This window comes from Arthrobacter sp. 9MFCol3.1 (genome assembly GCF_000620385.1).
In the GTDB taxonomy this organism is placed as follows: Bacteria; Actinomycetota; Actinomycetes; order Actinomycetales; family Micrococcaceae; genus Arthrobacter.
This window is the reverse complement of sequence record NZ_JIBJ01000021.1, coordinates 1-54,763: the sequence shown is the minus strand read 5'-3', so window position 1 is coordinate 54,763 and position 54,763 is coordinate 1. Positions and strand designations below refer to the sequence as shown.

Genomic DNA, 54,763 nt, shown 5'->3' with positions numbered 1-54,763 from the left:
ACGGCGGCCGCCAGCTGGACCGCGCACCGATCCCCTTCCACCTGCTCCCCGAAGTCTCCGCCGCCCTCAAGGCCGACCACAGCGACGCCGCGATCCTCCTGGACACCGGCATCATGAGCGGCGCGGACATCATCGCCGCCCTCGCCCTCGGCGCCGACTTCACCCTGATCGGCCGCGCCTACCTCTACGGGCTCATGGCCGGCGGACGCGCCGGCGTGGACCGCGCCCTCCACATCCTGGAGAAGGACATGGAACGCACCATGGCCCTGCTCGGCGTCAGCCGGATCACGGACCTCACCCCCGAGCACGTAAGGATCCTCCGCCCCTAGGGTTCCGACGTCGCTGGCGCGCCGTGGCGGGCGAGGTGGCCGTCGTCCGCTTGCGCTCGGCGCCGCTCCCCTACAGTGCCGACCAGCCGCCGTCGGAGGCGAGGATGGCGCCGTTGATGTTGGTTCCGTCATTGCTGTGCAGCAACGTGATGGAGGAGGCGAGCTCCGCGGCCGTGGCGGGCGTCGGGACGGTGGGCTGCATCAGCGGGCCGAGGCGTTCGGCCGCGAGCTGGGAGCTGGGAGACCCAGTTGGCCATGATGTTGTCCCCGTACCTAGCGATTCAGGCAGCCTCATATGCCTGGTTCTTCTTCCTCTGCCAGTCTGATCATGCGGAGTTCGATCTCAACCGCGCGGGAAGGCCAATAGTCTTTCGCCCGCTCACTAGCCCGGATTTTGTCTGCTGCCGGTATGAGCTTGCCGAGCAGTCCGGCCGCCTGAAGCAGGGCGATCAGCGCTGTGGTTCGGGCATCGGGTGCCTTGGCATCAGCCTTCGCGGGTGCGGGCGTCCCGGCATCAGGTGCCGTGGCGTCAGGCGTCCCGGCATCAGGCGTCTCGGCATCAGCCTTCGCGGGATCGGTCGGCGCACCACCGAGTGCGGCCTGGATCTTTGTCAGGAGCGCCGCCTCCGGAGCGTGGTCCTTCTCCGGGTACCGCACGGTCCGGAACAGACCCAGGTGTTTTTCGCCGACATGTTCCACGATGCCCAATGCCGCCATCCCCTCGTAGACACGCTGCATTTCGGCGCGGCCCTCCAGCATGGAGACCCACCGTTTGGGAGTGTGGGGCCGAGATTTGCCGCGGATGAGCTCCAGCTCGCGCTGGAAGTCTGTTTCCGGGGCAGTGCCGGTAGCCCTGACGAGCTTCCCCTGCAACTCGATTGCACCGATCAGGTCCAGCTCGGCCAATATTGCCCCCGCCAACGTGGTCCTGAGCGCGTACATCGGCACAACAGGTTTGCCGTCTTTGTCGTTCGTTGCCAGAAGGAGGAAGGCCTGGGGAAGGTTCAGCTCCGCCGCCTTCGGTGTTTCAGCGTTCATACGGACATCGTGGCGCAGTCGGCCAGCCGCCACAATGAGGACTTACAAGCGTCGGCGCTTACATTGCCCTGCCGCTGGCCACCCGCTTCCACATGTTTGCGGCCACAGCAAGCGGACGACGGCGGGACTTCCCGCCGTCGTCCGCTTGCGGCTGCCGGGGGCCGCGGCGGCTACCGGCAGGATCGGGTTCGGCCGCTGCTACATTCCGGGACTCTGCTCGGCTTCGTGGACCTTGGACTTATGGCTGCTGGGCTTTGAGGAACGTTTCCAGTGCTGCGAGGTCGTCGGTGTTGATGTGGTCAACACCTGCCCGGTGAAGCTCGGTCCAAACGGCTTCGCGTGCCTCGCCCGGCTGGTCCGGAGTCGCCCAGAATCGGACCCGGTATCCCTTTGCGTGTGCGTCCGCGACGTACGCGACGAGTTTGGCGCGTTCCGCCTCGGGCATCGGGCCAACACCCTGCCACGTAAACAGCTTTGTCCAGTTATCACTGATCAGCGGCATGAGCGCCGAGGGCATCCCGGAGGCAAGGTCGGCTGAGCGCCCGTCGAAAAACCCGTAGCGTTTGTCTTCCGCCTGCATGATGGTCAGCGGCCTATTGCCGCTGATCACGGCGGTCACCGGGCCGGTGCTGACTTTACCCTTGCTGTAACGGGTCATGAGGGCCGGGTGCTTGCGCAGCTCCTGCTCAATGGCAGCGTAGGTGCTCTCGCCGTCGCTCTTGATGTCTATCAGCAACTGCAAGCTGCCGTCCCAGCCCGGATAAACGCTGTGACCTTCCTGCTGGACTAGTTTTTCCAACGGATCCAGGTACAGGCTCGCCAGGGTCTTTCCCGGCTGTGCGTTCTCCCGGTCGTGAGCGACCAATAGTTCGCCGTCAACCAGCCAAACGTCCGCCTCGACGCTGGTGAACCCATGCTCCAGGGCGTCAAAGAGCGGGCGGCCGTGCTCGTAGTCGTTGTGCGCATGGGCCTCCAACAGCGGCTGGCCCAGCACAACATCCCGGGATGAGGTGGCGGCAGAGGAGGGGACGGCGATTCCGGTCAGGGACGTGAGGGCCACCAGCGCGGCGACAGCACTTTTGATAAGCGCGGGTTTGATAAGCACGGGGTTCTCCTTGGTCCGGGTTCAGGGGCATAGTTCAGCTCGACCGATCTGGCGCGCCGATGCCTCAAACAGGCTCTCCGATCCGCGCTAACAGTGACGGGCCACGCGATGGAGGGCCGGTAAACAGCAGTGAACGGCCACGCTGAGCCGTGGACGCGTCAGGAGCAGATCCGTGGCGAACCAAAACTCGAACTGGCGGTCGCAGCCGTGCGTGACGAGGTCATCCAGACTTCTTGGGTGTGTCACATTTAGGGCCTCTGCGGTGTCCTATGTTCAAACGTTCGTTCAGCGATAGGAGTCACCGTGTCAATGCGTTGTCGTGTGGTTATTATCGGCGCCGGGTATGCCGGAGTCATGGCCGCGAACCGGCTCGCCGGAAGTCCGCGACTGTCTGACTCCATCAGCGTTACCGTCATCAACCCGATTTCCGATTTCGTGGAAAGGATTCGCCTTCACGAGGTCGCGGCAGGAAGCCGGGAATCTGCCCGGGTGCCGATGCGGTCGCTGCTGCATGAGCGTGCGGACCTGATCGAAGGCACAGCGTCCCGCATCGACCCTGAAAACCACCACGTGCACATATCAGACGGCCGCGAACCGCTCGACTACGATGTACTGCTGTACGCCGTGGGCAGCACCCAGGCGCCGGGCAAGATTCCGGCGGGCGCGTACGCTCTGAAAGATCCCGAGGACGCAAACCGCTTACGGGCCCGGCTTTCGCAACTGGATCCAGGCTCAACCGTCAGCATCATCGGGGCTGGCCTGACGGGCATCGAGGTTACTGCCGAAGTCGCGGAAAAGTATCCGCGGCTACAGGTACAGCTCATTTCCCGGGGAGCCATTGCCGGCAGCCTCTCCGGCTCCGGCCGACACGCGGTCATGAAGCGGCTTTCAGGGCTCGGCGTCGAAATGATAGAGAATACCGATGTGCAAGGGTGCGACGATTCCTCGGTCATAACGTCGGGTGGTGACACCCTGCGGTCTGACTGCACGATTTGGACCGGAGGATTCAGCGCACCGGACCTGGCACGTGACAGCGGACTGCCAACCGATGCCCTCGGACGGCTCATGGTCGACGAGTCACTCTCGTGCCCGCAGTTCCCCGACATCTTCGGTGCGGGCGATGCCATACAAGCCCCCCAAAGCGTCGCCGGCCACCTGCGCATGAGCTGCGCGACGGCCCTGCCGCTTGGTGCTCACGCGGCCGACAGCATCATGGCCCGCCTCGATAAACGAACTCCGGCCCCGCTTTCAGCGGGATACATGCTCAGGTGCATCAGCCTGGGACGCAAGTCCGGGCTCGTTCAGACCGTGCGTGCCGACGACCAGCCGCGCCGGTTCGTCCTTCGGGGTCGTCTCGCGGCAACGGTGAAAGCGCAGATGTGCCAAATGACGCTTTCCTGGATCAGAGGCGAGCTTCGTCGGAGCGGTTCGTTCAGCTGGCCCAAGGGGCCCCGGCCGGCAGAAGCCAGGTAAGGCTGTGGGAACAGCAGGAGTTTTCGAGGAACACCGTTCCCTGCTTTTCACCATTGCCTACGAAATCACGGGAACAGTTACGGATGCCGAGGACGTCGTTCAGGAGAGCTTTCTGAGATGGTCCGGTGTCGATGCAGAAGCTGTCCAAAATCCGCGAGCCTACCTGGCCAAAACCGTGACGCGTCAAGCGTTGAACTCCCTGAGGGCAGCTCAACGCCGCCGGGAAGACTACATTGGTCCGTGGCTCCCGGAGCCTGTGGTCACGGCCCCGGATGTCGCTGAGGATGCTGTCCTGAGTGAATCACTGTCATTTGCGATGCTCGTGGTGCTTGAGACCCTGTCCCCCGATGAGCGGGCAGTTTTCGTCCTCCGCGAGGTTTTCGATTTCCCATACGCGGAGATCGCCGAAGCCACCGACAAGTCGCCGGCGGCCGTCCGTCAAATAGCAAGCAGGGCAAAGGCGCACGTGCGCGCGCGTCAACCGCGCTTTGAGGTGGATGCACGACAGCAACGAGCAGTCGCCGACCGGTTCCTCACGGCTCTACTCGGGGGCGACATGCAGTCCCTCATGGACGTACTCGCGCCCGGAGCCGTCCTCCTCTCCGATGGAGGCGGAAGAGTCACAGCGGCCCGCAAACCCGTTATCGGCGCGGACAACATCGCGCGCTTCCTCACGGGCATCGCAAAAAACCCGCTCCCTGATCTGCGGGTTGAATCATCATCTTTGAACGGGATGCCGGCCCTCACCATCTACAGCGGAGACAGGGTTGACCTTGTGGCCCTCGTTGAATCAAACAACGAACAGGTTACGGGCATCTACCTCGTGCGAAATCCGGACAAACTCGGCGCGACTGCCAAAGCCCGAAGCTTCCGCACGCGTTTGCCTCATCGCGAACCCTTCATTGGCGGGAGGGGAGCATAAGGCGCCGACCCTACGCCGCGATGAACAGTGCCCAGTCAGGAAAGGGATCGACCGGTAATGGCGGCTCGGGCTCTCCGGGGCCGACGACACCGGCAAGTACGTCGGGCCAGTCGGGCGGTTCCAGCTCCTGCCCTTCACCCGCGTGGCCGAGGTGCTGCGGCCAGTGTGGTGGTTCCCAGTCTTGTTGTTCGCTGGGATAGGAGCGTCCCGCAGGTGAGATCCAGCCGGGTGGCTGGTCCCGGGTCGCGTCAACCGGCCTCCATGCTGTGGTGTGTCTAAGCCGGTGGTGCCGCCGGCATGGCTGGCCCAGGTTGGTGACGCCGGTGCCGCCACCCTCGGACCAAGCCAACACGTGGTCCGCTTCGTTATCCAGGGAATGGTTATTGCAGCCCGGAAAGGGGCACCGGCCGTCCCGAAGCCGCAACCACTGGCGCATCGCCTTCGGAACCCGGTAGCTGGTCCGCCCGATCTCCAGCGGCGCTCCACTGCGCGGATCGGTCAGCACACGCAGGAACGATCCGGCGCCATCCCCCACAAGCCGGCGGGCCATGGACGGCGGAATTGGACCATACCCGTCCAGCATTGCCGGTTCCGACTCGGCGCCCAACAGAGACAGCACCGGCACGGTCACCAAGACCTGCGCCTTGGGTGACGGAGATCCTTCCGCCACCCCCGCCAGCAGCCAGTCCGCGGCGACGTCCGCACGGAGCTGGGTCAGGGTCCGGGATTCACTCGGCCCCTGCAGGGCACGCGCCGATTCCGTGGCACGGGACCATACACCCGCCGCCACATCCGCAGTCAGATAGGCAGAGAGCCAGGCCATGCCGTCCCGGTCCGGCACATATTCCAGCCGACGGTCCTCCACACCCTTGCGGTGGCGCGTTTCGATGCTTAAGGGATGGTGCAGCTCACGCCATCTGCGCGCTTTGGCCCGGAACCTGCCCGGTACCAGCTCCCCCGCCGGGCAGCCACGCGCGGCAAAGGGAGCTTCGGGGTCCAGGAAATGAGCCTCCAAAGCAGCCGCCGCGGCGGGGTCCAGGCCGGACGTTTCATCACACATTACGCGTGCGTGTTGCCATGAAATGCTCCCGGCCTGCAGCGCAGACAGGGTCAGGGGCAACCCGGTGGTCAGGGTGGCTGATTCCGCCAGGAGCGCCGCCGCCGATCGTTCACTCACAGTCAGGACACAGGCCACTTCTGCTGTCGCCGCCATTTCCTGGGCGGTGCGCTCCTGCGGGGAAGCAGCCGGGGCCGCCATGGCCACAGTAGCGCGGGCATATCCGGCGGCGAAGTGCACTTTCAGCGCGGCCAGCCCGGCTTCCATGCGGCCCACCTCAGCCATGCCGTCCAGGCACGCGTCCGCATCGTCCCGGAGAAGGTCAGCACCAGTCGAGTCCACGTTCCCGGCTCCACGATCGGCACATGCAGCCATTGCAGCGAGGGAGGCCTCCATGGCCTCCAACGTCTCGGCAACTGCTCTGCCTTCCATACCAACACCATAGAAGGAGCCACTGACATTATCGCCGGCGTCAGAGTTGCAGGCGAAAACCGTCAGCCAGGATCTGCCTGATCCCGAACTTTCCTACGGCGAACATCCGCGGATTATCGTCGGAGTTGCTCAGCATGGCGGTGGACAGGATGAGGGCCCAACCGCGCGCCCTCATCCAGGCGTCCCCGTCCACTGCGGAGCCAAAGGCGCCCATGAAGCGGCGGCGAGTGCCGGCGTCGAACATCAGCCACCCCACCGCAAGATCGACAGCCGGGTCCCCTGCCCCGACGTCGCCGAAATCGATGACGCCGGCCAGGGAGCCGTCGCCCGCCAGCAGGATGTTGCCAGGGTGGAGGTCCCCGTGGAGCATCATTGCCGGACCATCCCAGGCTTTGGCGGCACAGGCCTGCGCCCACACTGCTCTCAGCGCTGCCGCCTGCGGGTAGCGTTCGTGGTCCCCGAGCCGTTCCACCAGCACAGCGTCACGGTCTGTCAGCGGCACGCCTCGGAAAGGATTCACCGGGACGTCAGTTTCGGCGGGCACGTGAAGGGACAGCAGGAAATCGGCCAGGCCTTCAGCCGCCGGTCCGCGGCTTGCCGGGCCGACGTCGGACGCAGCGGCTCCGGGGACCCACGGCACGATGCTCCACGGCCAGGGAAAGTCCGACGTCGGCCTGCCGGCATGGACGGGGACAGGAACCGCAACCGGGGAGCGGCGAGCTATGTCGGGAAGGTAGCGCTGCTCGTGAAGTATCAGCGGCACGGCCTCCGCCCTGCGCGGCAGCCGGACGGCCAAGCTGTCTCCTAGCCGGAAGGTCGCGTTGTCCCAGCCGTTCGCAACCCGCGCTATCGGACAATCGCCGAGGTCCGGCCGCTGGTCCCGGACGAGGCGCTGGACCAGGTCGTTAGTCACTTCCACCGTGGCTGGCGGCATTTCCGCCATTGAGAAATCCGCCTTCCTTGGTGCCTGCAATCCTTCGTTACTGCACTGCAGTCCGATCCTCCCCCTTGTCCGAATATAGTTCCACGACAGCGGACGCGGCGCGGAACGAGGTCAGCGTCGAAAGGCCCAAAGTAACCGGGCCACCGCCTCCACCCTCGGCCGTCCAGCGTCGTCCCGGTAGGGCAAACGAGCGGCCCAAACGGACGACGGCGGGACATCCCGCCGTCGTCCGCCTGTGCCGGTTGCCGCTCCCCTACAGCGCGGACCAGCCGCCGTCGGAGGCGAGGACGGCGCCGTTGATGTTGGTGCCGTCGTCGCTGAGCAGGAACGTGATGGACGCGGCGAGCTGCGCGGCCGTGGCGGGCGTCGGGACGGTGACCTGCATGAGGGGGCCGAGGCGTTCGGCCGCGAGCTGGGACCCCCAGTTGGCGACGATGTTGGTGATGGTGGGACCGGGGGCCACAGCGTTGAAGCGCAGGCCCTTCGGCCCGTACATCACGGCCGAGTTCTTGGTCAGGCCGACGACGGCGTGCTTGGACGCGGTGTAGGCGGCGCCGGCGGCGGACCCGCGCAGGCCCGCCTCGGAGGCGACGTTGACCACGGAGCCGATGCCGGCGTCCAGCATCAGCGGCACCACCGCGCGGGTAAGGCGCATCAGGGCGGTGACGTTGATCCGGAAGACGCGGTCCCAGGTGTCGTCGTCAACCTCGTGGATCGGGGCGAAGTTGTCCATGATGCCTGCGACGTTGGCCAGGGCGTCGACGCGTCCGCCGGCGGCAGCGACGACGGCGGCCACGGTCTCTTCGGTGGAGATGTCGCCGGCGACGGGGACCAGGTCCAGCCCGGCGTTCTCGGCCACCAGGTCATCCAGGCGTTCCTTGCTGATGTCGGCGGCGATGACGCGGCCGCCTTCCTTGGCGATCCGCAGCGCGGTGGCCTGGCCGATGCCGGAGGCCGCGCCGGTGACGATGACGGTCTTGCCTGCGAACCGGCCGGTGGTGGTGGCTTCCTGCCATGAAGCTTCGTTGCCCATGATGTCCTTCCAGACGTTGCTGACGGTGATGCGGTCCACGTTATGACACCCTGTGTCATTATGGAAGGGTGAATACTGGTGGGATGCCTTCGGATGCCGTGACCACCGCCGTTCCGCGCTCTACCGGGCGCCCGGTGACGATTGATCCCGACCCCGTGGCCGCGATCGCGCTGCGGCTGTTCGCCGAACGCGGCTACGAGCAGACCTCAATGGAAGACATCGCACGCGAGGCGGGGATCGGGCGCAAGAGCCTGTACCGCTACTTCTCCAGCAAAGCCGATCTCGTCTGGGGCGGCATGGAACCGGTGGTCGAAGCGTCGGGCCGGGTGCTGGAATACGCCAGCGCTGCCTGCGGGGCCGACGGCGGCGTCCTTGCCCGGCTGCGCGACGCGGCGGTCGCCGGGGTTGCCGTTCTGCCGGATCTCGCGGTCACGCGCGGCCGGCTGCGGCTGATCGCCGAACACCCCGAACTGGCCAGCCGCAGCTACGCTTCCCTGGCGCCCCAGCGCGAGCGGACCCGGGCCTACCTGATGTCCGCGGGCGTCCCCGAGGACGTGGCCGGGTACCTGTGTGCCGCGTTGATCGGCGCGACGTTCGAGGCCTGGATGCAGTGGGCAGCCGGGTCGGACCCCGATCCGGTGCCGTATTTGGTAGCGGCAGTGGGGGTATTGCGGGTGCCCGAGTCGATGCGGGCGGGGTAACAATGGGGAGATGAGCTCCGTGTTGAAACGTAGCCGGCCCCACGGCCGCCACCTGCCGGTCCAGAACCGGGGTCCCGCCGTCGGCGTTTGGCTGATGCTGCGGTGAGTAGATTCGTCCTGATCCCCGGAGCGGGCGGCGCGGCCTGGTACTGGAGCCGCGTCGTTCCGTTGCTGCAGGGGGCCGGCCACGAAGCCGTCGCTGTCGATCTGCCCGGCGACGATGAAAGCGCCGGGCTGCCCGAGTACGCGCGCCTGGTTCTTGAGGCCATCGGTGGGCGCCAGGACGTGGTGCTCGTTGCGCAGTCGCTGGGTGGCTTCACCGCACCGCTCGTGTGCGAAAAAGCCCCCGTCGCCGGGCTTGTCCTGGTGAATGCGATGATCCCCGTACCGGGCGAGACCGCCGGCGCATGGTGGGACAACACCGGCTGGGCTGCGGCGCAGCAAAGCGCGGCCCGGGCCCACGGGTACAGTGCCGAGTTCGCCACGGACACCTACTTCCTGCACGACGTTCCGCCGGAAGTCGCCGCGGAAGGCGAACCGCACCAACGCCCCGAAGCAGACGCGGTGTTCGAGTCGGTCTGCACCTTCACGGCTTGGCCCAGGATCCCAACCCGCGTCCTGGCCGGAAAGGGAGACCGCTTCTTTCCGCTGGACTTCCAACAACGGATCGCCCGCGAACGCCTCGGCATGGAGCCCGACGTCCTGCCCGGCGGCCATCTCCTCGCCCTGGCAAACCCGGACGGCGTGGCCGATTACCTGCTGCGCCGCTGAACGCGGGAAGTCCGGCCTAGCGGCTGCTCACCTGGCCGAACAGCTTCGCGATGGGCGCGAGCACGAGCGGGCGGGCGGCGTACCATCCGGCCGCCGTGATGGCGATTGCGGCCGCGAAGAGCCAGAACCCGACCCAGTTCACCACGTCGGTGCCGCCGAACATGTGGTTCAGGTTGCGCAGCGCACCGGTCGCGAACACGAGGAACACGTGGATGAGAATGAACAGCACGAAAAACAGCATGGTCGGGAAGTGCACCGCGCGCGCAACCTCCAAGGGGTAGACCTTGTTCAGCGTTTTCGCGTTCTTCGGCCAGAACTCGCTCATGCGCACACCCGTGATCGCCGCGACCGGGGCCGCGATGAACACCACCACGAAGTACATGATCTGCTGCAGGCTGTTGTAGTTCACCCAACCGGTCTCAACGGGCCAGTCGAGTGTCATGTACTGCAGGAGCGCGGAGAGCGCGTTGGGGAAAGCCTCCCAGCTGCTCGGCACGATCCGCATCCAGCGGCCCGAGGCAAACAGCAGCACCACAAAGATGAGGCCGTTGGCCAGCCACAAAATGTCCAGCGACTGGTGCAGCCACAGGTTGATGCTGATCTTCTTGCCACCGCGCTTCGGCGTCCAGAACGCCGGCGGCTTCTGCTGCGTGCGCACCTGATAGCCGGAGCGGATGATGAGCACCATCAGGAAGATGTTCAGGAAGTGCGCCCACTGCGCCCACCACGGGAAGCCGGGCTCCACCGTATCGGGCAGGTCATACGCGCCGGGGTATCTCTCGAGGAACTCGGGTACTCCCGGCAGCGTCGTTACACCGCGCGCGGCGAGCACAAGAATCGCTGCGGCGGCCACTCCGCCGACGGCGAAGAGCACAACGAGCTTGATCCACTGGCCCAGGGTACGTGAGCCGTAGAGCCTTGCCTCAGCCTTTGGCTTCACGGGCTTTTCGACGGCCGCGGGCTGTGCCGCGGGCGAAGGGGCCGCTGCGGCGGCGGGCTGCGCCACGGCAGCCGCGGGTACCGGCGCGGCGGGCTGTGCCACCGGCGCCGGGGCGGCGGGCCGTGCCACGGGTGCCGGGGCGGCGACGGCCGTGGGTGCACTCGACGCCGACGGAACCGCGCCGACGTCGGCCTTCACCACGCTGGGAGCCGGGGCAGGGGCGGCGTCGGCAATATGTTGGGTACCTGCCTGCACCGCGGGGGCGGCGGCCTCCGGAGCAAGCCCAGCCGGCGGCCAGGGTTCTCCGCCGGGGACACGGGGAAGCCCGCGACGAAGCGGGGTGGTTCCCGTCGTCCGTGTGGCGGTTGCGGTGGCCGGAGCAGCTGAAGTCACCGCCGCTGCCGGCACCGCTGCCTTCTCAGCAGCACCAGCTGCGGCAGCATCTGCGGCCGGTGCGGGGGTGGCGCCTACGGCAGATGCCGCCGTGGCGCCTGCGGCGGGAGCCCCGGACAGAGCCGCCGCTGATACCGGAGCCTCGCCTGCTGGCGGCCAAGGTTCGCCGCCCGGCACGCGCGGCAGGCCGCGGCGAAGCTGCCGCGCCTCCGCGGCGCCTGGGTTCACTGCAGGGACCGGCGCGGACACTGCAGCCGCCGGTACCGTTTCCTGGACAGCGGCGGCGGCGGACGGCGCGGCGGCCACTGGCCCGATGGCGGAGGGCACGGCGGCCGCTGGCTCGGCGGCGGCCGGCGCTCCCCCGGAATCAGACGCCGACAGATCGGCTGATTCCGCCGCTCCTGCCGCTTCTGCCGTGACTATGCGGGCGGGCGCCTGCCCTGCTGGAGGCCAGGGTTCACCACCTTCGACGCGCGGCAGGCCCCGCCGAATGGACCGAGACAGAGTTGCCATCGCTACTTCTTCCGGGCCTCAAGTGCGCTAATGAGCTGGGGAACAACCTTGAAGACGTCGCCGACCACACCATAGTCCGCGACCTCGAAGATCGGAGCGTCGCCGTCCTTGTTGATGGCGACGATCATCTTCGCGGTCTGCATGCCGGCCCGGTGCTGAATCGCGCCGGAAATGCCCAGCGCGACATACAGCTGCGGTGACACGGAAACCCCGGTCTGGCCGACCTGATGCGCTGTGGGGACGTAGCCTGCATCCACCGCGGCGCGCGACGCGCCAACGGCGGCACCGAGGGTATCGGCGAGCTGTCCAACGAGTGCGAACTGTTCTTCCGAGCCAAGGCCACGGCCACCGGCCACAACCTTCGCGGCACCACGCAGCTCCGGCCGCGAGGTGACGGCAGCTGACTCCTCGAAGGAGTCGATCCGCGCGGCCGGTTTCTCGGAGGGCGTCACGGCCAGGGTCTGCGACGCTTGCGGCTGAGCCTCGGCCCGCGCCTCGATGGAGCCCTGGCGGACCGTAATCACCGGCGCCCCAAACGTGGACGATGACGTCACGTTGTAGGCGCCGCCGTAGACGGAATGGTGTGCCACAACGCCCTCGTCATCACGGGAAACACCAACCGCATCGGCAGAAATCGCCGCACGCGAACGGGCAGCGTAACGGCCGGCGAGGTCGCGCCCGTTCAGGGAATGCGAAATCAGGATCGCGTCCGGCTGCACCTGCTCCACGGCGGCGGCAAGCGCGTCAACGCCCGGCACTCCGAGCGCGGAAGGATCCGGAGTCTCCGCGATGAGGGCGTGCGCGGCACCAAGGGCCGCGGCCTCCGCGGCGGCGGCGCTCCCGGCGCCGGGTGAGGCAAGTACCAAGGCAACCGGGGTGCCAACGGCAGCGGCGGCACCGAAGAGCCCGGCCGCGGCCTGCTCGAGTTCACCGGACGCCCGGGTTTCGACGACGACGAGGATTGCGTCACGAGGGAATTCAGTCATGTCGTTGATCCTTAGGCCAGTCGGTTTTCGATCAGGAACTCAGCAAGCTTTTCGCCGGCATCACCCTCGTCGACGATCTTCACGCCCGCCGCGCGCGGCGGCCTCTCCGCAACGGTCAGCATGATCGAACGCGCCGCCTCCGGGTTGTCGGCCGTGACCCCGAGGTCCGCGAGGGTCAGGACCTCAAGGGGCTTCTTCTTCGCGGCCATAATGCCCTTGAAGTTCGGGAAGCGCGCCTCCGGAAGCGCCTCGGTAATGGAAATCACCGCGGGCAGGTTCGCTGAGACCTTCTGCACGCCGGTGTCAACGGCCCTGGAACCCGACACCGCGCCGTCGCTGATCTCGACGGAGCTGAGGCCGGTGGCATGCGGCACGTCAAGCAATTCGGCGAGCATCGCGGGAATCATGCCGCCGGATCCATCGGTGGAGACGTTGCCGGTGATCACCAGATCAAACCCGATGCGGCGGATCGCCGCGGCGAGGGTTTCGGCGGTAAGTCCAAGATCGGCACCCCGGAGTGCCTCGTCAGAGACGTGGAAGGCGCTTCCCGCGCCCATCGCGAGCCCCTTGCGAATCGTTGCCGTTGCACTCTCGGGGGCGAGGGAAAGGATTGCGACCTCAGTGCCCTCGTTCGCGTCGGCGTACGTCAGTGCCAGCTCCAGGGACCGCTCACCGATCTCATCAATGACTGCCTCGCTGGCTCCTCGATCGGCGAGGCCCGTTTCAAGGTTCAGTTTTCGGTCCCCGTACGTGTCGGGGACCTCCTTTACTAGGACGATAATCTTCATCGATGGCTCTTCCTGTGGCGGCTTGTCCCTGGAGCGGAGACAATGTCGAACCCATCGAGTCTACGAAACTAGGGCCCTTTCTGGCTGACAGAGCCCGTGTCGTGCAGTGAAGTGCCTCGTCTTGGGACCGGCAGCGCCGTAAAGCCGGCCGTCCCGTTGACAACTGCAAAACGTTTTGTGTAACGTGTCTCACACCAGATACAAAACGTTTTGCAAAGGGAAGTCAATGACGACAAGAGTGGGAATACGCGACGTGGCCAAGGCCGCGGGAGTCTCCGTCACCACGGTGTCGCATGCCCTCAACGACGCCACGAGCTTCCGGGTCAAGGCGGCCACGCAGCAACTCGTCCGGGACGTGGCCAGGGATCTTGGGTATGCCCCGAACAAGATGGCCAGCGGACTGCGCAACCAGCGTTCCCAGATCCTTGGCCTGGTCAGTGACGAAATCACCACCACACCCTTTGCAGGGGCCATGATCCGCGGGGCGCAGGACGCCGCCTACGACCGCGGCTACGTGGTGATGGTGGTCAACTCCGGCCTGGACAGCGAGCTGGAAAACCGTGAAATCAACATGCTGCGCCAGCACCAGGTGGACGGGGTGGTCTACGCCAGGATGTACCACCAAAGCGTGCAGGTCCCCGCGGAACTGGAGGGCCTCCCCACCGTGCTGCTGGACTCCGTCACTGACGACACGTCCATTTCCTCGGTTATCCCCGACGAGGTGGGCGCCGCCGAAACGGCCGTTGAAGCAATCATCCAGGCGGGCCACACCCGGATCGGGATGATCAACAACATCGACGACATCCCCGCCACGCACGGCCGCAGGGAGGGCTTCCTCGACGCTCTCCGGCGGCACGGCTTGCAGCACGACCCCAGCCACCTCGTGATCGCCCAGCCCGAAACCACCGGAGGCCGCGAGGCCGCACTTGGCCTGTTGGGCCAGCCTGACCGGCCCACAGCCCTGTTCTGCTTCAGTGACAGGGTTGCCATGGGCGCCTACCAGGCGGCCACGGCATTGGGGCTGCGCATTCCGGAGGACGTGTCCATTGTCGGGATCGACAATCTCGAAATCATCGCAGACTCCCTGTGGCCGGGACTCACCACCGTCGCCCTTCCGCACTACGAAATGGGCAGTTGGGCGGTCCACCGAATCCTGGACGACATCGAAAATCCCGGCGAACCCGCAGTCCAGACGCAGCTGGACTGCCCCCTGATTGAGCGGGGGTCGCTCGGCCCGCCGCCACGTTAGCCGCTGCCGGCACCAGCCGGCATCACCACACCGTTCCACCGCTCCACTGCTCCACCGCCCGGGGACCGCAATAAGAAGGGACGCAGCCGTTGCACCGGCCGCGTCCCGAAGGACCCGGGGCAATCTCCCACGCCCAAATTCAGCAGAAAGATTGACCATCATGAACAAGCGATTCACCCGGATCCTCGCCACCAGTGTAGCTGCGGCGGCCCTTGTCGGATCCCTGGGCGCCTGCGGCAAGGGCAGCGCCTCGGCCCCGTCCGCCGGCTCCAACGAGATCACCATGTGGACCCACAACGCGGGCAACGCCGAAGAACTCAAGGCGGTTGAAAACATCGTCGACTCCTACAACAAGAGCGCCGGCGCCAAGGCCAAGATCAAGGTCCAGGCGTTCCCGCAGGACTCCTACAACGACTCCGTGGTCTCGGCCGCGGCCGCCGGGAAGCTCCCCTGCATTGTTGACATCGATGGCCCCAATGTTCCCAACTGGGCCTGGGCGAAGTACCTGACACCCCTGAAGCTCGACGCCGATGTGTCCAAGAACCTGCCGAGCACGGTGGCCAAGTGGGAGGGCGAGACCTACGCCGTGGGCACCTATGACGTGGCACTGGCGATGCTCGCCCGCGCCTCCGACCTCAAGGCAGCCGGTGTCCGCGTCGCCACGGTGGAGAAGCCGTGGACCAAGGTCGAGTTCCAGGACGCGCTGACCAAGCTCAAGGCCCTGGGCAAGTGGGAATACCCGCTGGACATGGGTACCGCCGGAACCGGCGAATGGCTGCCCTACGCCTACTCCCCGTTCCTGCAGTCCTTCGGTGGGGACCTGATCAACCGCGACGGATTCCAGTCGGCAGACGGCGTCCTCAATGGCGACAAGGCCATCGAGTGGGCCCAGTGGTTCCGCGGCCTGGCCGACCAGGGCTTCATGGCCAAGAAGAGCGGCAAGGACTCCACCCAGGACTTCCTTAACAACAAGAGCGGCCTTCTCTACACCGGCTCCTGGGCCGCGGACAAGGCACGCGCGGCGGTGGGCAAGGACTTCGTGGTCATGCCGTCCGTGGACCTCGGGAAAGGCCCCAAGATCGGCGGCGCCTCCTGGCAGTGGGGCGTGACCAGCGGCTGCAACAACTCCGCGGCAGCCATGGACTACCTTTCCTACTCACTGAAGCCGGAAAACCTGGCCGCGGTGGCGAAGGCCACGGGCACCATCCCGGCCACCGACGAGGCCGCAGCACTCCTCCCCGAATACGCCAAGGGCGGCTCAAACCGGATCTTCATGGAACTTTCCCGCAACCACGCGGTGATGCGTCCCGAAACTCCGGCCTATCCCTTCATCGCCACCGAATACGGCAAGGCGGTTCAGGACATCCTCGCCGGCGCCGACCCCAAGACGGCGCTGGACAAGTCGGTCAAGGCCATCGACGCCAATATCAAGTCCAATGGCGGCTACAAGAACTAGCCGGCTGCCAACCGGTACGACGACGGCGGTGCGCAACCGCCGCCGTCGTCGTACCTCCGGCCCTGACTGTCGACGGAGAAAACCATGACAACCACCCAACTCCCCTCCCCCGGCCGCCGCCTGGCGGACCCGGCCCCGGCCGCACCGCCCAGCAAACCGCGCCGCCGGCCGCGCCACCTGCGCGAACAGATCAGCGGGTGGGGCATGATCGCCCCGGCCGCGGTCCTCCTGCTCGCCTTCGTTTTCCTCCCGGCGATCCTGGGCTTCGGGCTGGCGTTCACCAACGCCCGGCTTGTTTCCCCGCGGCCCGTGGAGTTTGTCGGCACGGACAACTTCGCGCGGCTCTTCGCGGATCCGGTGTTCTGGCGCTCGCTGCTGAACGTCAGCTACTTCGCCGTCGTGGTGGTGCCCGTCCAGTCCGGACTCGCCCTGGCGATGGCCCTCCTGATCAACAAAAAGTTCCGCGGCGTGAACTTCTTCCGCACCATCTACTTCCTCCCCGTCGTGACGTCCATGGTGGTGGTGTCCCTGCTGTGGCTGTTCATGTACCGCAAGGACGGCCTGATCAACGAGTTGCTCTCGGCGGCCAGCTTCGGCCTGATCAGCGGCCCGGACTGGCTCAACGATCCCGCCACCGCCATGCCGGCCATCATCGCCCTGTCCATCTGGCAGGCCGCAGGATTCCACATGATCATCTGGCTCGCAGGCCTGCAAAGCATCTCCGGGGAGCTGTACGAGGCCGCCCAGCTCGACGGGGCCAGCCGCTGGCACCAGTTCCGCTACGTGACCTGGCCCGGCCTCACCCACACCCGCACCCTGGTCCTGGTGACCATCACCATCCAGGCGCTCGGGCTCTTCGACCAGGTCAGCGTCATGACCCAGGGCGGGCCCCTCGATTCCACCACCACCATCATCTACGAGGCGGTGCGCTCCGGCTTCAAGCAGCAGGAGACCTCCTACGCCTCGGCCATCTCGCTCGTGTTCTTCGTGCTCGTGCTGCTGATCTCCGCAGTGCAGCGCTACCTGACCCGAGAGAAGGACTGACGTGAAACAGACACTCATTTCCAAGGGTCTCGGCAGCGCCGCGACCACGGCGGTCCGCCTCCTGTTCGCCGCCGTCGCCGCCTTCCCCATCGTGTTCATGATGGTGTCCTCGCTCAAGCCGGACCAGCGGATCTTCGGCGACATGTCCTCGGTGGCGGCGTTCCTGCCGGTCGGCAACATTTCACTGGACAACTACGCGGCCGTGTTCGACCGGGTCCCGGCCGCGCGCTTCCTGATCAACTCCATCGGCATCTCCGCGGTCACCGTGGTGCTCGGCATCTTCATCAACAGCCTCTGCGCGTTTGCCCTGTCCCGCATGGAGGTCCGCGGCAAGCGCGTGGTGTTCACCGCGATCCTCGCCACCCTGATCGTGCCCTTCCAGACGCTGGCGCTGCCGCTGGTGTGGTGGGTCAACCAGCTGCCGTACTTTGAGCTCAACGGCTTCAGCCTCGAGATCTCGAAGGGCTGGCTGGACACCTACCAGGTCCAGATCATCCCGTTCATCGCCAACGCGTTCTCCATCTACCTGTTCCACCAGTACTTCGAGTCCATCCCGAAGGAACTGGACGAGGCCGCCCGGATCGACGGCGCCGGCTGGTTCACCATCTACCGCAAGGTGGTCATGCCGCTCGCGGGACCGGCCACCGCCACCGTGGCCATCCTGACCTTCCTGCCCGCCTGGAACTCCTATCTCTGGCCGCTCATGGTGGTCCAGTCCGAGGAGCTCCGCCCGGTAATGATCGGCATCCAGTACTTCTTCCAGCTCAACGTCTCCTGGGGCGAGGTGATGGCTTACGCGTCCCTGATCACCATTCCGGTGGTGGTCCTGTTCATCGCGTTCCAGCGTTCCTTCATCAACAGCATCGCCTCCAGCGGCGTCAAGGGCTGACCAGCCTCCTCACGCGAAAGCCTGCAAAGAACCCTCATGAAAACACTCACAGAACTCGACTGCCAGTACCGGCCAAAGTGGCACTACTCGGCGGAGCGCAACTGGCTCAACGACCCCAACGGTCTGGTCTACTCCAACGGCACCTACCACCTCTTCTACCAGCACAACCCGCACGGCGAGGAGTGGGGCAACATGTCCTGGGGCCACGCCACTTCCACGGACCTGCAGCACTGGGACGAACAACCCGTGGCCATCGCGTGCGATGAGCAGGAGGCCATCTTTTCCGGCTCCGCGGTGGTCGATGTCCATAACACCAGCGGCTTCGGCGTCGGCGGCGTGCCGCCGCTGGTGGCCATCTACACCAGCGCATACTCGCCCGCGTCGCCGCTCGCCGGACGGCAGGCACAGTCCCTCGCCTACAGCACCGACGACGGCGCCACCTGGACCAAGTACGCCGGGAACCCGGTCCTGGACCGGGCCTCCGCGGACTTCCGCGACCCCAAGGTCTTTTGGCACGACGGCGCCGCCGGCAGCTACTGGGTGATGGTCGCCGTCGAGGCGGTCCACCACGAGGTGGTCCTCTACAAGTCGGCGGACCTGCTGACCTGGGAGTACCTGAGCACCTTCGGCCCGGCGAACGCCACGGGAGGGGTGTGGGAATGCCCGGACCTGTTCGAACTGCCGGTGGACGGCGACGCCTCCAACACCCGGTGGGTCCTGGTGGTCAACCTGAACCCCGGCGGCATCGCCGGCGGCTCGGGCGGCCAGTACTTCATCGGAACGTTCGACGGCGTGACGTTCCGGTCCGAAACCACCGTCACCGACGGCATGCAGGCCGACGACAGCCGGATGGCCGACTACGGGTGGCTCGACTGGGGCCGGGACTACTATGCGGCCGTGTCCTTCAGCAACGCCCCGGACGGACGGCGGCTCATGATCGGCTGGATGAACAACTGGCAGTACGCCGCCTCAACGCCCTCGGACGGCTGGCGCAGCGCGATGTCCCTCGTCCGCGAGGTCAGGCTGGTGTCCCGCGGCGGTCGGCCGGTGCTGGTGCAGGAAGCGGTGGACCCGTTCCACAGCCAGGGTGCCGAGGTGTTCGCCCTGGACCGGCAGCCGTTGGCGGACGGGGTGACCTGGCTTCCGGCCGAGGCCTGCGGGGATGTGCTGCGAATCGATGCGGACTTCGAGCCGGGCACCGCGGCCAGGGTAGGTCTGGTGCTCCGGGCCGGCGGCGAACGGGGCGGGGAATCCGCCGTCCCCGCCGGAGCCGGTGCGCGCACTGTCCTGGCCTACGACTGCCGTACGGCCGAGCTCAGCCTGGACCGGACCGAATCCGGGAATGTTGGGTTCCACGAGTCGTTCCCGTCGGTGGAGCGCGTTGCCGTGGCCTTGGAGGACGGCCGGCTCAGGCTCCGGGTCTTCCTGGACCGCTGCTCGGTGGAGGTCTTCGCGCAGGACGGCCTGGCCACCATCACCGATCTGGTCTTTCCCGCGAACTCCGGCACCGCCGTCGGACTGCTGGCCGAAGGCGGGGGCGGCACCCTGGCGGGTCTCGCCGTCCTCGCCTGACCGGCTGGATCGGCTTCTTCAGGGACCTGGCTACAGGCTCAGCGCCAAAGCCAGGTCACGTGGATGGTGCTGGACCGGGGCGCCTCCGACAGCGGAACCGCGGTCATCCGCTGCTGGATGACCCGCGCGCGGCGGCCTGGACCTGCTTGACGGCACGACGAAAGACGCCGGGTTCTGCCTCCGGCGCGGCGGGGCAGACGGAAGGCAGGTGCCTGGTGTTGGCTCAGGCGGGGGCCAGTGCCCTTACCGAATTTCGCTGCACGGTGGGACAGTGAATTTTTGCGGGGCCACTGGCCTGTGCTTCTTCAAGACCCAGCAACACCCTCACTCCCGCCGCGCCTAGTTCGTAGTGCGGGAGAGATACCGTGGAAAGTGGGGGCCGGAGGTGAGCGGCGATGACTTCCTGATTGTCGAACCCCACCACCGCCATGTCGTCAGGGATGGACAGGCCGTGCTCGCGCAGCCCGTCGTATAGTCCCATCGCCATTCGGTCGTTGTAGCAATACACGGCTGTAACACCGCGTTTTAGGAGTTCCTCGGTAGCCCCGTACCCGCCTTCCTGGTCTGGATAGGCTTCCAGGACCAGGCCCGCATCGAACGGGACACCGGCCGCCTCAAGAGCTGCCCTGTAGCCCTCGAGCCGTCCGTCCTTCGCCGGGGCAGGGATGGTGGCGTTGATGAAGGCAATGCGACGGTGACCGTGCTGCAGCAGGATCTCCGTGGCTGAACGGCCGCCTTGCACTTCATCCGGGACGACAGCCCGGGCGCCCGGTTCCGCAGAAAAGCAGTTGACGAGGACAAAGTCCGACTCCCGAAGAGAGGCAGGTATGTCCGTGGCTCGGTGGAACCAGGTCGAGTAAAGGATTCCGCGGACTTTGTATTCGAGCATCATGGCAATCGCGTCGGTCTCAAGCTCGCGGTTGCCTTCGGTATTGGCGATCAGAAGGGCGTAGCCGTGCTTCCAGGCCTCATCCTGTGCACCGTGGATGATCTGGCCAGCGAACGGGGTCGTGGCGATGGCGTCGGCGACGAGGCCGATGAATCGGGAACTGCCGCTGACAAGGGTTTGCGCCATGGCATTTGGCCGGTAGCCCAGATCCCGGATAGCATCCCGCACCCGTTTGCGGGTCTCTTCGGAAATTCGGGCGGTCTCTTTCTTGTTGACAACCAACGAGACCGTAGCCGTGGAGACGCCGGCTGCTTCTGCGACCTGCCGCAGGGTGACGGGGTGGGCGCGCGTGGACTGCTTCAGTGGTGCAGCCCCAACCAATGGCGTGCCCGAACTATTCTCCAGCGAATTCATGTGCCCTCCTTCAGGAGTATAACCGTCAGGTGCTGCTGTCATCCCTTGGTCGCCCCGCTTTCCAGTCCCTGGATCATCGCCTTATTGAGCACCAGGAAGACCAGCAGCAGCGGAGTTATGGTGACGCAGACTGCGGCGAATGTGGCAGTCCAGTCGGTCTTGCCCATGGCGCCGATGTAGTTCTGCAGGCCAAGCGGGATGGTCTTGAGCTCCTCGGAGAGGACAAACGTGTTGGCGAAGATGAAGTCGTTCCAGATGAAGATGCTGTTGACCAGCACGACGGTCACGACAGTGTTTACCGACAGCGGCAGGGTGATGAGCCCGAAGATGCGGTAGGGCCCCGCTCCGTCGAGTGAAGCGGCCTCATACGTTTCCCGGGGAATGTATTCAAAGAACGAGGAGAACAGGTAGATCGACATCGGTAGGGCGAATCCGGCCAGGGGAATGATCATCGATGGGTACGTGTCGAGCAGGTTAATCGTTGAGTAGTCAATAAACAGCGGCACGAGGGCTATCTGCACGGGCACGATGATGCCGATGAGGAACAGCACGCGGACGAACTTGCTGAAACGGAAGCCGAGGACCTGCAGTGCGTAGGCTGCCATCATTCCCAGGAGCACGATCAGGACGTTGGCTCCCATGGTGACGATGAAGCTGTTGAGGATATTCATCCCCAGATTGCCGGTTTCGAAGGCGCGGGCGTAGTTTTCCCAGGTCAAGGACTTCGGCAGCGCAAATGGGTCGCCGGTGGCGAAGTCGTGCTCGGTGCGCAGGCTGGTAATGAACAGCCATGCCAGGGGGTAAACCTGCACGATCACGATGAGGGCGATCAGCACCTTTGACAATGTGCTGTAGAGACTGGGCTTTCGCCTCCTGCGCAAAGGCGGCGGATTGCCAGGCGATGCAGTGGTCACAGGTCTCGTCATCGGGGCTGTTGGCGCGGTCATGCGTCCGCCTTTCGTTTGAGCATGAACAGGATGAGCCCGACGGCGGCCAGGCATTCGACGACGATGAACACCGAGATGGTGCTGGCGTATCCGAAGTCGGTGCTCGTGAACGCCGTCTTGTACATGTACGTGGTCAGCAGCTCCGAGGACTGCCCGGGGCCACCGTTGGTCATCAGGTAGGGGATGTCGAATCCGCGCAGGCCGTAGGTCGTCGCCATGATGGTGGTGGTGATCCACACGGGCCGGATGTGAGGGAAGCGGATCTTGGTGAACAGTTGCCAGCGCGAAGCTCCGTCGAGGCGTGCCGCTTCCTCCAGCTCCTGTGGAACAGAAAGCAGCGCCGCGTAGAGGATGAGCATGTAGAGGCCCGTGAAGCGCCATCCTTCCGGGACCGATACCGCGGCCAGGACGGTGTTCACGTCGGAGAGCCATGCGTGTTCGAGGGCGCCGAGGCCGATCCAGTTCAGAACCTGGTTGAACAGACCCACCGGGTCGATGGAGTAGATCCGCACGAAGAGGAAGGCGATGGCCACTGTCGAGATCACTGCCGGCAGCAGGTAGAGAGTCTTGATGAGTTCGCGGCCGCGGCGCAGCGAGGTGAGGAGGCTGGCGACGAGGAGGGCGCCGCCCAGCTGCAGCACGAGGCAGATGGCCAGGTAGCCGAGAGCGTTGAAGAAGGAACGCCAGAAGATGTCGTCACCGGTGAACATCCGCACGTAGTTTGCCAGCCCCACGAACTCCATTTCGCTGATCCCGTTCCATGAGAAGAAGCTCAGGACCAGGGACTGGAGGATCGGGAAGAGCACTGCCGCGCCGTAGAGCAGCAGCGGAGGGAGGAGGAAGACCAGGACTGACAGTCGTGACCTGTTGGGAAGCATGATGAGGCCTTTCGGGCGGGGGGCCGGAGCCCCCCACCGCAGCGGTTACTTGAAGAACTTCGGGGCGTTTTGCGCGATGGTGTTGTCCATCGTGGCGGTGAACTGTTCGGGCGTGATGTTGCCCTGGACGAGAAGCACGAGTTCTTGCTGCAGCCTGCCGTTTGTGGTCGGGTCGAGCTGGGTGTCCCACGGCATGGCCTGCTGTTTCCCCAGGTCGTTCGCCTTCTCAAGGGCCTTCTTGTACAGGGGTGTCGCGTTGGCCGGTACGGCGGTTTCGACTGTGGTCGTCGGTGAGAGCGCGCCTGTAGCTGCGTACTCGGCGGGGTACTTCGCCAGGGCGAACTTCAGGAAATCGCTCACGAGCGGGTCGTAGGTCCTGGAGTTGACCGCCATGCCGATACCGGACGGTGAGACGAATTCGTTGGCCTCGGTGACGGATCCCTGAGTCGTCGGCAGAGTGAGGAAGTCGATGTCATCACGCACTGCCGGATTCAGTTTGTCGGTTGCCAGGCTGGGCAGTTCCCAGGTGCCAATGTTGTACATGGCGGCCTGGCCGGACGTGAACTGGTTCTGGGCGTCGGAGTACCCCTGGGAGGAAAAGCCGTCCTGGAAGCACTTGGCTTTGCCGAGCGCAGCCATCCACTCGACGGTCTTCTGGCCTGCCGGGTCAGAGAACTTGGCTTCGCCCTTCTTGAGCTGCTGGATAAAGTCCGGACCGGCTTCCCTGAACGGCTGGTATGCGACGTACCGTTCCAGTGGCCACTGGTCCTGGCCGTCGATGGCGATGGGAGTAATGCCCGCTTTGCGCAGGGCGGTGCACATGGCGGGGAGGTCATCGAGGGACTTCGGGACCGGCACTCCGGCCTTTTGCAGCAGAGCTTTGTTGTACCAGATGTACTCCAGTTCGAACTGGAACGGGACCATGTACAGCGACCCGTCGTCAAAGCGCTGGTAGTTCAGCGCGTTGGGGCGGTAATTGTCGTAGACGCCTACGTCCTTGAGCAGTTTCTCCGCGTCGATCATCTTGCCCTGCTTGGCCAGTTGCTGGGCGAACGGTGTCGCATCCGTGTCGAACAGCTCGGGAAGCTTGTTCGCGGCGGCGAGGGTCTCAAGTTTCTGAATGTAGGAGGGCCGGTCGGGGGTGGTGATCAGGTTCAATGAGAAGCCCGGGTGGTCCTTGGCGTAGTCGTCCGCGATCTTCTTCATGATGTTGATCACCGCTCCGTCGGCGGGGCGGGAGAGCAGCCACGAGATTTCCCGCGGTTTGATCTCGCCGGTCGGGCTCACATTGGAGGGGTCGGCGGCGCCTCCGCCGCCGCAGGCGGCCAGCGACAGGGCAGCTATGGCCGCTACGGCAGCCGTGCGAAATAGTTTCTTCAAGGGGACAATCTCCTTTGATTGGAGCTGAGGATGCGGTGGATGGGTATTTAGTTGTCCGTGCGGTGACGTATCTCAAGATCGGTGACGGTTACGGATCCTTCGCCGGCGAAAACGCCGAGCCGGCCGTCGGGCAAGTCGTAGATCCTGGCGCTAAGGGCCACCTGCCGGTCCAGAACGGCAACGCACAAGTCGCCGTCGAGGATGACTTCCAGGGTGTGTTCGCCGGGGGCGAGGTCGCAGGGGCGTTCCAATTCGATGTCGAACGGTATATCCCCGGAGACGTGCCATTGCGCGTCTCCGGTGATTTCCCGCGGCCACCGATCGAAGACGAGCCGTCGGCGTTTCGGTTCGAGTCGGATGATGTAGGACCGGTCTCCGTCGTTACTGGACCGGAGCAGCAATCCGCACTCTGTAGTGTCGGGTTCGATCTGCAGAACTGCCCTGGCATAGAACTGCGAAGGCAGGACTTCGCGGGACACGATGGCTGCGTAGCCGTCAGGGGCGTGCAGGGCGGCAGGAAGCGCGCGGTCAAACGTTACGGGTATCTCGTCCCAGAAGCTCTCCACCAGTTCGTCGGCGAAGGCGAACGCCAGGGTGCCATCAGGGTTCTGGTGTGCTTCGAGGACGGACATGGTGCCGGCCCACTGCCAGGCACCGTCGTCGCGGTTGCCTTCCTTGCTGGCGATCCAGCCGAAGAAGAACCGGCGGCCGTCCCGCTCCGCGGTCTTTGAGGCGTAGAAAGCGCGGCCGTCGATACTGTCCCGCTCGGGGACCGTCCACGGGCCTTCGGGGCTCTTGGCCATCCGGTAGCGGGTCGTGAACGATTCGGAGAACTCCGAGTAGACCATGTACCACCAGTCGCCCCAGGCAAAGACGTCAGGGCATTCATGCGTGATATAGCGGCGTGGATCCCAGAACGGCTCGGTGTGCTGCCAGGTCATCAGGTCACTGGACACACACTGGGCTATGACGCCGCGACGGCGCTCCGGGCCATCGGAGTGCCGTGCCGCCAGCAGCATCCGCCACTGGCCCGCGGCCTCGTCCCGGAAGACGAAGGGGTCCCGCCAGTCACCGGACTCATAGCCGTCAGGGGCGCCGAAGGTGAGTTCCGGGTGCTTCACCCAGGTCTGCATGCCATCGGTGCTCGTCGCGTGCATGACGAGCTGAAGGGGTGCACCGTCCAGTCCGAGGTTGCGCGGGTTTTGGCCCGTGTAGAACAGGTGATGGGTACCGGTTTCATCGACGACGACGCTGCCCGTGTAGGCGTTGAAGTCCAGGTCGGCTTCGCTTCCGTGCTGGAGGGAAACGCCCTGGTCCTCAAACTGCGTGAGGTCTTTAGTGGTGACGAGGTTCCACGAGGTTCCAGGCTTCGGGTCGGTGCGGACCTCGTGAAGGTAGAAGAGCCAGAACTCCCCGTCCTTCTCGAAGGGGATGAGATCCCCGACCCATGCATCGGTGGGCTGAAAGAATACTGGGCGAGTCATCGGCGGTGATGTCCTGTCTGCTAAAACGCTTGATCACCTAAAGATAGTCAGGCACTGGGGGTTGATCAAGCGTTTTAGCAAAATATTTGAATTGCGACGTATCTACTTTTGGAAAGGGGGCGCCGACTGCCGCGAGCTGCTTGCTAGCCTCACGGCAGTCGGCACGTCGGCACGTCGGGCTGGTCTGGTTGTTCGGGTTGTCCGGGTGGCAGAGTTAGCCGGCTGGTGCCGCGAATTCACGGATGGTGATTCCGGAGAAGTTTGCAGCACCGCCGTCGGTGTACAACGAGATCCCAGTGTCGCCGTCGGCGAAGGGCACTTGCTGCGAGAGCACCGTGTGCCCGGCGTTGACGAACACTTCGATGCTCTGCGTGTCGACGAAAATACGCAGATGCACTGAACGGGCGGCGGCGTCGATTGGCCCGGCAGCGCGCGTGTACGGCGCGAGCGCGAAGCCGCTCCGGTCCGAGGCTGCGCGGTCGACGTACAGCTCGTCGCCGTACTTGCCGATGTTCGTGTGGCGCGTGCCGTCGGCGGAGCGGCCGACCGATACCCCGACGTTCGTGGCAGCATCCCACGAGATGTCGAGCTCGAGCTCGTAGGCGCGGCCGCTCCAGGGTAGGACGGCGCTGCCATTTACGGTGCGATCGGGGAGCACGGTTGTCGAGCTGACGTAATTTGAGAGTGCTCCAATGGGCGTGCTGAGCATGCTGTACCAGCCTCCTGGCTGACGTTCGAGGCGCAGCTCGCGCACGATCGAGTTCTGACCGTTGTAGCCGTCGGAGGCGTCGGTGGGAACATCGCGGCCGGCGTACTTCCAGTTGTTCATCCAGGCGACCGCGTAGCGTCGTTCATCTGGTGCCTCAACCGCCGGCCAGGTCACGGCGGCGTACCAGTCCCAACCCCAATCGAGCCACTGCGGATTGAGGTCGTCAGCGATAAAATGTTCACCATCCCAAGTCCCTGTCCAGTAGGCGTAGGTCATCGGCAGACCGACACTGTAGGCGTCCATGCTTGCGCCCAGCACCCAGTGCCGAGTGCCGTCATTGGCGGTCATTTGGAAGAGGTCGGGGCACTCGATCCCGCCAAGCGCGTGGTTCGGGTAGTCGAAGTTGCTTTTCCACTGCCAGTCGCGCAGATTCGGCGAGGTGTAGAAGGCTGCGTATCGGGCCCGGCCGATCACGCACACCCACTCGCTGCGCGCCTCGTCCCAGTGGATCTTCGGGTCGCGAAACCATTCCGCATTCTCGATCTCTGCCGGCGTGGTCGCGGTCCGGCCGTCGGGGTTGACGATCACCGGATCGGGGAGGGCCGCAAAGGTGTAGCCCCCGTCAGTCGACCAGTACAAGTACTGCTCCTGGTACTTTCGGATGCCGTCGGTAGGCTGCGTCGCGAGCGCGACGACCGCGCCCGCGCCGAAGCCCGCAGTGTTGGCAGTGTCGATAACTGCCGATCCTGTCCACACGGGGAAGTTCGTCTGCAGCGGCAGTGCAACGCCGTGATGGGTGAACGCCACACCATCGGTCGTTGTCGCGTGGTCCCACCCGCCCGGGGCGTTGTTCTGCCCGGAGTGCAGGTAGTACAGGTGGTAGGCGCCGTTGGCATACACAGGGCGCTGCGGGTCGCACAGCCAGCCGGATGGCGGCGTCATGTGGTAAACGGCCCGCAGTGATCCCTGGGCGTGGGCGGCCGCAACAGGTATGGCGCTACTCATGAACAGGGCGAGTGCTCCTGCTCCTGTGCCTTGCAGGACGTGACGCCGAGAAATTTCAATTGTCATGCTTGGTTCCTCTTCATTGAAAAACAGACACTGGGTTTCCGGCGGCGCAACAGGGCGAGGGGTACCTCGCCGAGGTAAAGAGCACCACAAACGTCGATGCAAATAGGCGCACGCCGGCCGAGATCAAGCGCTTTAGCACCTGAACTCTAAGTTCGCTTTTCGATTCGGTCAAGCGTTTAATCAGGTTCGGGCCGCCCCCCCGACCTTTGGCTTGCGAATTACGAGGCGGTTTTGCGTGCGTAGCGGATGAACACCAGCATGCTGCAACCCGGTCCGCTTCGATACGGTCCATGCTTCATCCCCGGCGGGCGGCACGCATACATCCCGGCCGTGAACGCCCGCCCGAGTCCGAGGTCGGTCAATTCGCCGGAAAGTATCATGACTTCCTCCCAGTACTCATGGGAGATCGTTTCCGGAGGAGTGGCGGCACCGGCCTCATAGCGCTGGAGCAGGGTGGCATCCCCGCTGCCGGGGTCCTGTGCAAGGATCTGTTCCCAGATGCCGTTGTTCTTAAGTCCCGCCGGATGCCATTCACCAGCCGGTTGGTGGAATTCCATTTCTTGCTTGTTCAACATTCTCGCCCCTGCCTTGGTGCCGCCGTTCGGAACCCGGCTACAGGGCCCGCGCGTTGGCCAGCACCGGGAGTTTGGCCCTGACAGCCGCGACGTCGGAAGGGTCGACGTCGATCACGGCCAGTTCCGGTTCGCGGCCGAGCGTGACGAGTGGCGTGCCGAGGGGTGACACCACGGCGCTGCGGCCGATCCCGGTGGGGGCTGAACCCGCCTGCTCCTGGCCGATGCTGGCCGGATCTCCCTGCCCGCAGGCCACCACGAAGGTGGTGCTGTCCACTGCGCGGGCGCGGACCAGGAGGTCCCACTGCTCCGCCTTTCCTTCTCCGGATCCCCAGGAGGCGCAGACGATGTTGATCTGCGCCCCGGCCCTGGCGTTGGCGCTGAACAGGGCGGGGAAGCGGACGTCGTAGCAGGTGGCCAGGCCGATGGCCGTCCCGTTCACCTCGAACGTCACGGGGGACGTGCCGGCGTCGACCGAATCCGACTCCGCGAAGCCGAAGGCGTCGAAGAGGTGGATCTTGTCGTAGGAGGTGTCGGTGCCCGGGCCGGTCACCAGCAAGGTGTTCCGCACCCGGCCGTCCCGCCCCGGGGTGAACATGCCGGCCACGATCGTGAGGCCCAGCTCCGCGGCGATTCCACGGACGGCGGCGGCCCACGGGCCATCGAGCGGCTCGGCAATGTCGGCCAGGGGATTCCCGAAGGCCCGCATGGCGGCTTCCGGGAACACGACAAGATCGGCGCCCGCGGCCTGGGCGCGGGTGGCGTAGTCTCGGATCAGCTCCAGGTTGGCCGCCGGATCGGCGCCGGTGATGACTTGGGCGACTGCTATGCGCATGGGTTTACTCCAGTGTGTTGTATACATAATGTATGCGAAAAATTTCGGGGCCGGCCGCTTCAGGCCGGGAAAAGGCCTATGCGTATTTGCGTGAGAACGTTCTGACGGACCCGGACGTGCAGGGCAAGTTCCTCAACGAACAGGAACTCGCGGCGGACATCGGGGTCTCCCGCACCCCGGTGCGCGAGGCGCTGCTGCTGCTGGTTGCCGACGGCCTGGTGGAGCTGATCCCCCAGCGCGGTGCCTACGTGCCGCTGGTCACCGGCCGCGAGGTCTCCGAACTGATGGAGCTCCGCGGCGTCCTTGAGCGCCACGCGGCCCGGCTGGTCATCGCCGAGGGACGGGTGCCGGCCGCTGAGATGCAGGAGACCCTGGCCCTTCAGGTTGCCCTGCCGGACACCCTCGCACCCGAGTCCGCGAGGGAGTTCATCCGGCTGGACACGCTGTTCCACCAGCAGCTGATCGACGCCGCGGGCAATGCGCTGATCTCCCGGACGTACAGCAAGCTTCACGTCCGGCAGATCCTGGTGGGCATCTCCGCCTTGTTCGGTACAACCGGGCGCCGCCACGACGTCTGCGCCGAACACCAGGGCATCCTGGATGCCCTGGTGTCCGGCGACGCCGCGAGAGCGGAGCAGGCAATCGAGCATCATCTGGCTGTCACGCGGGACATCCTGCTCCGCAGCTAGCTGTTGGCACTGGTCTTGCCTCCGCCAACGACGGCCGCCGGGCGTTCGCCGGTGGCGCCCTCGAGGAGCAGCTTGTAGTCGTCGTCTTCGGTGGTGTTGGAGTTCCGGCCCAGGGCGAGCCCGATCAGCGTTACAACGGCGGCGACGGCGACGTAGATCGCCACCGGCACCCAGGTGCCGAACTGGGCCAGCAGCAAGGTAAACATCAGCGGGGCGATGGCGCCGCCGATCACACCGGCGAAGGTGTAGGCCAGGGAGCTGCCGGTGGAGCGCAGCCGGGGCGAGAACTGCTCCACAATGAAGGCCGCCTGCGGGCCGTACATGAACGAGTGCGCCATCAGGCCGAACACGATGCCGATGATCAGCATGGGCTCGTTCTTGCCGCCCAGGATCCCGAAGAAGACGAAGGTCCACACGGCCCCCACCACGGCGGCGGTGCCGTAGACCAGCCGGCGGTTGATCCGGTCCGAGACCGCGCCGGCCAGGGGAATCATGAACAGCTGGAAGGCGGATCCGATGAGGACCGCGGTGAGCACCTGGTTCCGCTGGTAGCCGAGGACCTGGATGCCGTAGGTGAGGGTGAAGACGGTGAACAGCGCGTAGAGGACGTCGGGCCCCACCCGGCAGAGGACGGCGGCGATCAGCGGGCGCAGCTCCGTGCTGAAGACCTCCCGGATGGGGGCATCTGGCTGCTGGCCGTGCGCTTCGATTGCCTTGAAGACCGGGGTGTCCTCGAGCTTGAGCCGGATCCACAGGCCGAAGCCCACGAGCAGCGCCGACAGGAGGAAGGCGAGGCGCCAGCCGAAGCTGAGGAACTGTTCCTCGGTGAGCGCCAGGGTCAGGACGGCGAGGGCGCCGTTGGCCAGCAGGTTGCCGGCGGGCGGACCCACCTGGGCGGCGGACGCCCAGAAACCGCGGCGGTGCGGGTCGCCGTATTCGCTGGAGAGCAGGACGGCCCCACCCCATTCGCCGCCGACGCCCACGCCCTGCGCGAAGCGGAGCAGCACCAGGATGATCGGGGCCGCGATGCCGATGCTGGCGTAGCCCGGCAGCACGCCGATCAGGACGGTGGCGACGCCGATGATCATCAGGGTCGCGACAAGGACCTTCTTGCGTCCGATGCGGTCGCCGAGACGGCCGAAGACGATTCCGCCCACGGGGCGGGAGATGTAGCCCACGGCGTAGGTCGAGAACGCCAGGATCGTCCCCGTCATGGGATCCGACGACGGGAAGAAGACGATCGGGAAAACAACGGCGGCCGCGGCCGAGTAGACCGCGAAGTCGTACCATTCGAGCGCCGTGCCGGTGAGGCTGGCGGCAAAGGCCTTGTATAGGCCCTGGGGCCGGATCGGCGCATCCGGGCGCGCTGCCGCGCCGGGTGCCTGTACGGGGGCGTTGGCCATATTGTTCCTCCACGAGATCTTTGCGGGTGACGCCTGTCACGCTGGCGTTAAATGTATACATTACGCATACTGGATGTACATCGGCCACGGTTTACGGTTTCCGGTTTGTAAATTTTCCCCAGATCCACCACACGAAGGATGTACTCACATGGCTACGCTGAGCTTCGAACTCCCCGACGGCAGCACCCGAAACGTGGAGGTCACCCACCTGCTCAATGCCGGCTACGCAGGCCGCGAGCAGGATGAAGTGCAGGCCCACATCGAAGAACTTGCCCTGCTGGGCGTCCCCGGGCCCACTACCACCCCGGCGCTGTATCCGGTGTCGCCGTATCTTGCGCAGCAGGCCTCCGAGGTCCGGGTGCAGCACGGAAAGACCTCGGGCGAGGCCGAGTGGGCGATGGTGATCACCGACGACGGCGTGCTGCTGACCGTGGCCTGCGACCACACGGACCGCGACCTCGAGGTGCACGGCGTGGCCTGGAGCAAGAATGCCAGCCCCGACGTGCTGGGCCGCAAGGCCTGGCGGCTTGATGACGTCCGCGACCACCTGGACCGGATCACGCTGAAGGGATGGGTCGGCGAGGGGGATGAGGCCGACACCCTCATCCAGGACAGCACCCTGGGGGCCTTACTGACCCCGGATTACTGGCTGGAGGTCCTTTCGGAGCGTGGCCTGAACCAGCCCGGCACCGTGCTGATCTCCGGCACGGTGGCCATGACCAGCGGAGTGGACCAATTTGCCCGCAGCTGGAAGGTGGAGATGGCGGATCCGGTGACCGGGCACTCGATCGACGCCGCTTACGTCGTGGAAAAAATGGCGGAACCCATCGGCTGAGCGCCGCCGGTCGGGTGGGATAGCCGCGGTGGGGCATCCGCGGATGCGGCGATCGCGGATGCCCCACCGCCGGCCTCCCGCCGAACATCTCGTGCGCGCTCCGCGGACGGCCTGCGCTCACGCTTTCCGCTCCCCCGCAGCCACTCCGAAGCATCAACAGTTTGTTGACAACAGGATGTTGATGCCAGAAGCTGGTGGAATCGAGCGGCGCCGAACCAACGGGAAAGAGAGCCTGGAATGGACGAGACCGACGGGACCGTTCCGGGCGGCGACGCTGCGGAGGCTCAGCGCCAAAGCCAGGCCACGCGGATGTTGCTGGACCGGGGCGCCTCCGAGCTCCCGCCCCGGCCCTGGCTGGGTGAACGGCAGCCCCCTTCAGCGGGTGACCTCATCCAGCACGTCCTGTGGCGGGCCAACGGGACCGGCCGCGGAGAGCCGGTGGATGGTCTGGACGTGCGGGCCGCTCTCACCCTTGTGTCCGCCGCGCGGGCAGAGATGGATGGCCTGGAAACAGCTCTCCTGTTCCTGGCCCGGGCCGAGGGGCTGACCTGGCCCCAGATTGCCCAGGGCCTGGGCCTCCGCTCGGCGCAGGCCGCGCAGCAGCGACTGGATCGGCTGTCCGGCAGGCCCGAGACCGGCGCGGTGGGCTGACGTGGAACTCACCCCTGAGGCCAGTGCCGGAGCAGAAGGCAGGGATCCCTTCGGCGCGTTTCTCACCGGCATCGGCGCCAGCCCGGGCACCGCCTGCGGGAACGCCCGGACCGTTCACAGCGTCGACGAATTCTCCGCGGTGGCCCCCGGCGACGTCCTGGTCTGCCGCACCACTGACCCCGCCTGGACGCCACTGTTCGGGATCGCCGCCGCCGTCATCACGGAAACGGGCGGGATGCTCTCGCACGCCGCCATCGTGGCCCGCGAACAGGGCATCCCCGCCGTTCTGGGGGTAACCGGCGCACTGACCCGCATCACGGACGGAACGACGCTCGTGGTCGACGGAACCCACGGAACCGTCCACGCGATACCGGCAAGTCCAGTGGCAGGTCCATGATGGGCCCGCAGCAGCAGCCATCCATGTTGCTCACCCTCCACGCCCTGAGGCTGCTCGGCTTCGCTGACACTGAGTCGGTTGCCGCCCGGTTTGGCCAGGATCCGCACGACGTCGAACGGCTCCTTATTGACGCCGGCGCGAATGGGTGGGCGTCGCGCTCCGCATTCGGCGGAACCCGGGGCTGGTCCCTGACCGTGGCCGGCCGGATTGAAAACGAACGGCTCTTGGCGGAGGAGCTGAACGGCGCGGGCGGCCTGGCAGCGGTCTCCGCCGTGCACGCGAAGTTTGCACCCCTGAACGCAGGAGTCGTGGCCGTCTGCAGCAAACTTCAACTCCGCTGGCTCGCCGACGGGCGTCAACCCAAAAATGGGATCGACGAGCCAACACGTCAAACCTTCACCCAGGCGCTGGCGTCCCTGAGTGATCTGGAAGTCCGCCTGACCGCCGTACTGCCGCGGTTCAGCGGATACGCGGAACGCCTCGAGCGGGCAGTGGCAAACGCAGCCACGGAGCCGGCGTGGCTCACCGCCACAGACCGCGACTCCTTCCACCGCATCTGGTTCGAGCTGCACGAAGATCTCATCGCCACCCTCGGCATCCGGCGATGAACGACGGGCTCTGCCGGTCCCTGCGTCAGGCCACGTGACGCCTGCTAACTGAGTTCAGCGCTTTCGATCTGCTTTCGCGGACCGGATGGTCCGCCTAGTCCAGGCTGAGTCCTGATGCTTCCCGTGCCAGCTTGGTGATCTGCTCCCAGTCGTTGTGTTCCACGGCTGTCTTTGGAGTGAGCCAGCTGCCGCCGACGCAGGAGACGTTCGGCAAGGCGAGGTATCCGGGTGCTGAGTCGAGGCTGATGCCGCCTGTCGGGCAGAACTGCACCTGCGGGATGGGCGCCCCGACGGCGGCGAGGTAGCCGGGGCCACCGGCGGGTCCGGCAGGGAAGAACTTCATGGCCGTCAGGCCGCGCTCCAGGACGCCCATCACTTCACCTATCGTGGCAACGCCGGGCAAGAACGGCACGCCGGTGGTCAAGAGGTGGTCCAGCAGGGTTTTGGTGATGCCCGGGCTGACCAGGAACTGGGCTCCGGCGTCGATGGCGGCGTCGGCCTGCGCCGGGGTCAGAACGGTACCGGCCCCAACCAAAATGTCGGGCACCTCATCTGCAATACGTTTGAGCGACGTGAGGGCGCTCTCTGTCCGGAGAGTCAGTTCGATGATGCGGACACCGCCGTCTGCCAGCGCCCGGGCAATGGGAACGGCGTGTCGTGGGTCATCAATGGTCACAACCGGGATGACGGGTGAAACGTGCAGGATGCTGGCGGCATCAGCCATGGTTGATCTCATTTCCCAGGCCGTCCAGCCCGTGGGTGTCGATAATGCGGTACCAGTGGATGAGGAGGTCGGCGAACCCCTGGTGTGTCGCGAGTCCGCCGTCGAAGACGCTTCGGCAGCCAAGCAGCGCGGGGACCACAGTCGCCGCTGTGCGCCTGGCTGGCAGTGCTGCATGGAGCTCCGGGGCGAGCGGGTCGTTGAGTTCCGCGGCCGGCGTGGAGGCTACGTGGTGCATCCAGGCAGCTACGGCCAGGGCGGCCCAGCGGGGCTCGCGCCCGGCGTTCAGGCTGCCGCGGACCGTGGTTAACAGCCTCAGTCCGATCTTTTGGGATCCGTCGCTTCCCACCTTGGCTGTGGTGTGGCCCAGCGCGGGATTCGCGAAACGGGTGAGTACTTGCGCGCAGTACGCTGCGCCGTCCAGTCCGGCGGGAAGCGTGATCGTGGGCAGGGCGTCCTCAGCCATCATGCGGCTGCAGGCGGTGCGGAAGGCCGGCTCCCCCACGGCGTCGCTGATGGTGGACTTTCCTGTTGCCAGCCCCAGGTAGGCCAGCATGGAATGGCTGGCGTTGAGCAGGCGCAGCTTGGCGTCTTCCCAGGCGGCAACGTCGGAGCTGAAAAGCGCGCCGGCGTCCTCCCAGCGCGGGCGGCGCGAAGCGAAGTTGTCCTCGATCACCCACTGCAGGAAGGGTTCGGCCACCACGGCGGCCTCGTCCCGGAGGCCCAGTTCGCGTTCGACGGCGTCCAGGTCAGCGGCCGTGGTGGCCGGCACCATCCGGTCCACCATGGTGTTGGGGAACGTGACATTCGCTTCGAGCCAGGACAGCAGCGGCTCCGCCTCGGCTGCCGGGAGCGCGGCGGCAAAGGCATGCACGAGGGTCCGGGTGAGCTCCCCGTTGCCGGGCAGGTTGTCGCAGGAGACCACGGTGAGGGGTCCGGCGTCGGTGCGGGCGCGCTGCTGGAGCCCGCGGGCGATCTGTCCGATGGCGGTCTGTGGAGGCTGTCCGGCGAGGTCGGCCCGGACCTGGTCGTCTCCGGTGTTGAGGGTTCCCGTGCGGGGATCGATCCGGTAGCCCTTCTCCGTGATGGTCAGCGTGACAACCGACGTCGCAGGGTCGGCGATCCGGTCCACCACGGTTCCGGGGTCATCCCGCCCGGAGATGGCCTCCACGATGCTGGACACCACACGCAGCGGAGCTGCACCGTCCCCCCGCTCGGTCACGGTGAAGAGGCCGTCCTGCGGCGTCAGTTGGCGTGCCACAGTGTCGGAGCGCTGGGTGACTCCAGTGATCCCCCACCCGAAATCGCCGGAGGCCAGCATCGCGTTTTCGGTGAACACGGCCGTGTGGGCGCGGGCGAACGCGCCCAGGCCCAGATGGACGATCCCGGGCTGCAGTTTGTCCCGCTGTAAAAGGGCCTGCTGGCTTCCACCGGCAGCCAGCGACGCTGAGCTTAGGCGTGTGATGACAGCTCTCCTTCGGTGGCCCGCAGGGCATGAGCGCTTGTCTGTTCAAAGGTGGGGATCAGGCCGGTCCCGCCCTTGCCGCCAACCACCAGCGACGCGGCCGCGGCACCGTAGCGGGCGGCCGCAGCCAGGCTGTCGCCCAGCACCATCCGGGCCGTCAGCGTGCCCACAAAGGCATCGCCGGCACCCGTCTGGTCCACGACCGACGGCGCCGGAATCGCATCAACCCAGGAGCTTTCGTGGTCACCGGCCAGCAGTTTGCCGTCCAGCTGGATTCCCTCCGCGCCGCAGGTCACGGCCACGTTCGCGGCGCCCAGGCTGCGGAGCTTCGCCGCCGCCTCCCTTGGCGTGGTGCAGTCCAGCAAGGCGGATGTTTCGCCCGGGAAGGAGGGGGTGACCAGGAAGATCCGCGGCGCCAGCTCGGCGAGCAGGGCGGCCGCTTCCTCCACCGAGGTGAGCCGGGGCCGGAAGTTGGGGTCGAAGACGAAGCGGCGGGACAGCGCGGATGCCTTGAGGACGGCGGCCCGCGACGTGGCCGAGATCGCGCAGGCGATCCCGCCGGCGATCACCGCCCTTGCCGCGGAAAAGACCGCGGGGTTGACGTCCTCCGGGGACAACGTGGAGCCCACGCTGCCCTTGCGGGCGTAGGAGAACTCGCGCTGGCCTTCCGGGTCGGAGTGCACCAGGTAAACGCCCTGCTGGCCGGGCCTGAACTTCAGCAGCTCGTCCGAAATGCCGAGTTCGCGGATCCTGGCGGCGATCGCCTGGCCGAGGTCGTCGTCGGTCAGCGCTGCCAGCAGCCCTGTGCGGGCTCCGGCCGCGGCGGCGGCAGCTGCGACGTTCAGCGCGTCGCCGGAGATGCCCAGCTGTGCCGGCACGCCGTGGCCGAATGCGACGTCGGTGGCCACCTCCACGAGGATCTCCCCCATCACCACCACGTCGAAGGGCCGGAAGGGCCGGTTCTGCTGCGTGGAAACGTTCGATTCGTATGTTGAGGCGCTCACCAGTCGTGCACCGACCCGTCGAGCCGGCGGTTGATGGGCAGGTACTTCGGGTCGAACGGGAAGGCCGTGGCCGCTTCCTCGTTGAACTCGACGCCGATGCCGGGGGCGTCGCCGGGGTGCATGTAGCCGTCAGTGAAGGTGTAGGAGGTCTTGAAGACCTCACCGGCCGGCTCCCGGTGGCCCATGTACTCCTGGACGCCGAAGTTCGGAATGCTCATGTCCACGTGCAGGGCCGCGGCGAAGGAGACCGGGGAGAGATCGCCGGCGCCGTGCGAGCCGGACCGGACCCCGTAGAGGTCCGCAAGCGAGAAGATGCGGCGCAGGTGCGTGATGCCGCCGGCGTGCGAAACGGACGTGCGGATGTAGTCGATCAGGCGTTCGGTGATCAGCTGCTGGCAGTCCCAGATCGAGTTGAACACCTCACCCACGGCGATGGGCGTGGTGGTGTGCTGGCGGATTAGGCGGAAGGCAGACTGGTCCTCGGCCGGCGTCGGATCCTCGATCCAGAACGGACGGTATTGCTCCAGTGAGGCGCCCAGGCGGCCGGCCTCAATTGGTGTCAGCCGGTGGTGCACGTCGTGCAGGAGGTGCACTCCGTAGCCGAACTGCTCGCGCACGTGCGCCATCATCTTGGGCGCGAAGTCCAGGTAGGAGGTGGTCTCCCACATGTCCTCCTGCGGGACGTTGCCGCTGGCCGGTTCGTAGGTCTTGCCGTCCACGGGCGCGATCCCGTAGGTCTTTTCCAGTCCCGGCACGGCAGCCTGCGCCCGGATGGCCTTGTAACCGAGGTCCAGGTGGTGCTGGAAGTCGGCGCTGAGGTCCTCCAGTGTGGAGCCGCTGGCGTGCCCGTAGACCATGACGCCCTCGCGGGCTGCCCCACCCAGGAGTTCGTAGACCGGCATGCCGGCCACCTTGCCCTTGATGTCCCAGAGCGCGACGTCGATCGCGGCGATCGCGGTCATGGTCACGGGCCCGCGGCGCCAGTAGGCGCCCTTGTAGAAGTACTGCCAGGCGTCCTCGATGCGGCGGGCGTCGCGGCCGATCAGCAGCGGGCACAGGTGCTCCGACAGGTAGGACGCCACGGCCAGTTCGCGGCCGTTCAGTGTGGCGTCGCCGACGCCGGTAACGCCGTCTTCGGTTTCAATAACGAGCGTGACGTAATTCCGTCCTGGCGACGAAACCACTACTCGTGCGTCGGTGATCTTCACTGGCTGGTCCTTCGGATGTCTAATGCCTTGAAATGGTGCGGGGTTTGGTGGATTGGCGTGTCTCAGCCGAGGCGGAGCATGACCTTGCTGCTGCCGGAGGCGGGGTCCGCCGAGACGCGCATGGCTTCGTCCGCCTGGTCGATGCCGAACTTGTGGGTGATGACCGGGGAGACATCCAGGCCGTCGGCCATGGCGCGGAGGGCGTCGCCGATCTCGTCCACGAACCGGTAGGAACCGATCCAGGTGATCTCGCGGGTCACCAGGTCACCGAGGGCGGCCGGCGCCGGGGCGCCGGGAAGGTTGCCGACCTGGACCAGGGTTCCACCCCGGGCGGTGGCCCGGAGCACGCCTCCGAGTACTGCCGGGATTCCGGTTGCTTCGAAGACCAGTTCCATGTCTTCGGGAAGGCTTACGCCGCCGGAGACGTTCAGGACTTCGTCTGCTCCCATGGCCTTGGCGATCCGCAGCGATGCGTCGTTGATGTCCACGGCAATCACAGTTCTCGCGCCGGCGTACTTGGCTGCCGCGACCACCAGCGAGCCGATCGGCCCGGCGCCGTTGACCAGGACGTCTCTGCCGGTGAGGGTCCCTGCCCGGCTGACGGCATGCATGGCGACGGCGAGCGGTTCGGCGAGGGCGCCGTGCAGGGTGTCCACGCCGTCGGGCAGTGGGCGGATCTGCGAGGCCTTGGCGAGCTTCTGCTCGCTGAATCCGCCGTCGGTGTGCGGGTCAAAGGCCGCCGAGCCGAAGTACCTGATGCGCGGGTAGAGGTTGGTGCGGCCCGCCAGGCGGTCCGGCATGGTTCCGTCTCCCACAAGTTCCGCGGGGTGCACGGTGACCGGTTGGCCGACCTCGAGGTTGTGGACACCGGCGCCCAGCTGGGCGATCCGGCCGGCCACTTCATGGCCGAGGATGAGCGGCGACTTCAGGACCGCGGTCCCGGAGGCGCCGTGGCGCCAGTAGGAGAGGTCCGAGCCGCAGATCCCGCCCCATTCGACGTCGAGGACCACCTCGCCGGGTCCGGCGACGGGTTCGGGACGGTCATCGATGCGGAGGTCGTTTGCTCCGTGGACGACGACGGCTTTCATACGGCATCTTCCAGACGGACCAGGTCCCGGCCACGGACCTCGGGGCCCACGGCCGCGGAGATCAGGGTGATCAGGGAGTAGCCAATGAGCATCGCGGCGAGCGGCCACCACTGTCCGGTGATGGCGGTGAGGGTGGCGGCCAGCAGCGGGCCGATGGCGGTGGCAAGGATGCCGCCGATTTCCTTGGCCAGCGCGAGCTGGGTGAAGCGGGTGCGTGCTCCGAAGAACTCGGCCATTGTGACGCTCTCCATGGCGAAGAGGCTCAGGACGCCGAGGTTCAGCCCGATGACCAAGGCGATGGTGATGAGCGCGGTATTGCCGCTGGTGACCATAAGCATCATCGGGATGGCGAACAGTGCCGTAAAGGAGCTCAGCACCAGGTACAGGGGCTTGCGGCCAAACCGGTCCCCCAGCAGGCCCATGACGGGGATGGTGAGGAATCCGAGCAGGGAGCCGTACACGATGGCGGTGGTGCCCACGCTCTTGTCCACCAGCAGGACCGTGGCGAGGTAGCCGATCAGGAAGGTTTGAATCAGCCCTGAGTTGCCTGCTTGGCCGAACCGCAGTCCCAGGGCGATCAGGAAGGCCTTGCCCTTGCGCTGGTGCAGGGCAGCTTCGATGGCGCTGGTGTTTGCGAGCTCATCTGCCGCCGCGATTTCACGCTTGGACAGTGCCACGCCGTCCACAACGTCCGCCCGCTGTTCGAAGACCGGGCTTTCCTTGAGGGAGCGGCGGATCCAAACGGCGAAGAGCATCAGCACGAAGCTGAACAGGAACGGAATGCGCCAGCCCCAGCTCAGCAGCTGCTCCTCGGAAAGTGTGCTCACCAGGACCGCCCAGAGCGCGGAAGCGGCGAGGGTGCCGGAGTTCGTGCCGAGGCATACGAGGGAGGAGATGAGGCCTCGCCGGCGGGCCGGAGCGAACTCGGCCAGCATCACGGTGGCCCCGGCGATTTCGGCGCCGGCACCGAAGCCCTGCGCCAGCCGCAGCACAACCAGCAGAATGGGAGCCCAAATGCCGATCATCGCGTACGTGGGCAGGAATCCGATCAGGGTTGTTGAGGCACCCATGAGGGCGATGGTGATGAAGAGGACCTTCTTGCGGCCGATCCTGTCGCCCATGCGGCCGAAGTAGACAGCGCCGGCAAGACGGGCAACGTAACCCACACCATAGGTGGCCATGGCGGCAATGAGGCCCACGACCGGGCTGACATCGGGGAAAAAGATCTTGTTGAAGACGATGGCTGCTGCCAGGGAGTACAGCTGGAAGTCCATGAATTCCATGGCAGTTCCCAGCCACCCGGAAACAGCAACTTTAGCCAGCTCCTTGGTGGGTTTGGTCTCCGGCAAGGTGGTGGGCGGCGCAATGCTCTCAGTCATCTGATGCTCCTTTGCAGGCGATGAAAAACGAAGGGGAGAGTCGAACGGAAGAAGGCCGGCGTTCTCTCAATGTGACCGGCGGCACCTCGCTAACTACTACCATACAAGCACTACCATTCTAGTGTGTCAAGGGAATAGACTGAGGGCATGGCATCCGACAAACACAGCAAGGGACGGTCGCCGCGGCTGTCCGTGCGTGACCAGACCCTGGAGACGCTGCGGCGGCGCATCATTTCCCTGCAGCTGCCTCCGGGGGAACCGCTCTCGGAGAACGAGCTCGCGCAGGAACTGGGGGTCAGCCGCACGCCGGTGCGGGAAAGCTTGATCCTGCTGAGGGAAGAGGGGCTGGTCCAGGTCTACCCGCAGATCGGTTCCTTCGTCTCGCTCGTGGACCTCGGGCGGGTCTCAGAGGCGCAGTTTGTCCGCGAGGCCATCGAGTGCGCCTCCCTGCGCGACCTCTCGGTCGATGACGCGGGCATCGCGGGACTTCGTGCGGTCCTTCAAGGCCAAACGGAGGCCGAAGCCGCCGGTGACGTGGAGGAGTTCTTCCGCCTGGACGAGGAGTTCCATCGAGAGCTTCTCCGGCTTGCAGGCCACGAATCCGCTTGGGCCGCCGTCAACTCCGCCAAAGCGCACCTCGATCGCGCACGACGCCTGAGCCTGCTGGAGACGAGGCCCATTTCGACGCTGATCCAGCAACACGCCGCCGTAGTGGACGCCCTGGAAGCCAACAACCTGGCGGACGCCGACAGCTCACTGCGCCTGCACCTGCGAGGCGTTTTTGAGGATGTTCAACGCATCCAACAGGCAACTCCGCAGCTCTTTTCCGACGGAGCCACGCGCCGGCCGACCCGGCGCAGCGTGGCCCGCCTGGCCTGACCCCGGACAGAGCCGCGTCAGTCTTGCTGATGTTCGCGGGTCAACCATGCAGGGACCGGCTGCGCTGACCACGTCAGCACAGCCGGTCCTGTGGGTGTCTCCCGCTGGCGGCCTTGTCGCACCGGCCAACGGAGGCGGCATCCCTAGTTGGAGGGGAAGTTGTACGAGGCCCCTGAGGCGTGGCTGGCTTCCGGCCACCGGGAGGTGACCACCTTGCCGCGGGTGTAGAACGAGACGCCTTCCGGGCCGTAGATGTGCTTGTCGCCGAACAGCGAGGCCTTCCAGCCGCCGAAGGAGTAGTAGGCCACCGGGACGGGCAGCGGCACGTTGATGCCGATCATGCCGACGTCGACGGAACGCTGGAACTTCCGGGCGATGGCGCCGGAGGAGGTGAAGATGGCGGTGCCGTTCCCGTACGGGTTGGCGTTGATCAGTTCGATGCCCTCCTCCAGGTCCTCGACCCGGACCACAACCAGGACAGGTCCGAAGATTTCCTCGGTGTACGCGGACATTTCTGTCTTCACGTGGTCGATCACCGTGGGGCCGACCCAGAAGCCGTCCTCATGGCCGGGAACCACGAGGTCGCGGCCGTCCACCACCATCGCGGCGCCGCCGGCTTCCGCTTCGGTAATGGTCTTGACGATGAATCCCCGGGAGTCGCTGCTGATGACCGGGCCCATGTCGGCGTCGGGTTCCGTGCCGATCTTGACCTTGACGTCCAGGGCGCGTTCCTGGACTTTCTTGACCAGCAGGTCGGCGGCGTCACCGACGGCGACGGCGACGGAGATCGCCATGCAGCGCTGGCCGGCGGAGCCGAAGGCTGCGGCGGCCAGATGGTCGGCGGCGTTGTCGAGGTCGACCGCTGGCCGGCGGAGCCGAAGGCTGCGGCGGCCAGATGGTCGGCGGCGTTGTCGAGGTCGGCGTCGGGCATCACGATGGCGTGGTTCTTCGCGCCGCCCAGGGCCTGGACCCGCTTGCCGTGGGCGGTGGCCACTTCAAGGATGTGCTTGGCCACCGGCGTGGAGCCCACGAAGGAGATCGCATCCACGTCCGGGTGGGTCAGCAGGCCCGAGACAACCTCACGGTCGCCGTGCAGGACCTGGAACACGCCGTCAGGCAGGCCTGCCTGCTTCCACAGCCTGGCCAGCAGCATCGCCGCGGACGGCACGCGGTGGGAAGGCTTGAGAATGAAGGCGTTGCCGGTGGCGATCGCCATCGGGGCCATCCACAGCGGCACCATGACCGGGAAGTTGAACGGGGTGATGCCCGCGACGACGCCGACGGGCTCGCGGAAGGAGAACACGTCGATCCCGGTGGAGACCTGGTCCGAGTACTCGCCCTTGAGCAGCTGCGGGATGCCGCAGGCGAACTCGATCACCTCGAGGCCGCGGCCGATCTCGCCCTTCGCGTCGGAGAGGACCTTGCCGTGCTCGGCCGTAATCAGCTGAGCAAGTTCCTCCACGTGCGAGGCGACGAGCTCGCGGAACTTGAACAGCACGGCCGTGCGCTTGGCCAGGGAGATGTCGCCCCAGGTGTCGGCGGCGGCGCGGGCGGCGGCGACGGTGGCGTCCAGGTCGGCCCGGTTGGCCAGCCGCAGCTCCGCGGAGACGGCGCCGGTGGCGGGGTTGTAGACGGGCTTGGTGTCGGTCCCGGTGCCTGCTGCCTCGGCGCCGTTGATGAAGTGGCTAATGCTGGTGACGGTCATTACTGCTCCTGTAGTAAGTGGTGTTGCACGCCGTGAACCTGTTCGACGTTCCGCGGGAGTCCTGCGGCGAGGGATTCATGGATGGCGAGCCGGACGGCCAGGTTCTGCTCAGTGAGTTCCCGGTGGACCACCTCGTGCACCGAGCTACGGGTCCAGACGCTGAACCTTTCGATTTCGACCTTGAATGGGTCTTCGGTGACATCGAAGGCCTCGGTGCTGCCGTCCCTGAGCGAAACTGTCACCCGTGCCGGCTCTCCGGGGTTCGGGTCGAACGCCTTGTCGAGCGTGATGTTTCCCTTGGTGCCGATGATCTGGAACGTGTTTGTTCGGGGTCCTTCGAAGCCGCAGTCCAAGGTGCCAAGGACGCCGTCGTAATCCAGGATCGCTGCGACTGTGGTCTCAACTGGGTCCGTGGGGCTGGTTCCTTTGGCGTAGACGCTGACTGGGAGCCGGCCCATGACCATGTTCATGATGTCCACGGCATAGCATCCGACGTCGTTGACGGCACCGCCCTCAAGGCCCGTCTGCAGACGGACCTCTCCCGGGCTGCGGTCCATGACAAAGTGGAACCGCGCGTGCATGGAGACGATCTGGCCGATCCGGCCGGCGTCGATGAACTCACGGACTTTCTGGTGCTGCGGATGGAAGCGATACATGAAGGCTTCCATCAGGGTCACGCCGTTCCGATCACAGGCGTCCACGACGCGGGCGTAATCTTCAAGGCTTCCGACCAGCGGCTTCTCGCAGAGTATGTCCTTTCCCGCCTCGGCCGCTGCGATGATCCATTCAGCGTGCAGACCGTTGGGGAAGGGTAGATACACGGCCTCGATGTTCGGGTCGGCGATGAGCTCTTCGTGCGACTCGTACACGGCCGGGATGCCAAACCGTGAGGCGACCTCCGCCGCGCGTCCGTTCGGACTGCTGATCGCGGAGGCGACAGCATTACGGGTCTTCTTCATCGCCGGCAGGAAACGGTCCTGGGCGATGCGGGCGGTGGTGAGAACGCCCCAGCGCACTGCGCTCATGTGGCCAGCCCGGCTTCCAGCTCCCGGAGGAATGCCACGGACTGCCGGACATCCCGGACCGGCCCGTCGTCGGCAGGTTCGGATTCCAGGATGGTGTCCTGTTCCATCGTGAACCAGCCGCCATACCCGGCCGCGAGGAGGTCCCGGACGATGCCGGCGATCCCGACGTCGCCTTGTCCCAACGGGACGTACATTCCGGTCTTGACCCCGTCGGTGTAGGAGATTTCATTGTTCTGGACCCGCTCGGCGACGGCCTTGCGCACATCTTTCAGATGGGTGTGACCGATGCGCGAGGCATAGTCCCGGACGAGCGGTCCGGGGTCCGTGCCGCCGATCAGGAGATGCCCGGTGTCCAGGCACAGGTTCGCGGCGGTGTCGTTCAGGACGCGGTTGACGTCTGACGTCGTTTCGATCATGGTGCCTACGTGGGGGTGCACGACGGCCTGGATGCCCCTGTCAGCTGCCGCCTTGACGATGGCGTCGAGGTTCCGGCCGAACCGGTTCCAGCCCTCGGCATCGAGCTCGTGGCGCTGGTCATAGCCGGCGACACCGGTTTCGGCGGCCAGGACCATGATGCTCGCGCCCGCCGCCTGGTAGGCGTCCAGTTCCGCTGAGACCGCCTGCAGCGGGTTCTTGGCGGCATCGTGCAGGATGACGGGGAAGAATCCTCCGATGGCCTGCAGGTAGTGCCGCTTGAGGACTTCCGCGCGTTCGGTTGCCTGTTCGGGCAGGAAGCCTGCGGGGCCGAATTCCGTCGCAGTGATACCCAGGGCAGTCATCTCGGACAGTACGCGGTCTGCCTCCAGTTGGTAGCCCCATCCGGGGACTTCGCACACGCCCCAGGAAATGGGGGCGGCGGCAAGGCGGCTGGTGATGGTGCTCAATCTGATCCTCCGTATACGTTTTGATCCCAGTCAATGACCGAGCCGGTGACGACTCCGCTCCTGTCGGAGAGGAGAAAGACTACAAATTCGGCGATCTCGTCCACTTGTCCGAGCTTGCCCATCGGCACCGAGGCGTTGGCTTTTTCCAGCCAGTCGTCTCCTGCGCCGTGAAATTTCCTTTGGGTCTCGGCTTCGCCGTCGGTGGCGGTCCAGCCGATGTCCAGGCCGTTGATGCGGATCTTGTCCCAGCGGTGGGCGTGTGCGGCGTTCCGGGTTGCCCCGGCCAGCCCGGCCTTCGCCGCGACGTAGGGCGCCAGGTAGGGCTGGCCGCCAAGTTCGGCGATGGAGATGACGTTCACGATGCTGCCTGGAGCACCGCGTTCCCGGAGGTGCCTGATCGTTTCGGCCATGATGAAGAACGGTGACTTCAGGTTGACGGCGATGTGTGCGTCGAAGAGTTCCGGGGTGGTGTCCAGCATGGTTCCGCGGGTGGTCAGGCCGGCAGCATTTACGGCGCAGTCGATCCTCCCGAACGCGGCGATGGTTGCCAGTACCGAGGCCCTCGCCTGTTCCACGTCGGCCAGGTCGGTTTTGATGAAGCGGGCATCGACGCCGGACTCCGTCAGCTCGGCGGCCAGCTTTTCGCCCGAGTCGGCGTTGCGCCCGGTGACGGCGACGCCGGCCGCGCCTTCGGCTGCCGCCCGGCGGGCAATCCCGGCACCCAGGCCCTGGGTGCCGCCGCTGACAAGGAGGACCCTGTCTTTAAGGAGTGGACCGTTCATTGGCTACTCCGCTCCGATTTTGACGGCGCGGCCGGACCTGGCGGATTCTTCGGCGGCGTTGGCCAGGATGAGCGCCATCACCCCGTCGTCGAATCCCGGGCTGCAGGCGGTTCCTTGGCGGATGGACTGCACGAAGCTGTCCAGTTCGCTGCGGTAGGCCTGGGCGTAGCGTTCCAGGAAAAACGGCAGGTAGGCATCGGATTCTTCGGTGCCCGTGGCGCCGTACTTGCGCACGGTGGTCGGGGTCATGTTGCCGGCGGTCAGCAGGCCCTCGCTGCCGAATGCTTCCAGCCGTTGGTCGTGGCCATAGGCGCTGTGGCGGGAATTGGTGATCGTGACGAGCTCACCTCCCCGTCCGCGCAGGGTGATGACCACCGAGTCGAAGTCGCCGGCTTCTTCGATGTAGTCGCAGAAAAGGTTCGAACCTGTGGCCGAGACTTCGATGATGTCCGGGACGAAGAACCGGGCCATGTCGAGGTCGTGGATGCTCTGGTCCCGGAAGATCCCGCCGGATGTGGCGATATAGTCCTTGGGCGCGGGGGCGGGGTCCCGGCTGATGATGGTCAGCTGCTCCAGGCGTCCGATTTCGCCGGCCTCAACCCGTGCGCGGACGGAGGCGAAGTTCGGGTCGAAGCGCCGGTTGAAACCGAGCATGAGCGGGGTCTTGGTGCCGCGGATCTGGTCGCGGCACACGCGGACGCGGTCAATGTCCAGATCGATGGGCTTTTCGCACAGGGCGGCGACGCCGGCGGCGACTGCCCTGGAGATCAGGTCGACGTGGGTGCTCGTCGGCGAACCGATAATGATGGCGTCCAGGTCCTGGTTGGCGAAGACCTCGTCAGCGGTTTCGACGGCCTGCGCCCCGGTCGCGGCGGCGAGGGCCTGTGCGCCCTTGAGGAACGGGTCGGCGATCCAGGCCAGTTCCAGGTCGGGGTGGGCGGCGATGTTCCGGGCGTGGACCTGGCCGATGCGGCCGGATCCGAAGAGTGCAACCTTGAGGGGGCGGTCAGCGGACATGCGTAATGGTCCTTTCTAGTTCTCCACAGGCGGATTCGGCTGCGGTTGGTTGCGGGTGAGGGAGTGTCATGGTGCGGCCACCGCCGCGGGGGTGCGGCCGGCCAGGACGTCGACGGCGCCCTTGGCGGCGTCGCGGACGGTGTGAACCATTCCCTGGCGGGTAAACCCCATCAGGTGCGGCGTGAGGACGACGTTCTGGTGGTCAAAGACGGGGTGGTGTGCCGGCGGTTCGGGATCATAGACGTCCAGCCCGAGACCAGCCAGCTGACCGGTGAGAAGGGCGTCGTGCGCCGCGTCCAGGTCAACGAGCCCACCCCGGCTGCAATTGATGAGGATGGCCCCGGCCGGCATCAGTGCGATGCGCTCGGCGTTAATGAGGTTGTGGTTTTCCTGCGTCAGCGGCACGTGCAGGGTGACGAAATCGCTCCGGCGCAGCAGTTCCTCCACCGCGTCGCAGCGGATGCCGGCCGGGACGTCGGCGAACGGGTCGAAGGCCAGGACATTGAGGTCAAAGGCCTCGGCAATTCGGGCTACGCGGCGTCCGATACGGCCGTATCCGATGATGCCGAGGGTGAACCCCTCGAGGTCGCCGACGTGCACGGAGGACCTCTCCTCCCAGCGGCCGTCCCTCACCACCGAGGTCAGGGTCGACAGCTTCTTCACGAGTGACAGTAGGTGGGCGAAGACCCCTTCGGCGACGGATGCGGTGTTGCTTCCGGGGGTGATCACGACGGGGATGCCGCGGCGGTTGGCCTCCGCGACATCGACAAGGTCGGTGCCGACGCCGGTCCTGGCAATCACCCTCAGGGCCGGCATGCGGTCAAGGAGTTCACGGTCCACCCGGTAGGCCGCGCGGACGATTGCGGCATCGGCCCGGGCGAGATCTTCCTCCGTGGGGTTATGAATCATTTGTTGGTGTGGTGCCAGCACCGGTTCGACCAGTCCGGCCTCCACGTCGCCGAGAGCTACGACTATTTGGGGTGCGGTTATTGAAGCCATCGTCATCCTTGAAGATGTGAGGGTGCATCCCGGCCAGGCCATGAAGGCCCGCGGGGTGACTATATGAATGGGGTGTGGGTCAGAGGCCGAGCAGGCTGGACTTGCGGATGACCAGTTCCGGGACGATGGGCTGGTGGACGAAGCCTCCGCCAAAGTCGTGGTCCTGGATGCGGTGCAGGAGCGTTTTCGCCCCGGCAACGCCGATCGTCGAGCTGTCAGGATCTACGGTGGTGAGCCCGAGCCGGGGCATGGCGCCGAGGGAGATGTTGTCGTACCCGGTGATCGCGACCTGGAGTCCGCGTTCATCGGCTGCGGTCATCGCGCCCAGGGCAGCCAGATCGTTGATGCAGGCCAGGGCGGTGGGCCGCAGCCGGCCGGACGCGCCGAGCGCCCGCTGGGCCGCAACGTACCCGGATTCCTGGGAGAAGTCCGCATCGACAACGTGGATGTTCCGTCCCAGCCCGTGGTTTTCCATCGCGGCGGCGTAGCCGCTGACACGCGCCGCCCCGACCGAACCGCCGAGCCCGCCCAGATGTGCGATGCGTTCGTGGCCCAGACCGACGAGATGGTCCACGACCATGGAGATGCCGCGGGCGTCGTCGCTTCGGACGACGTCGGCTGTGTCGATGTAGTCCGGGCCTCCACCGGCGAACACGACGGCTCCTCCCGAGACAACGCGGCTGAACGGCGCTTTGTCCGGAACGGTTCCAATCACGAGGAGCCCGGCGACCCGCAGGTCGCGGAATGCCTGGAGGATGGACAGGTCCACTCCCCCGCCAGATGCCGCCGACGCCGTGACCGCGCTGAAGAGCACGGTGTGGCCGGCCTCTTCCAGTACCGGCCGTGCGGCGTCGACGACGTCAAAGGCCCAAGGATTGTGCAGGTCGCTGACCAGCACGCCGATGGTCCCGTTGCTGCGGGTTGCGAGCGACCTGGCGGCCGTATTGAGCTCGTAGCCGAGCTCCTCGACAACTTCCAGCACCCGCTGGCGGCGTTCGGCGCTGACCCGGGGAGAGTCACGCAGGACGAGTGAAACCAAGGACTTTGATACGCCGGCGCGTTCGGCCACGTCCAAGATCGTTGGCCGCCGGGCGGATGCAGTTGCCATGGTTAGGCCCGCGCCGCAGTTGTGCCGTGGATTTCCTCGATCTTCTGCCACTGACCTGACAATGAGGAAGCCTCGGCGGCGCTGACGATCGCGGCCGCGGAGGCAGCATCATGGATGTTCGAGTTTTCCTGGGCGCCTCCTGCGACGGCGACGAGGAACTTCTTCGCTTCGATGACCTTCAAGTCATCGAAGCCCATGCTGTTGCCGGGTCCGGGCTGGAAGTGGGCGTAGTCGCCGTGGCGGGGGCTGGCGTTCACGGTGGTGTAGCCCTGTTCGTCGTTGCTGCGTCCCAGGCAGACCTTGAGCTCGTTCATGCGTTCAAAGTCCCATTTGAGCGAACCTTCGGTTCCGTAGACTTCGATCTGGTAGCCGCATTCGGGGCCCACGGCGACGCGGGAGGACTCGATGGTGCCGACGGCTCCTGCGCCGCGGGCGGACGGGCCGAAGCGGACCAGCGCGGCTGCGTAGTCCTCATTTTCAACCTCTCCCATTTCCCCGTTTTCGATCACTGCGAAGTGCGTTGCCGAGCCCATGGCGAGCTTTGGCCGCTGCGTGTAGACGGTGCTGGTGAGCGCAGTGACCTCGGCGATGGGTCCGACTACATATTGGCACAGGTCGGTGGCGTGGCTGAACAGATCGGCCAGCACGCCGGTGCCGGCAAGTTTCCGGTCGAACCGCCAGGACAGGGCACCGTTGGGCTCGGAGGCGTACCCGGAGAAGAACACGGCCCGGACGTTGGTCACCCGCCCCAGGCGCCCGGCGGCGATGAGCTCGCGTGCGTGCTCGACGGCGGGGGCGTGCCGGTAGTTGTAACCGATGGAGGTCAGCACTCCGGCCTCCACTGCCGCTTCCTGCACGGCGGCTGTTTCTTCGTAGCCGCGGCCGACCGGCTTTTCGATCCAGAAGTGCTTTCCGGCTTTGGCGGCCGCGATGCCGATCTCTGCGTGGAGGAAGTTGGGTGCGCAGATGGAGACGACGTCCACGTCGGGGTGGTTGAGGACATCGTGGTAGTCGGCGGTTCCCTCGGCGTAGCCGAGAACGTCGCGGGCGAACTGGACCCGGCTGGGTTCGGTGTCGGCGGCGATGACGAGCTTGGTCTTCAGGCCGAGTTCGGGATAGACGTACGGTACGGCTTGGTAGGCGCGCGAGTGGAGCTTTCCCATCCATCCGACGCTGATGAGGCCGACGCCGATGGTGCGAGATTCTAGGCTCACGTTCTTGCCTTTCTTGTTGTATTGGTCAGTTGCGGGCGGTTGCGAAGGCGTCACGGAACGCCGCCGCCATGATCGTCGAGTCGGAGCCGATGGCCACGAACCGGAAGCCCTGCCGGACGTACTTGGCAGCTCCCGGGCCGTCCACGGCCAGGATGCCCGCCGCCTTGTTGTGCAGCTGGGCCGCGGAGACGACGCGCTGCAGGGCTTCCTGGAAGACGTTGCTGTCCAGCTGCAGCGGGACGCCGAGCGCGTAGGACAGATCCAGCGGCCCGACGAAGACGACGTCGACGCCGTCCTGGGCGGCGATGTCTTCGACAGACTTCAGCGCTTCAAGGGTTTCGATCTGGATGATTCCGAGGGTTTCCTGGCCGGGTTCAGTGAGGGTCCGGCGGTCCATGCCCCAGCGGCAGGCCCGGTTGTACGTGGCCACGCCGCGGTCTCCCTGGGGCGGGTACAGCATGTGCCGGACCGACTGTGCGGCCTGGTCGATCGTGTTCAACCGGGGAACCATGATCCCGGCGGCCCCCTGGTCCAGGACGCGGCCGATGCGGATACGGTCTCCTGATTCGACCCGGACGATGGTCGGGACGCCGTAGCTGCCGGCGGCAACGACGCCGTCGCGGACCGCATCTTCACCTCCGGAGCCGTGTTCGAGGTCGATCAGCACCCAGTCGGCGCCTGCCGCCGCACAGACTTCGGCGGCGGTGGCCGATGACATCCCTACGAAGGTCCCGATGGTGACTTCACCGTCCGCGAGGCGCCGGCGCAGCTGTCCGGAATCCAGTGGTCCGGCACTCAGCGGTCGGGGGCTCATCCGAACCACCGCTGGCGGCCGCGTGCCTGCTCGTAGTCGGCGCGGAGGGTGCGGACCCATTCCTGTCCGGATACTTCCGCGGGAGCCACATCCCACCAGACGTCGCCGCCGGGCAGGTCCACGTGCGGCACCGTGGGGACAACGATCACGACGGGGCCTTGGGTGTCCCGGGTCGACGTCAGTGCCTCGCGGACCTCGGCGGCCGTGGTGGCCCTGAGAGCCAGGGCACCCAGGCCTTCGGCGATCTGGCGGAGGTCCACCTTGAGGTAGTCCCCGTCCAGCCGGGCCTTCGGCGCGTCGGCGGCTGCGACGCTGCCTCCGGTGGTGCGGTAGCGGAACTCGTTGCCGAATTCCTTGCCGGTGCGGTTCATCTGCAGCCGGTGGATGACCTGGTAGCCGTGGTTTTCGGAGACGATGACCGTGACGTTGAGCCCTTCCTGCGCCGCGGTAAGGATCTCCGTGGGTGCCATCAGGAAGGTGCCGTCGCCGATGAAGGTGACCACGCGGTTGTCGTTGTTCCCTTCCGCCAGGCGGACGCCCATGCCGGCGGCGATTTCGTAGCCCATGCAGGAGAAGCCGAACTCCAAGTGGCAGTGCCGGTTCCCGGTCGCGTCCCACACCTTCTGCAGGTCGCCCGGCGGGCCGCCCGCCGCGGCGATCACGGTGTCCCCGGAACGGGCGTGTTCCTGCATCAGGCCGATCAGTTGCGGCTGGGTGAGGACCGCTTCGGTGACCGGTGCGTGCGGGTGGTCCGCGGGATTGTAGGCGGTGTCTGCGTCCAGCCATTGTGTCCGGATGGGTGCCCAGCGGGCTTTCTCTGCCTGGACGGTGTCCTGCCAGGACTCGGCAGTGCTGTGGCCTTCCAGCGCCTGGGCCAGGGCTTCGAGTCCCAGCCGGGCATCGGCAAGAATTCCGGTGGCACCCTGCTTGCGGGTGTCGGCGTCGACGACGTTCAGTGCCGCGAACTTGACGCCGTCGTGCTCGAAGATCGACTGTGAGCCGGTGGCGAAGTCGGTGAGGCGGGTTCCCACGCTGAGGACCAGGTCGGCCTGTTTGACCAGGGCGTTGGACGCGAAGTTGCCTTCGAGCCCGACACCGCCTACCTGCCACCATTCGTCCTTCGTGACGGCACCCTTTCCGCCGAAGGTTTCCACAACCGGAATACCGACCTGGCCGGCCAGGTGCTCAAGGGCCGCGTGGGCATCCGAGTAGTGGATGCCGCCGCCGGCGATGATCACGGGCCGTCGTGCAGCCCTGATCAGCCCGGCGACCTCCTCGATTTCGGCCGGGTCCGGCAGCGGGCGCCGGATCTTCCAGTCCCGGGGGGCGAAGAATTCGGCCGGGAAGTCGTAGGCGTGGGATTGCACGTCCTGGGGCAGGGACAGGACGACGGCGCCGGTGTCCGTGGGGCTGGTCAGCACGCGCATGGCCTGCGGCAGTGCGGTCAGGAGCTGCTCGGGTCGGGTGATGCGGTCAAAGAAGCGCGAGACGGGACGGAAGGCGTCGTTGACGGTGGCGTCCGCTTCGGTCGGGTGCTCGAGCTGCTGGAGGACCGGGCCCTGATGGCGGGTGGCATACGTGTCTCCGGGCAGGAGCAGGAGAGGGACCCGGTTGACGGTGGCCAGTCCCGCCGCCGTGACCAGGTTCAGGGCACCTGGGCCGATGGAGGCGGTCACGGCCAGGACGGCCTGGCGGCGGCTGGCCTTGGCGTAGGCGGTCGAAATGTGCGCCATGTATTGTTCGTGGCGGCCCTGGATGAAGGGCATGTCATCGGCCAGTTCGTCGAAGGCTTGGCCGAGGCCGGCGACGTTGCCGTGCCCGAAGATTCCCAGGGCTGCGGGGACGAGGCGCCGCCTGACGCCGTCGGCGACGGAGTATTGGACGGACAGGTATTTGACGACCGCCTGGGCGGTGGTGAGCCGGATGGTCTGTGAGTTAGTGGTCATTGCCTTATTCCAGAAGTCGAGGGGTTACCAGGGGCGTCCGTGCAGAATGACCGTTTTTTCTTCGGTCATTTCCTGCACTGCGGAGCGGACACCTTCCTTGCCGACGCCGCTGCCCTTGAGTCCTCCGTAGGGCATGAGGTCGGCACGCCACAGGGGCGTCCAGTTGATGTGGATGTTGCCGGCGTCGATCTGCCGCATTGCCTGGATGCTGCCGGCGATATCGCTGGTGAAGATTCCGGCGCCGAGGCCGTAGTCGTTGTCATTGGCCAGGGCGATGGCTGAATCGAGGTCGGATGCCGAGGTAACGGCCACGGCGGGTCCGAAGAGTTCGTTGCGGCTCAGCGGAGAGCGCGGATCGACGCCTGCGACGACGGCCGGGGTGACAACGGCTCCCTGGCGGTCTCCGCCGGTGAGCACTTTGGCGCCGGAGTACCGTGCTTCGTTGATCGAGGCGTGGACGCGGGTCGCTTCCTCTTCCGAGATCAGTGACCCGAGCCGGGTCTCGGCTTCGCGCGGGTTGCCGATCGCGATGGCTTCCACCTTGGGCACGAGGGCGTCGAGGAAGTCTGCTTCGACCCGGCGGTCAACGATGACCCGCTGGACCGAGATGCAGACCTGGCCGGCATTGATGAATCCGCCGGCTGCGACGGCGCTGGCAGCAAGTTCGATGTCGGCGTCCGGGAGGATGATCACCGGGCAGGAGGCGCCAAGCTCCAGGGACAGTTTCTTGACGCCGGCGATCGAGCTGATCCGGGTGCCGGTGGCGGTGGACCCGGTGAAGGAGACTTTCCGTACCCGCGGGTCAGTAACGAGCACATCGCCCAGGGTGCTGCCCGGACCGGTCAGGACGGACAGCACCTCCGGCGGGAGGCCTGCGTCGACGAAGCACTGAGCCAGCTTCAGTGCGGTCAGCGGGGTCGCCCGGGCCGGCTTCAGCACGACGGCGTTTCCGGCGGCGAGAGCCGGCGCGATCTTGTGCAGAACCAGCAGCGCGGGGTAGTTGAATGGGGTGATGGCTACGACGATGCCCACGGGCTGCCGGAGCGTGAAACCGATCTTGTCCAGGCCGGTGCCGCCGTTGGCATCCAGGGGAAGGGTGGAGCCGTAGAGCTGGCTTCCCTCGTAGGCGGCCAGGCGGATGATGTTCCCCGACCTGCTGGCTTCTCCCCGGGCCTCCGTGATCGGCTTCCCGGTTTCGGCACTGATGGTCTGGGCAATGTCCTCGGCACGTTCGTCGGCCAGGGCGGCTGCGCGCAGGAGGATGTCCACCCTCACGTGTGCCGGCGTGGACCTCTGCAGGTGGGCGCCGATCTCGGCACGGTCGAGGGCGGCCTGGGCGTCCTGGACCGTGGCGACCGGAACCGTGTCAATGACCCGGCCGTCGAAGGGCGACCGGACTTCCTCGGTCCTGCCGTCGGCGGCGCCGCGCCAGGTTCCGGCGATTAGCATTTGCATGGTTGCTCCATCTGGGTGGAAGAGCGGCCCTCCCGATTCCCGCGGGAATTGGGTCGACCGTTCCGATTTCGAATTTGATCTGTCTACTTCGGCGCTGCGCCGGAGCCGGAGGGAAGTGCGGGCTGACGCAGTCAGTGTCTGCCGATGCTCTGGCGTTCTGAATCGACGTCGGCGACCTCTGCCTGGACTTCTTTGACGATGTCGCCGTGGCCGCCGAGTTGTTCGAGTTCGTGGGCGAGTTCGGCGAGTTCGGCGCCGCCGGCCATTTGGGCGGTGAGTTCGTCGAGGGTGATGTCTTTTTTGTCGTAGTAGCCGATTGATTTGCCGCGTTTGAGCAGCAGGAACCGGTCCCCGACGGGGAAGGCGTGGTGCGGGTTGTGGGTGATGAAGATGACCCCGAGGCCGCGGTCGCGGGCCTGCAGGATGTAGCGGAGCACGACGCCGGACTGCTTCACGCCCAGGGCCGCGGTGGGCTCGTCCAGGATCAGGACCTTCGCGCCGAAGTACACGGCCCGGGCGATCGCGACGCACTGGCGTTCACCGCCGGAGAGCTGGCCGATGGGCTGTTCGACGTCGCGCAGGTCGATGCCCATCGCGGCGAGTTCGGCGAGCGTGATGTCCTTCATCTTCTCGACGTCCATGCTCTTGAACGGGCCGAACCCGCTCGTCAGTTC

At 66.1% G+C, this 54,763-nt stretch carries 51 protein-coding genes and 1 pseudogene; 16 read left to right on the top strand and 36 right to left on the bottom strand.

Annotation, left to right across the window (positions count from 1 at the left end; all coding sequences use genetic code 11):
- Positions 1 to 329: alpha-hydroxy-acid oxidizing protein (locus C560_RS0116545; RefSeq protein WP_026539036.1), on the top strand; the 329-nt coding region annotated here is incomplete at its 5' end.
- Between the two features lie 70 nt (positions 330 to 399).
- On the opposite strand, the gene C560_RS23420 is transcribed toward C560_RS0116545, so the two are convergent.
- From C560_RS23420 to C560_RS0116530, 3 genes are all read right to left on the bottom strand, one after another.
- Positions 400 to 624 (bottom strand): hypothetical protein, encoded by a 225-nt coding sequence (locus C560_RS23420; protein ID WP_442853168.1) that lies wholly within the window; start codon positions 622 to 624, stop codon positions 400 to 402.
- Positions 621 to 1,367 (bottom strand): GOLPH3/VPS74 family protein, encoded by a 747-nt coding sequence (locus C560_RS0116535; RefSeq protein WP_026539035.1) that lies wholly within the window; start codon positions 1,365 to 1,367, stop codon positions 621 to 623. The genes C560_RS23420 and C560_RS0116535 overlap by 4 nt, the downstream gene beginning before the upstream one ends.
- Before the next feature lie 238 nt (positions 1,368 to 1,605).
- Complete coding sequence (locus tag C560_RS0116530; protein ID WP_231494379.1) at positions 1,606 to 2,472, bottom strand: phosphatidylinositol-specific phospholipase C/glycerophosphodiester phosphodiesterase family protein; 867 nt, start codon at positions 2,470 to 2,472, stop codon at positions 1,606 to 1,608.
- Positions 2,473 to 2,793: 321 nt separating this feature from the next.
- On the opposite strand from C560_RS0116530, the gene C560_RS0116525 reads away from it, so the two are divergent.
- On the top strand, positions 2,794 to 3,945 hold the full coding sequence (locus C560_RS0116525) for an NAD(P)/FAD-dependent oxidoreductase (RefSeq protein ID WP_026539033.1): 1,152 nt from the start codon (positions 2,794 to 2,796) through the stop codon (positions 3,943 to 3,945).
- Positions 3,946 to 3,949: 4 nt separating this feature from the next.
- A complete protein-coding gene (locus C560_RS22200) occupies positions 3,950 to 4,867 on the top strand; it encodes an RNA polymerase sigma-70 factor (protein WP_043423309.1) in 918 nt (305 codons plus the stop codon).
- Between the two features lie 10 nt (positions 4,868 to 4,877).
- Here C560_RS22200 and C560_RS0116515 read toward each other — a convergent pair whose 3' ends face one another.
- From C560_RS0116515 to C560_RS0116505, 3 genes are all read right to left on the bottom strand, one after another.
- Positions 4,878 to 6,356, bottom strand: a complete 1,479-nt coding sequence (locus C560_RS0116515) for an HNH endonuclease signature motif containing protein (RefSeq protein WP_026539032.1) — start codon at positions 6,354 to 6,356, stop codon at positions 4,878 to 4,880.
- Between the two features lie 40 nt (positions 6,357 to 6,396).
- Positions 6,397 to 7,269: an aminoglycoside phosphotransferase family protein gene (locus C560_RS0116510; RefSeq protein WP_442853167.1), complete on the bottom strand. Its 873-nt coding sequence runs from the start codon at positions 7,267 to 7,269 to the stop codon at positions 6,397 to 6,399.
- A 283-nt stretch (positions 7,270 to 7,552) separates the two neighbouring features.
- Positions 7,553 to 8,332, bottom strand: a complete 780-nt coding sequence (locus C560_RS0116505; RefSeq protein ID WP_026539030.1) for an SDR family NAD(P)-dependent oxidoreductase — start codon at positions 8,330 to 8,332, stop codon at positions 7,553 to 7,555.
- A gap of 83 nt (positions 8,333 to 8,415) precedes the next feature.
- On the opposite strand from C560_RS0116505, the gene C560_RS0116500 reads away from it, so the two are divergent.
- Positions 8,416 to 9,033: a TetR family transcriptional regulator gene (locus tag C560_RS0116500; RefSeq protein WP_026539029.1), complete on the top strand. Its 618-nt coding sequence runs from the start codon at positions 8,416 to 8,418 to the stop codon at positions 9,031 to 9,033.
- A 102-nt stretch (positions 9,034 to 9,135) separates the two neighbouring features.
- Positions 9,136 to 9,804: an alpha/beta fold hydrolase gene (locus C560_RS0116495; protein WP_043423307.1), complete on the top strand. Its 669-nt coding sequence runs from the start codon at positions 9,136 to 9,138 to the stop codon at positions 9,802 to 9,804.
- 16 nt (positions 9,805 to 9,820) lie between these two features.
- Here C560_RS0116495 and C560_RS22770 read toward each other — a convergent pair whose 3' ends face one another.
- The 3 genes from C560_RS22770 to C560_RS0116480 are packed head-to-tail and all read right to left on the bottom strand — an operon-like array spanning position 9,821 to position 13,424.
- Positions 9,821 to 11,650, bottom strand: a complete 1,830-nt coding sequence (locus C560_RS22770) for a cytochrome b/b6 domain-containing protein (RefSeq protein ID WP_197026178.1) — start codon at positions 11,648 to 11,650, stop codon at positions 9,821 to 9,823.
- A gap of 2 nt (positions 11,651 to 11,652) precedes the next feature.
- The gene (locus C560_RS0116485) at positions 11,653 to 12,636 is read right to left on the bottom strand and encodes an electron transfer flavoprotein subunit alpha/FixB family protein (RefSeq protein WP_026539026.1); all 984 of its coding nucleotides are present in this window, start codon (positions 12,634 to 12,636) and stop codon (positions 11,653 to 11,655) included.
- An 11-nt stretch (positions 12,637 to 12,647) separates the two neighbouring features.
- Positions 12,648 to 13,424: an electron transfer flavoprotein subunit beta/FixA family protein gene (locus C560_RS0116480; protein WP_026539025.1), complete on the bottom strand. Its 777-nt coding sequence runs from the start codon at positions 13,422 to 13,424 to the stop codon at positions 12,648 to 12,650.
- Positions 13,425 to 13,650: 226 nt separating this feature from the next.
- Here C560_RS0116480 and C560_RS0116475 point away from each other — a divergent pair, with 226 nt between their 5' ends.
- The 5 genes from C560_RS0116475 (at position 13,651) to C560_RS0116455 (ending at position 19,634) form a co-directional block, all read left to right on the top strand.
- Positions 13,651 to 14,673 carry a LacI family DNA-binding transcriptional regulator gene (locus tag C560_RS0116475; RefSeq protein WP_043423305.1) on the top strand — a complete coding sequence of 341 codons (1,023 nt, stop codon included), beginning with the start codon at positions 13,651 to 13,653 and terminating at the stop codon, positions 14,671 to 14,673.
- Between the two features lie 160 nt (positions 14,674 to 14,833).
- Positions 14,834 to 16,129 (top strand): sugar ABC transporter substrate-binding protein, encoded by a 1,296-nt coding sequence (locus C560_RS0116470; RefSeq protein WP_043423304.1) that lies wholly within the window; start codon positions 14,834 to 14,836, stop codon positions 16,127 to 16,129.
- A gap of 84 nt (positions 16,130 to 16,213) precedes the next feature.
- A complete protein-coding gene (locus C560_RS0116465) occupies positions 16,214 to 17,173 on the top strand; it encodes a carbohydrate ABC transporter permease (RefSeq protein WP_026539022.1) in 960 nt (319 codons plus the stop codon).
- A 1-nt stretch (position 17,174) separates the two neighbouring features.
- Positions 17,175 to 18,062, top strand: coding sequence for a carbohydrate ABC transporter permease (locus C560_RS0116460; RefSeq protein WP_026539021.1), 888 nt, complete (start codon positions 17,175 to 17,177; stop codon positions 18,060 to 18,062).
- Positions 18,063 to 18,098: 36 nt separating this feature from the next.
- Positions 18,099 to 19,634 (top strand): glycoside hydrolase family 32 protein, encoded by a 1,536-nt coding sequence (locus tag C560_RS0116455; protein ID WP_026539020.1) that lies wholly within the window; start codon positions 18,099 to 18,101, stop codon positions 19,632 to 19,634.
- A 223-nt stretch (positions 19,635 to 19,857) separates the two neighbouring features.
- On the opposite strand, the gene C560_RS0116450 is transcribed toward C560_RS0116455, so the two are convergent.
- The 8 genes from C560_RS0116450 to C560_RS0116415 form a co-directional block, all read right to left on the bottom strand.
- Positions 19,858 to 20,937 carry a LacI family DNA-binding transcriptional regulator gene (locus C560_RS0116450; protein ID WP_051533244.1) on the bottom strand — a complete coding sequence of 360 codons (1,080 nt, stop codon included), beginning with the start codon at positions 20,935 to 20,937 and terminating at the stop codon, positions 19,858 to 19,860.
- Positions 20,938 to 20,975: 38 nt separating this feature from the next.
- Positions 20,976 to 21,884: a carbohydrate ABC transporter permease gene (locus C560_RS0116445; RefSeq protein ID WP_026539018.1), complete on the bottom strand. Its 909-nt coding sequence runs from the start codon at positions 21,882 to 21,884 to the stop codon at positions 20,976 to 20,978.
- Complete coding sequence (locus C560_RS0116440) at positions 21,881 to 22,762, bottom strand: carbohydrate ABC transporter permease (protein WP_026539017.1); 882 nt, start codon at positions 22,760 to 22,762, stop codon at positions 21,881 to 21,883. Before C560_RS0116440 ends, C560_RS0116445 begins: the two co-directional genes overlap by 4 nt.
- 45 nt (positions 22,763 to 22,807) lie before the next feature.
- Entirely contained in the window at positions 22,808 to 24,142 is a 1,335-nt protein-coding gene (locus tag C560_RS0116435) for an ABC transporter substrate-binding protein (protein ID WP_026539016.1), read from the bottom strand.
- Positions 24,143 to 24,189: 47 nt separating this feature from the next.
- Positions 24,190 to 25,626: a glycoside hydrolase family 32 protein gene (locus C560_RS0116430; protein WP_026539015.1), complete on the bottom strand. Its 1,437-nt coding sequence runs from the start codon at positions 25,624 to 25,626 to the stop codon at positions 24,190 to 24,192.
- 214 nt (positions 25,627 to 25,840) lie between these two features.
- Positions 25,841 to 27,406: a glycoside hydrolase family 32 protein gene (locus C560_RS0116425; protein ID WP_026539014.1), complete on the bottom strand. Its 1,566-nt coding sequence runs from the start codon at positions 27,404 to 27,406 to the stop codon at positions 25,841 to 25,843.
- 218 nt (positions 27,407 to 27,624) lie between these two features.
- Complete coding sequence (locus C560_RS0116420; RefSeq protein ID WP_026539013.1) at positions 27,625 to 27,978, bottom strand: cupin domain-containing protein; 354 nt, start codon at positions 27,976 to 27,978, stop codon at positions 27,625 to 27,627.
- Between the two features lie 40 nt (positions 27,979 to 28,018).
- Positions 28,019 to 28,813 carry a carbon-nitrogen hydrolase family protein gene (locus C560_RS0116415; protein WP_026539012.1) on the bottom strand — a complete coding sequence of 265 codons (795 nt, stop codon included), beginning with the start codon at positions 28,811 to 28,813 and terminating at the stop codon, positions 28,019 to 28,021.
- A 32-nt stretch (positions 28,814 to 28,845) separates the two neighbouring features.
- Between C560_RS0116415 and C560_RS0116410 the strand changes: the two genes are divergently transcribed.
- Positions 28,846 to 29,502 carry a GntR family transcriptional regulator gene (locus tag C560_RS0116410; RefSeq protein ID WP_026539011.1) on the top strand — a complete coding sequence of 219 codons (657 nt, stop codon included), beginning with the start codon at positions 28,846 to 28,848 and terminating at the stop codon, positions 29,500 to 29,502.
- Here C560_RS0116410 and C560_RS22190 read toward each other — a convergent pair.
- Entirely contained in the window at positions 29,499 to 30,905 is a 1,407-nt protein-coding gene (locus C560_RS22190; protein WP_043423302.1) for an MFS transporter, read from the bottom strand. The two genes, C560_RS0116410 and C560_RS22190, sit on opposite strands and share 4 nt — an antisense overlap.
- A gap of 148 nt (positions 30,906 to 31,053) precedes the next feature.
- On the opposite strand from C560_RS22190, the gene C560_RS0116400 reads away from it, so the two are divergent.
- From C560_RS0116400 to C560_RS0116385, 4 genes are all read left to right on the top strand, one after another.
- A complete protein-coding gene (locus tag C560_RS0116400) occupies positions 31,054 to 31,740 on the top strand; it encodes a DUF2848 domain-containing protein (RefSeq protein WP_026539010.1) in 687 nt (228 codons plus the stop codon).
- A gap of 237 nt (positions 31,741 to 31,977) precedes the next feature.
- Positions 31,978 to 32,391, top strand: coding sequence for a hypothetical protein (locus tag C560_RS0116395; protein WP_026539009.1), 414 nt, complete (start codon positions 31,978 to 31,980; stop codon positions 32,389 to 32,391).
- Between the two features lies 1 nt (position 32,392).
- Positions 32,393 to 32,788, top strand: a complete 396-nt coding sequence (locus C560_RS22185) for a PEP-utilizing enzyme (RefSeq protein WP_026539008.1) — start codon at positions 32,393 to 32,395, stop codon at positions 32,786 to 32,788.
- A gap of 23 nt (positions 32,789 to 32,811) precedes the next feature.
- Positions 32,812 to 33,396 (top strand): hypothetical protein, encoded by a 585-nt coding sequence (locus tag C560_RS0116385; protein ID WP_051533247.1) that lies wholly within the window; start codon positions 32,812 to 32,814, stop codon positions 33,394 to 33,396.
- Positions 33,397 to 33,490: 94 nt separating this feature from the next.
- On the opposite strand, the gene eda is transcribed toward C560_RS0116385, so the two are convergent.
- From eda to C560_RS0116355, 6 genes are all read right to left on the bottom strand, one after another.
- Complete coding sequence (gene eda / locus C560_RS0116380; protein ID WP_026539006.1) at positions 33,491 to 34,120, bottom strand: bifunctional 4-hydroxy-2-oxoglutarate aldolase/2-dehydro-3-deoxy-phosphogluconate aldolase; 630 nt, start codon at positions 34,118 to 34,120, stop codon at positions 33,491 to 33,493.
- Entirely contained in the window at positions 34,113 to 35,558 is a 1,446-nt protein-coding gene (locus C560_RS0116375) for a mannitol dehydrogenase family protein (protein ID WP_442853169.1), read from the bottom strand. The genes eda and C560_RS0116375 overlap by 8 nt, the downstream gene beginning before the upstream one ends.
- 11 nt (positions 35,559 to 35,569) lie before the next feature.
- A complete protein-coding gene (locus C560_RS0116370) occupies positions 35,570 to 36,511 on the bottom strand; it encodes a PfkB family carbohydrate kinase (protein ID WP_051533246.1) in 942 nt (313 codons plus the stop codon).
- A 71-nt stretch (positions 36,512 to 36,582) separates the two neighbouring features.
- Positions 36,583 to 37,794: a D-mannonate dehydratase ManD gene (gene manD, locus C560_RS0116365; protein ID WP_026539003.1), complete on the bottom strand. Its 1,212-nt coding sequence runs from the start codon at positions 37,792 to 37,794 to the stop codon at positions 36,583 to 36,585.
- A 62-nt stretch (positions 37,795 to 37,856) separates the two neighbouring features.
- Complete coding sequence (locus C560_RS0116360) at positions 37,857 to 38,882, bottom strand: L-idonate 5-dehydrogenase (RefSeq protein WP_026539002.1); 1,026 nt, start codon at positions 38,880 to 38,882, stop codon at positions 37,857 to 37,859.
- Positions 38,879 to 40,261: an MFS transporter gene (locus C560_RS0116355; RefSeq protein ID WP_026539001.1), complete on the bottom strand. Its 1,383-nt coding sequence runs from the start codon at positions 40,259 to 40,261 to the stop codon at positions 38,879 to 38,881. The genes C560_RS0116360 and C560_RS0116355 overlap by 4 nt, the downstream gene beginning before the upstream one ends.
- 147 nt (positions 40,262 to 40,408) lie before the next feature.
- Here C560_RS0116355 and C560_RS0116350 point away from each other — a divergent pair, with 147 nt between their 5' ends.
- Positions 40,409 to 41,140 carry a GntR family transcriptional regulator gene (locus C560_RS0116350; protein WP_026539000.1) on the top strand — a complete coding sequence of 244 codons (732 nt, stop codon included), beginning with the start codon at positions 40,409 to 40,411 and terminating at the stop codon, positions 41,138 to 41,140.
- Between the two features lie 143 nt (positions 41,141 to 41,283).
- Here the strand turns inward: C560_RS0116350 and C560_RS22180 are convergent.
- From C560_RS22180 to C560_RS0116290, 12 genes and pseudogenes are all read right to left on the bottom strand, one after another.
- Positions 41,284 to 42,845: pseudogene (locus tag C560_RS22180) on the bottom strand (CoA-acylating methylmalonate-semialdehyde dehydrogenase).
- Positions 42,845 to 43,870 (bottom strand): Gfo/Idh/MocA family protein, encoded by a 1,026-nt coding sequence (locus C560_RS0116340; protein WP_026538999.1) that lies wholly within the window; start codon positions 43,868 to 43,870, stop codon positions 42,845 to 42,847. Before C560_RS0116340 ends, C560_RS22180 begins: the two are co-directional and overlap by 1 nt.
- Positions 43,867 to 44,754: a sugar phosphate isomerase/epimerase family protein gene (locus C560_RS0116335; RefSeq protein ID WP_026538998.1), complete on the bottom strand. Its 888-nt coding sequence runs from the start codon at positions 44,752 to 44,754 to the stop codon at positions 43,867 to 43,869. Before C560_RS0116335 ends, C560_RS0116340 begins: the two co-directional genes overlap by 4 nt.
- Positions 44,751 to 45,536: an SDR family oxidoreductase gene (locus C560_RS0116330; protein WP_026538997.1), complete on the bottom strand. Its 786-nt coding sequence runs from the start codon at positions 45,534 to 45,536 to the stop codon at positions 44,751 to 44,753. The genes C560_RS0116335 and C560_RS0116330 overlap by 4 nt, the downstream gene beginning before the upstream one ends.
- A 3-nt stretch (positions 45,537 to 45,539) precedes the next feature.
- Entirely contained in the window at positions 45,540 to 46,553 is a 1,014-nt protein-coding gene (iolG, locus tag C560_RS0116325; RefSeq protein ID WP_026538996.1) for an inositol 2-dehydrogenase, read from the bottom strand.
- A gap of 66 nt (positions 46,554 to 46,619) precedes the next feature.
- Positions 46,620 to 47,552 (bottom strand): hydroxyacid dehydrogenase, encoded by a 933-nt coding sequence (locus tag C560_RS0116320; RefSeq protein ID WP_026538995.1) that lies wholly within the window; start codon positions 47,550 to 47,552, stop codon positions 46,620 to 46,622.
- A gap of 79 nt (positions 47,553 to 47,631) precedes the next feature.
- Positions 47,632 to 48,660 carry a LacI family DNA-binding transcriptional regulator gene (locus tag C560_RS0116315; RefSeq protein ID WP_018775557.1) on the bottom strand — a complete coding sequence of 343 codons (1,029 nt, stop codon included), beginning with the start codon at positions 48,658 to 48,660 and terminating at the stop codon, positions 47,632 to 47,634.
- 2 nt (positions 48,661 to 48,662) lie between these two features.
- On the bottom strand, positions 48,663 to 49,874 hold the full coding sequence (locus tag C560_RS0116310) for a Gfo/Idh/MocA family protein (RefSeq protein WP_018775558.1): 1,212 nt from the start codon (positions 49,872 to 49,874) through the stop codon (positions 48,663 to 48,665).
- A 25-nt stretch (positions 49,875 to 49,899) separates the two neighbouring features.
- Positions 49,900 to 50,688, bottom strand: coding sequence for an HpcH/HpaI aldolase family protein (locus C560_RS0116305; protein ID WP_197026177.1), 789 nt, complete (start codon positions 50,686 to 50,688; stop codon positions 49,900 to 49,902).
- Positions 50,685 to 52,634 (bottom strand): 3D-(3,5/4)-trihydroxycyclohexane-1,2-dione acylhydrolase (decyclizing), encoded by a 1,950-nt coding sequence (gene iolD / locus C560_RS0116300; protein ID WP_026538993.1) that lies wholly within the window; start codon positions 52,632 to 52,634, stop codon positions 50,685 to 50,687. The genes C560_RS0116305 and iolD overlap by 4 nt, the downstream gene beginning before the upstream one ends.
- Before the next feature lie 24 nt (positions 52,635 to 52,658).
- A complete protein-coding gene (locus C560_RS0116295; RefSeq protein ID WP_026538992.1) occupies positions 52,659 to 54,089 on the bottom strand; it encodes an aldehyde dehydrogenase family protein in 1,431 nt (476 codons plus the stop codon).
- 131 nt (positions 54,090 to 54,220) lie between these two features.
- Positions 54,221 to 54,763 (bottom strand): ATP-binding cassette domain-containing protein (locus tag C560_RS0116290; protein WP_026538991.1); only part of this gene is annotated, 543 nt, incomplete at its 5' end.

Excerpts from the sequence above, each read along its gene's own strand:
- C560_RS23420 (WP_442853168.1), bottom strand. The coding sequence starts at position 624 with ATGAGGCTGCCTGAATCGCTAGGTACGGGGACAACATCATGGCCAACT.
- C560_RS0116535 (WP_026539035.1), bottom strand. The coding sequence starts at position 1,367 with ATGAACGCTGAAACACCGAAGGCGGCGGAGCTGAACCTTCCCCAGGCC.
- C560_RS0116515 (WP_026539032.1), bottom strand. The coding sequence starts at position 6,356 with ATGGAAGGCAGAGCAGTTGCCGAGACGTTGGAGGCCATGGAGGCCTCC.
- C560_RS0116505 (WP_026539030.1), bottom strand. The coding sequence starts at position 8,332 with ATGGGCAACGAAGCTTCATGGCAGGAAGCCACCACCACCGGCCGGTTC.
- C560_RS0116500 (WP_026539029.1), top strand. The coding sequence starts at position 8,416 with ATGCCTTCGGATGCCGTGACCACCGCCGTTCCGCGCTCTACCGGGCGC.
- C560_RS22770 (WP_197026178.1), bottom strand. The coding sequence starts at position 11,650 with ATGGCAACTCTGTCTCGGTCCATTCGGCGGGGCCTGCCGCGCGTCGAA.
- C560_RS0116485 (WP_026539026.1), bottom strand. The coding sequence starts at position 12,636 with ATGACTGAATTCCCTCGTGACGCAATCCTCGTCGTCGTCGAAACCCGG.
- C560_RS0116480 (WP_026539025.1), bottom strand. The coding sequence starts at position 13,424 with ATGAAGATTATCGTCCTAGTAAAGGAGGTCCCCGACACGTACGGGGAC.
- C560_RS0116475 (WP_043423305.1), top strand. The coding sequence starts at position 13,651 with ATGACGACAAGAGTGGGAATACGCGACGTGGCCAAGGCCGCGGGAGTC.
- C560_RS0116470 (WP_043423304.1), top strand. The coding sequence starts at position 14,834 with ATGAACAAGCGATTCACCCGGATCCTCGCCACCAGTGTAGCTGCGGCG.
- C560_RS0116465 (WP_026539022.1), top strand. The coding sequence starts at position 16,214 with ATGACAACCACCCAACTCCCCTCCCCCGGCCGCCGCCTGGCGGACCCG.
- C560_RS0116455 (WP_026539020.1), top strand. The coding sequence starts at position 18,099 with ATGAAAACACTCACAGAACTCGACTGCCAGTACCGGCCAAAGTGGCAC.
- C560_RS0116450 (WP_051533244.1), bottom strand. The coding sequence starts at position 20,937 with ATGAATTCGCTGGAGAATAGTTCGGGCACGCCATTGGTTGGGGCTGCA.
- C560_RS0116445 (WP_026539018.1), bottom strand. The coding sequence starts at position 21,884 with ATGACCGCGCCAACAGCCCCGATGACGAGACCTGTGACCACTGCATCG.
- C560_RS0116440 (WP_026539017.1), bottom strand. The coding sequence starts at position 22,762 with ATGCTTCCCAACAGGTCACGACTGTCAGTCCTGGTCTTCCTCCTCCCT.
- C560_RS0116430 (WP_026539015.1), bottom strand. The coding sequence starts at position 25,626 with ATGACTCGCCCAGTATTCTTTCAGCCCACCGATGCATGGGTCGGGGAT.
- C560_RS0116425 (WP_026539014.1), bottom strand. The coding sequence starts at position 27,406 with ATGACAATTGAAATTTCTCGGCGTCACGTCCTGCAAGGCACAGGAGCA.
- C560_RS0116415 (WP_026539012.1), bottom strand. The coding sequence starts at position 28,813 with ATGCGCATAGCAGTCGCCCAAGTCATCACCGGCGCCGATCCGGCGGCC.
- C560_RS0116410 (WP_026539011.1), top strand. The coding sequence starts at position 28,846 with ATGCGAAAAATTTCGGGGCCGGCCGCTTCAGGCCGGGAAAAGGCCTAT.
- C560_RS22190 (WP_043423302.1), bottom strand. The coding sequence starts at position 30,905 with ATGGCCAACGCCCCCGTACAGGCACCCGGCGCGGCAGCGCGCCCGGAT.
- C560_RS0116400 (WP_026539010.1), top strand. The coding sequence starts at position 31,054 with ATGGCTACGCTGAGCTTCGAACTCCCCGACGGCAGCACCCGAAACGTG.
- C560_RS0116395 (WP_026539009.1), top strand. The coding sequence starts at position 31,978 with ATGGACGAGACCGACGGGACCGTTCCGGGCGGCGACGCTGCGGAGGCT.
- C560_RS0116385 (WP_051533247.1), top strand. The coding sequence starts at position 32,812 with ATGTTGCTCACCCTCCACGCCCTGAGGCTGCTCGGCTTCGCTGACACT.
- eda (WP_026539006.1), bottom strand. The coding sequence starts at position 34,120 with ATGGCTGATGCCGCCAGCATCCTGCACGTTTCACCCGTCATCCCGGTT.
- C560_RS0116370 (WP_051533246.1), bottom strand. The coding sequence starts at position 36,511 with ATGGGGGAGATCCTCGTGGAGGTGGCCACCGACGTCGCATTCGGCCAC.
- C560_RS0116360 (WP_026539002.1), bottom strand. The coding sequence starts at position 38,882 with ATGAAAGCCGTCGTCGTCCACGGAGCAAACGACCTCCGCATCGATGAC.
- C560_RS0116355 (WP_026539001.1), bottom strand. The coding sequence starts at position 40,261 with ATGACTGAGAGCATTGCGCCGCCCACCACCTTGCCGGAGACCAAACCC.
- C560_RS0116350 (WP_026539000.1), top strand. The coding sequence starts at position 40,409 with ATGGCATCCGACAAACACAGCAAGGGACGGTCGCCGCGGCTGTCCGTG.
- C560_RS0116340 (WP_026538999.1), bottom strand. The coding sequence starts at position 43,870 with ATGAGCGCAGTGCGCTGGGGCGTTCTCACCACCGCCCGCATCGCCCAG.
- C560_RS0116330 (WP_026538997.1), bottom strand. The coding sequence starts at position 45,536 with ATGAACGGTCCACTCCTTAAAGACAGGGTCCTCCTTGTCAGCGGCGGC.
- iolG (WP_026538996.1), bottom strand. The coding sequence starts at position 46,553 with ATGTCCGCTGACCGCCCCCTCAAGGTTGCACTCTTCGGATCCGGCCGC.
- C560_RS0116320 (WP_026538995.1), bottom strand. The coding sequence starts at position 47,552 with ATGGCTTCAATAACCGCACCCCAAATAGTCGTAGCTCTCGGCGACGTG.
- C560_RS0116315 (WP_018775557.1), bottom strand. The coding sequence starts at position 48,660 with ATGGCAACTGCATCCGCCCGGCGGCCAACGATCTTGGACGTGGCCGAA.
- C560_RS0116305 (WP_197026177.1), bottom strand. The coding sequence starts at position 50,688 with ATGAGCCCCCGACCGCTGAGTGCCGGACCACTGGATTCCGGACAGCTG.
- iolD (WP_026538993.1), bottom strand. The coding sequence starts at position 52,634 with ATGACCACTAACTCACAGACCATCCGGCTCACCACCGCCCAGGCGGTC.
- C560_RS0116295 (WP_026538992.1), bottom strand. The coding sequence starts at position 54,089 with ATGCAAATGCTAATCGCCGGAACCTGGCGCGGCGCCGCCGACGGCAGG.